Genomic DNA, 57,058 nt, shown 5'->3' on the forward strand with positions numbered 1-57,058 from the left:
ATGTGTTGTTTCAGCACTTCCATCTTCGAAAGACCTCGACACTTTTTATGCCTTCAACACACCCCGATCACAAAACCGATCTACACCCAAAATTCCGAAGAGCCCCTAAAGTTCATTTCTGGTCCACAAGGGCTGGCTAGGCTCAGTACTGATGTATCGAAATAAACGTAATGGTGACGTGAACGCGTGAAAAATTTTAGGAATACGGCGCTGATTCTTGGTGGCCTTCTGCTCGCTCTTGGCGCTTTCATCTTCGTGGTGAGTTTTGTTCTCCCCTTGTTCTTTGGAGCTGTCATTGAAATCCAATGGGTCGCAAGCGGGGTCATCTTCGCGGGCTTTCTCATCGGCCTGTTTAAGATTCGCCAGCGCGGCTGGTCGCAGGAAGGCTCGCTACTGCTCATTCTGATCGTCTTGGTGGGCACGATCTTTGACATTCCCGGAAACCCCATCTTCAACGCTCCTTATGAGGCGCTCTTCCTTGAACCCGGGCAACGGCTCCAAGGCAGCGCCATGGTAGAGACGATCGGTGGAGAGACCCACGTGTCAGGTTCGGCAACCGTCGTTGATGCGGAGGGCCGCTATGTCAGTAGCCCGAACGGTTTCCTGATGGCGTTCTACCGGGCCCTGATCTACTTCGTGTTCTATGCCGTGCTGCTGACACTCTCCGGACTCTTGCCGAACCGTCGCCAGAAAGCTACTGCCGAGGCGAATGCCTAAGATCGGAATCGTAAAGATTCGTGCTTGGTTTCATGCGACTAGGAAGTAAGCCCCAGTTCGATGCGTTGAAAGATCCGCACGAGTGTCTCCGCATCATCTTCGGAGAGTAGATTCATGAAGTGCTCGCGGACGAACACGGAGTGGAGCTTGGCCGCCCGCAGAAAAACGCGTTTGCCTTCGGGCATCAACTGCACCCACCTAGAGCGTCCGTCGGCGGCGTCCGGCACAATGCTGACCCATTCGCGATCTTCGTGTCGGCGGATCCGGTAGCTGAGCCGCGAAGCGGAAAAAATGATCCGCTCCGCGAGCTCGCCCATCCGTAATCGGTGTTCCGGTGCTTCCACAAGAGCCAGCAAAATGTTGTAGTCACCGACCGATAGACCACTGCTTTCCTGCAGGTGCTCATCAACGGCGTTGGTCAACGCGGCGGAAGTTTCAAAGTACTGCCGCCAGGCGTCTTGGAGAAGGGCATTGGAACTCATGAGTTCATTCTACTTTTGCGGGAGGTTAACGGTTTCCTTCTTGGCGTCGCCGTGAACTGGTGCGTTCGGCACATCGTCCGGACGCCCGATGGCGAACTCCTTACGAAGGACCGGCACGACTTCCTCGCCCAGCAACTCGATCTGCTCCAGCACCTTCTGCAGCGGCAGGCCGGCGTGGTCGATCAAGAACAACTGGCGCTGGTAGTCACCGGCGTAGTCGCGGAAGGACAGCGTCTTCTCGATGACCTGTTCCGGGGTACCCACGGTCAGCGGGGTCTGTTCCATAAAGTCTTCTAGGCTTGGGCCACCGCCGTAGACCGGTGCGTGGTCGAAGTACGGGCGGAACTCCTTGATGGCGTCTTGGGAGTTCTTGGCCATGTAAACCTGGCCACCGAGACCCACGATGGCCTGGTGAGCCTTACCGTGACCGTAGTGCTCGTAGCGCTCGCGGTACAGCTTCACCAAGCGTTCGGTGTGCTCCTTGTTCCAGAAAATGTTGTTGTGGAAGAACCCATCACCGTAGAACGCAGCCTGCTCAGCGATCTCTGGGGACCGGATGGAGCCGTGCCACACGAACGGTGGAACATTATCCAGCGGCCGCGGGGTAGCGGTGAACTGATGCAGTGGCGTGCGGAAGCGTCCGGACCAGTCCACGTCCTCTTCACGCCAGAGCTTGTGCAGCAGCGCATAGTTCTCGATGGCCAGTGGAATGCCCTGCCGGATGTCTTTGCCGAACCACGGGTACACCGGGCCGGTGTTACCGCGGCCCATGGTCAAGTCAACTCGACCATCGGCCAGGTGCTGCAAGTAGGCATAGTCTTCAGCGATGCGCACCGGATCGGTGGTGGTGATCAGCGTGGTTGCCGTCGAGAGGATCAGCTTCTCGGTCTGGGCAGCAATGTTGGCCAAGAGCACCGGCGGATTAGCGGGAGCCACAAACGGTGGGTTGTGGTGCTGCCCGGTGGCGAAAACATCCAAGCCGACCTCTTCGGCCTTCTTGGCGATTTCGACCGTGGCCTTGATTCGCTCGTTCTCGGTTGGGGCCTTACCGGTGGTGGGATCGACGGTGACGTCCCCGATGGTGAAAATACCGAACTGCATTTGTTGCTCAGTCACGATTGCTCCTTGTTCCTGCTCGTGGGTGCCGCCGGGTGACGACCCGCCAGCAGTTACTTCAAATTTGAACTATCGGTATAACGAGCCTACCAGATGCTTTATTCCCTAGGGTGTAAACGTGGCGGGGATTACCCGAGTACAGGCGCCAGTAGTGGCTCAAGCACCGTCCCGAGGAAAAGACCGACGGCGGCCGCCAACAGTCCGGTGAACAGGTGTAACCGGATGCTGCGTAACAGGTGGCGAATCCGCCGTTGATGCAGATCTTGAGCCCAGAGCACCATCACCGTTGAAAAGGTGGTCAGGCCACCGCACAATCCGGTGGCTAAGAGCAGGCCTACGCCACTGGTGGTGTCTAGGACGCTCAAGCTAGCGATGATCCCCAGTAATACGGAGCCGGCCATGTTCACAAACACCAGACCATAGGGCGCCGCCTGTGCCGCCACGTATCGGATCACCGAACCCAGCCCGCCCAGCACAAAGATCAGGCCAACAAGTGCCGCAGGATGTTCCAAAAATGCCATGGGCTAACCTCGATGCCGCGACTTTGTCAGGGCGATGCCCAACCAAGCCGCGACCAACCCAGCAGCCAAGGACACCAGGAAGTAGGTGATGGAACCGGAAACATCCCCGGCCCGGGCGGTGACGACGGGGGAGACCATCAAGGCTGAATAGGTGGTGAAGCCACCAAAGAACCCGGGGCCGATAAATCCGGATTGTGCCGCACTCATGCGTTTCAGCCACGGTTGGATGGCGCCGAGTCCAAACGCGCCCGCAACGTTGACCGCAAAGATCGCCGTATCAAAACTCTGGCCGGGCTCGCCCAAGAGCAATTGCACCCCGTACCGGGCCGCGGTGCCTAGGCCGCCGCCGAGGAAGACCCACAGCACAGGTGCCATCAAGCAGCCTGTCGTTATTCGGCGGGCCGTTGGCCGATGACCTCGGGGTTCAGCCGGTGCAGAACTTCTTGATGTAGCAGACCGTTGGTGGCCAACGCGTTGCCGCCCCACGGGCCAGCTTCACCCTCTAAAGAGGTGAACGTGCCGCCAGCCTCGGTGACAATCGGCACCAGCGCGGCCATGTCGTAGAGTTCCAACTCTGGCTCACAGGCGATGTCGACGGCGCCCTCAGCCACTAGGCAGTAGGACCAGAAGTCACCGTAGGCGCGGATGCGCCACAAATCAGAGGTCAGTTCGAGGAATTCGCGGATGTTGCCGCGCTCGCGCCAGCCTTCCAAGGAGGAAAAGGACATGGAGGCATCGGCTACGGTGGCGACCTTGGAAACGTTGATGCGGTGGGCCTTCGCCAGCGACTTACCCGTGTAAGCGCCAGCGCCCTTGGCCGCCCACCAACGCCGCTGCAGGGCCGGGGCAGACACCAACCCGACGACGGGTTCGCCGTCATCGACCAGCGCGATCAGCGTGGCCCAGACCGGCACCCCGCGCACAAAGTTCTTGGTGCCATCGATCGGGTCGATGATCCAGCGCCGGGGGCTGTTGCCAGACAGGCCGTACTCCTCACCGAGGACGGCATCGCGGGAGCGGATGCGGGAGAGTTGGGATCGGATGAGCTCCTCGGCGGCACGGTCCGCGTCGGAGACCGGGGTCAAATCCGGTTTGGTCTCCACTTTCAAATCCACGGCGCCAAAGCGCTCCATGGTCAGGGCATCGACGGCGTCGGCCAGAAAGTGGGCGAGCCGGAGGTCTTCTGTGTAATCTTTAGCATCCGCGGACATGTCTTCTACGCTACCCTAGGGTGCCTAGCTCCTTCGCGTCGTCATCGCCCTCTTCCAGGGCATCGGTACGTGACAAAAGTAACTTCCGCAGCGAATCGAGTCGCTGCGCACCGGCCGGCCCGGCTTTACCCTCAGCCACCCAGGGATCTAGCATGCAGCCCGGCGCTCCGGCAGCGTGGGTGCAGCCGCGCGGGCATTCTGCGGTCGCCGGCACCAAGTCGGTAAAAGCCGCCAAGATATTCTCGGCCGGCACGTGTCCCAGCCCCAAGGTCCGCACCCCCGGGGTGTCGATCACCCACGTGTCATCGACACCGTCATCGATGGCAATGGCCTGCGCCGACGACGAGGTATGCCGGCCCCGGCCGGTCACCACGTTCACGTGGCTGGTGGCCCGGGTAGAACCGGTCAGCGCGTTCACCAGCGTGGACTTGCCAACACCGGAATGGCCCAGTAGCACCGTGATGTGTCCGGCCAACAATTCCTGCACTTCGGCGAGGAAGTCCTGATCCAGCGGCAGAGACATCCCGGGGTCGATACTGCCGTCATCCACCGGGTGGGAGATCACGATGGGGATCTGCAAGTGGCGGTAGGGGGCGAGGAATTCCTCCGGGTCCCGCAAATCCGCCTTGGTCACGCAGATCAGCGGGTCCAGTCCCGCGTCGAAGGCGGCCGCCAGCGCCCGGTCCACAAAACCGTGCCGTGGCTCCGGGTTCGCTGCAGCGACCACGATGAGCAGCTGATCAGCGTTGGCCACGATGACCCGTTCCACCTCGTCGGTGTCATCGGCAGAACGGCGCAGCATGGTCGTACGCGGCTGGATCTTCACCAACCGGGCCAGCGTTCCGGGCTGCCCGCTGAGGTCTCCGACTAAAGACACCCGGTCTCCGGGGACCACAGGTTTACGGCGTAATTCCTTGGCCCGGACGGCGGTGACCACGCGGGCCGGTGCCCCGTCGTCGGCGGCTTCGGCGCTGACGTGGGCGCGGTACCGGCCCCGGTCTACCGTGACGATCCGTCCGATGACGGCGTCTTGGTGTTCGGGGCGGCGTTTGCTGCGGGGCCGTGAGCCCCGCTTGCTGGGCCGGATGCGGGCCGCCGATTCATCGTAGTGATCCCAGCGACCGCTCACGAACCCGACTCCGCAGTTGCCGTCTCACCAACCATGTCCGCCCAGAGCTGGGGGAAGTCCGGCATCGTTTTGGCGGTGGTGGCGATGTTCTCCACCCGGATGCCGGGGACCGCAAGGCCGATGATGGCGCCGGCGGTGGCCATCCGGTGATCGTGGTAGCTACCGAAGTCGCCGGCCTGCAGCGGGGCCGGGGTGATCTGAAGCCCGTCCGCGGTTTCCACGACCGATCCGCCCAGGGCGTTGATTTCAGTGGTCAGCGCGGCCAACCGGTCTGTCTCGTGCCCGCGTAAGTGCGCGATGCCGGTCAGGGTGGTGGGGGAGTTCGCCAACGCGGCGATGGCCGCCAGGGTTGGGGCCAATTCGGAGGCATCCGATATTGTCCCGCCGCCGGGGAAGGACACGCGCCCATCCGGGTCTTGCTCGGAGCTACCGGTGACCGTCAAGGTGCCCACACTTGAATCGTGGGCATCCGGGGTGAACTCCACTCTCGCGCCAAAGCGCGGCAGCAGCGTCCGCCACTGATCGCCCACCTGGGTGGTGCGGGCCGGCCAGTGCGGCACGGACACCGTCCCACCGGTGACCACGGCAGCCGCCAAGAACGGTCCCGCATTGGACAGATCGGGTTCTACCGTGGTGGTGAACCCGGCGATCCGTCCGGGAGTGACGGTCCAGCGCGGTCCGCGCCCGGCAACAGAAATGCCGTGCTCGGCCAACAGCTGGACGGTCATGTCGATGTGGTCCGGGGAGGGGACCTTCGCGCCCGTGTGCACAATCGTCAGCGGGGACTCGGTTCCTACGCCGAGAAAGAGCAGCGCGGTGATGTATTGACTGGTCGCAGTCGAATCCAAGGTCACCGTGCCGCCCGGTAGCGAGCCGGTCGAGCGCAACCTGAACGGCAGCGTCATCTCCTGCCCCGCAGCGCACGTGATCGGATTGTGTTGCTCATCCAACTGGGTCAGCTCCACGCCCTGCTGGGCGAGGGCGGAGAGCAACTCTGACATGGGGCGCACCCGGGCTCCCGGGTCGCCGTCAAAAATGTAGTCCCCGCCGATCAGGGCCGCCAACACCGGCGCAAAGCGCATCACGGTGCCGGCCAAACCGCATTCGATATACACCGGAGCGGCAGCCTCCTGACCTTGCGCAGCGGCTTCAGTCTTGGTGGCCCGGTTGAACTGCCAGCTGCCGTCTGCTGCCTCGGTCATGGTGATGCCCATCGCGGCCAGCGCCTGGACCATCAAGTCCGAGTCACGGGAGGCCAACGGGTTATGCAGCACCGTCGGCGCGGTGTTCTCCGGGTTCAGCGCCGCCAGCGTGGCTAACGTCAAGTACCGGTTGGTGAGGGATTTAGAAGCGGGAACATGAACACTGGCCCGCACCGGGGTGTGGGCCACCGGTGCCGGCCAGTATTCCAAAGCAGAGTTTGTGGTCATCGTCGAGAGGATCAACAACCTACTTCTTCAAATTCTCAATAGCCTTGGAGGCCTGCTTCTGGGCGTCCTTGGCCAGATGCTCGGCGCGCCATGCCAACGATGGCTTACCGCCGCGGTCTACGGAGGCGTAGATGACACCGCCGATGATGGATGCGTTCTTTAACAAGGTGGTGTTGCGCGCTTCCTGTTCTTCTTCGGTGTCAGCCGGGGCGGAGAGGTATTCCACCGCTGCGGTCACGGACTGGGTTGCGCCGAGCAGAATCGCCGCGAAACGTGGCAGCTTGCCCAGCGCCAACAGGGCGCCGGAACCGACTTGGATGCCGCCGAGGACGCGGGCCACCAAATCAGGGTTGTCGGTGACCAGGCTCAACGACGGATTGGCCTGACCTGCCTGGGCGAGAACTGGCTCAAGAGAGGTAGCTGCTGCCTCGGGTGCACGCAGTTGCTTGATGCCGGAAGCGATAATGCTGCTAGCCAACAGGGGACGGGCCAAACGTTGTGCGAGGGTCATCGTGTTCTCCTAGTGTCAGGTAGGGGAGTGATCCGAATGATAAACGGGTCTTACCTTCGTTAGTCTTTCATCTTTTGGCATCAATCCGGAATAGTTAACCCGCTTTGAGGGTTGGAACCAGTAGCAATGCCCGATTGAAAGGTAGACTCAGCTGAAGTGATCCTCAAAGAAAAGGTGAAGCCGATGTCTTCCGTTCCTGGCGATGTTGAGGCCGACCCGGTGGTCGATGTTGCGACTGAGACCGAGCCGGAACGCCGGGCCAGATTCGAAAAGTACGCCCTCGAGTACGTCGATCAGCTCTACGCTGCCGCCATGCGGATGACCCGCAACCCGCAGGACGCTGAAGACTTGGTGCAGGAGGCCTACACCAAGGCCTACTCCGCGTTCCACCAGTACAAGCCGGGCACCAACTTGAAGGCGTGGCTGTACCGGATCCTGACCAACACCTACATCAATATTTATCGTAAGGCCCAGCGTCAGCCGCAGCAGACCCAGACGGACACCGTCGAGGACTGGCAGATGGCTCAGGCCGCCGAGCACTCCCCGACGGGGCTGCGTTCGGCCGAGGCCGAGGCGCTGGATCGGCTCCCGGATTCGGACATCAAAGACGCGCTGGCCCAAATCCCGGAAGAGTTCCGGTTGGCGGTCTACTTCTCCGACGTCGAGGGCTTCTCCTACAAGGAGGTCGCCCAGATTCTGGATGTGCCGATTGGTACCGTCATGTCCCGGCTGCACCGGGGCCGCAAGCAATTGCGGGAACTGCTCGCCGACTATGCGGCCGGGCGCGGCATCAACGTCGAAGCTCAACGGGCAAAGAAAACTGACACGAAGACCACCAGCACGAAGGAGCAGCAGAAGTGAGCGGCGCAGAGAAGAATGAGCCTTGCACCGGTGCCGATTGCCCGGAGGCGCGTCTGGAACAAATCTACGAGTACCTCGACGGGGTGCTCACCGACGCGGAGCTGGCCACCGTGCAGCGCCACCTGGAAGAATGCAAACGCTGCGGGGATGAATACGATCTAGAGTGCCTGATCCGGGCCGCACTGAAGCGCTCCTGCCGGGAGAAAGCCCCACAACAATTGCGGGCCTCCATCCAAATGCGGCTCACCCAGGTGACGGTCTACCGCAGCGAATAACCGCCGATACAGCACCCGCAACGCAACGAAAAAGCGTGGCCACCTCACTGTCGAGGGGCCACGCTTTTTGCGTTGCTACAAAACGATTGTTAGCAGTTTGGCTTCTTGCCGTGGTTCGCCTTGTTCTTGCGGCGATCCTTACGCTTACGGGCGCGCTTGCTCATAGAGGGCCTCCTTTGAGTTGATTTACCGTCCAGTCTATCCGCGTTAAGCTGCAGAAATAAAAATGCTATGCGGTCGGCTCAGGAAGATTCAACCACTGGTACCAGCCCCGATGCAGCACCAACCACGCGATCAGCCCGTAGCCGGCCTGTCCCGGCAGCCCGTGGTTGGCGTTCAGGTCGGCCCGCCACTGCTCGTGCTGCTGCAACGCGGTAAACGTGTCCACGTAGTGGAAGCCACGCCGGGTCACCACATCGGCATACGCGCGGTTCAGATCCGCTAACCGGGCGTTGCGCTCGGCATCCAGCCCGGGGATCGGGCCAACAACCAGCACCGGCAGCTGGCTCTGGTGGGCGGCATCGAGCACATTCGCCAACTGCAACCGGGACCGGGCCGTGGTGATGTCAATATCCAAATCATGATCGCCCAACGCGATGATCAAATGGTTCTCCACCTCGGCTCCCACCCGACGGCGGACCTCAGTCTCCCAGCGGGCGGAAAGCTCCTCGGTGGTCTCTTCGGGAACGGCGAGGGGGTAGGCCTCAATTAGGGTTCCGGACGGGTCGGTCTTGGCGAGCACGCGCCCCAGCCAGCCCATGGCCCGAGGGTCGCCGACACCGGCGAGGATCTGCTCACCGAGTGCAATAATCCGAATCTGCCGCAACGCTACACCTGTCCCTTCCCAATCGGGTTCCTACCCAAAGCTGTGTTTTCGAGCGTATCAGCAACGACCCCGCTCACCCGGCAGCGGCGAGCCCGTCACAAGCGCAGCTTTTCGTCCGGATTCCTCCACACCGCCGTTCTGCGGGCCATACTCGTGGATAGCCGGCACCACAGTACCCTGAACGGAACACAACGCTCCTACCGTAGAGGTCATCCGCAGCACGTTGCACCAGACCCGAAGGAGGTAGCCGTGAGCACACCGCAGACCAACGTTGCATCCACTGACGATGGCATCGCGACCACCGCTACCACCACGGACCCGTTAGAACGCGCGAGCGCGGAACTGCAGGCCCTCGAGCAAGACCGCCGGGCGCTCGCGGCCAAACACTACCGGCACCTCTTCGACTTTGCCTTGGCCTATGTCCGCCACTCCAAGCCGCAGACCAGCGCACAGCAGCTCACCGTCCCGTGGCTGGAGGAACACGACGCAGGCGTGCTGCTGCGCAAAATGCTTGCCGAGCTGGCCCGCGTCACCGGGACCACGGACCGGACGGCCCGCCAACACATCGTCGCGGCCGTCAACCTGGTCCAGCACGGGGCCGAGTTGCTCAACAAACTCGAACGCGGAGAAATCTCCGTCCCCATCGCCGAGGCCGCGGCGGCCCAGCTGAAGTCCATTGCTTCGCCGAAAAAGAAACACGCGCCGGACGGATCGGCTTGGGAACCGGGACAGTACCAAGAACAGGTGGCAGAACACGAGGACGCCAAAGGCAAGTTAGGTCGTCAACTCAGCGAACTGGCCAGCACCGCTCCCGATGATCAAGACTTCCGCGATCAGGCGGCTCAAGCCCGCAATGAGCACCACCCCCAACCGCCGGCACAACGTCACCGGCGGGCACGCGCCAACCGATACGTACGGATTTCTTCGGCCGCCGATGGGATGGGCCGGCTCGAAGCCTTCCTCAGCTCCGCCGACCTTACCCAGCTGGAACGCAAACTAGCCGCAGCTACCAAACACCTGCGTGCCCGCGGACTCAGCACAGGCCGGACCATGCGCCAGCTGCAAGCCGATGTCTTCACCGATCTGCTCCTCGCCGAAGACACAGCCGAGGACAACATCAGCGAAAACCAGCAGCCAGATTCGGAAGAGACCGCACCGGTACCCGCAGCCCCCGTCGGCCTCGTGCCAAGCCAGCAGCCTCCGACCAGCGGCGGCACCCGCCCGCGGATCAGCGTACAGACGCACTTGTTGGTCACCGTGAGCTTTGAACAGCTAGTTGCCCTCGGCGGCACCGTCGATGAACGAACCTTGGGATTCCTCAAGAGCGCCTACCCAGAACTCTATGACCGGGCCATGCGCAACCGGCGCGCCAGCCGGCAGGGAAAGAAAAACCGACACAGGCCTCCACCACCGGATGCGCCCGATACCGATGCTCACGCTACCGTGCTGGGCAGTGCAGAGCCCTTGTCGGCGCCCGCCTCCGCACAGGCCGTAGCTGAAGCAGAGAGCGTGCACATCATCTTGACCGATCCGATCACCGGCTATCCCCTCGGCACCGGCCGCAAGAGCAGACGGGTCCCACAGCGGGTGCGCGAGCTCATCTCTTACCGTGACGGGCATTGCCGCTTCCCGGGTTGCCGGGTTCCGGCGGATCAATGCGAGCTCGACCATTGGAACGACTGGTCCGAAGGCGGACACAGCGGTTACCGCTGGATGGGGTTGTTCTGCCCGACACACCACACCGGGAAAACCGCCGGCTGGTGGACCGTGCTGGCACAACCGCAGCTAGGCGACGGCGTCCTAGAGTTCAGCTTCCCGAAGACGGGGAAGCGGACTCTGACCAAGCCGCTTCGCCCGCTGGCACCGAGCGCATGGGATGACTACACCGCACGGGACGAGGCACAGAACCCGCCACCCTTCTAGAGTCGTAGGCGATATCGGGTTAGCACCACCAAACAACAGTGGGGACGACCATCTTGTCGATGATCGTCCCCACTGCTTGGGTCCCGATGTGGTTACCGCACCGGCAGTGCAGAAACCGCTAGGGCTTAGGCGTCTTTCTCACCAAAGGCGCGGGCCACCAATTCGCGGCCTTCAACCTGGTGGACCTTCGCCGACCCGGTGGAGGTTGCGGCCGAGGCCGGGCGGGAGACCAGACGCATCGGCTGATCCAGCTCCGGCGCCAAGTTGGCAACCATGAACGGCCATGGGCCCTGGTTGGCTGGCTCGTCCTGTACCCAGAGCACTTCGGCGTTCGGGTACTTGGCCAGCTCAGCCTTGATCTGCTCGGTAGGCAGCGGGTAGAGCTGCTCCACACGCACGATGGCGGTGGTGCGGTCATCACGCTTGTCTCGCTCAGCCAGCAGGTCGTAGTACAGGCGGCCGGAGACCAGCATGACGGTCTCCACCTGGTTCGGGGACAGATCCGCATGTTCTGGGATGACCGGCTGGAAGCTGCCCTTGGTGAAGTCCTCGACCGAAGAAGCGGCGGCCTTCAGTCGCAGCAGCTGCTTCGGTGTGAAGATGATCAGCGGGCGGCGCGGACGGGCGTAGGCCTGCTGGCGCAGCAGGTGGAAGTGGTTGGCACCGGTGGTCGGGTTGACCACGGTCATGTTGTCCTCGGCGCACAGCTGCAGGAAACGCTCGATGCGGGCGGAGGAGTGGTCCGGGCCCTGACCTTCGTAGCCGTGCGGCAGCATCATGACGACGGAGGAGCGCTGGCCCCACTTCTGCTCGGCGGAGGAGACGAACTCGTCGATGATGGTCTGGGCGCCGTTGACGAAGTCACCGAACTGCGCTTCCCACAGCACCAAGGCGTCTGGGCGCTCGACGGAGTAGCCGTACTCGAAGCCGAGGGCGGCGTATTCGCTCAGCAGGGAGTCGTAGACCCAGAACTTGGCCTGATCGGCTTCCAGCTCACGCAGCGGGTACCATTCGTTACCGTTGCTGCGGTCGTGGAACACGGCGTGGCGTTGCACGAAGGTACCGCGGCGGGAGTCCTGGCCGGCCAACCGGACTGGAACACCTTCCATCAGCAGAGAGCCGAAGGCTGCGATCTCGGCGAAGCCCCAGTCGATGCCACCCTCGGTGGCCATCTTGGCGCGGCGCTCCAGAACGGCCTTCAGCTTCGGGTGCACGTTGAAGCCAGCTGGGATGTTGGCGTGGGCCTCACCAATCTTGGCCAGCGTGTCCGCGGAGATGGCGGTGGTTGCCGGATCCTTGCCAACCGGTGCGTCATCACGCAGCTCGGTCAGCCCGGAGCCGACCACCGGGATCGGGGAGGTCTGGGCGGCGTGGGTTTCGGCGAAGACGCGCTCCAGACGCTGCTGGTAGTCCTTCAGTGCCTGATCGGCTTCTTCCTGGGTGATGTCACCACGGCCGACCAGCGCCTCGGTGTAGAGCTTACGGGTGGAGCGCTTGGCCTCGATCAGGTTGTACATCAGCGGCTGGGTCATCGACGGATCATCCGATTCGTTGTGACCGCGGCGGCGGTAGCTGATCATGTCGATCACCACGTCCTTGTTGAACCGCTGACGGTATTCAAACGCCAGCTGGGCAACACGGACAACCGACTCAGGGTCGTCGCCGTTGACGTGGAAGATCGGGGCCTGAATGGTCTTGGCGACGTCGGTCGCGTAGACGGATGAGCGGGCCGAGGCCGGTGGGGTGGTGAAACCGACCTGGTTGTTCACGATGACGTGGACGGTACCACCGGTGCGGTAGCCGCGCAGCTGGGACAGGTTGAGGGTCTCGGTGACCACACCCTGGCCGGCGAATGCGGCGTCGCCGTGAATCAGGATCGGCAGCACCGAGAAGGAGGCCGAGGAGGCGCCACCGTGATCCAGGCGGTCCTGCTTGGCGCGGGTGATGCCCTCTAGGACCGGGTTGACGGCCTCAAGGTGGGACGGGTTGGCGGCCAAGTAGACCTTGGTCTCGTTGCCCTTGTAGGAGACGAAGGTGCCGGAGGTACCCAAGTGGTACTTCACGTCGCCGGAGCCTTGAACGGTACGCGGGTCCTGGGTGCCTTCGAACTCGCGGAAGACCTGCGCGTAGGTCTTACCGGCAATGTTGGTCAGCACGTTCAACCGGCCGCGGTGCGCCATACCGATGGTGACCCCTTCGAGGCCGGCATCGGCGGCACCGGACATGACACCATCCAGCAGCGGGATCAGCGACTCAGAGCCTTCGAGGGAGAAACGCTTCTGCCCGACGAACTTGGTCTGCAGGAAGGTCTCAAACGCTTCGGCGGCATTCAGCCGGCCCAGGATGCGCAGCTGCTCGTCCCGGGATGGTTTCTCGTACGGGTGCTCCAGCTGGTTCTGGAACCACTCGCGCTCTTCCGGATCGTGGATGTGCATGTACTCGATGCCGGTGTTGCGGCAGTACGCATCACGCAGGACACCGAGGATGGAGCGCAGCGGCATCATCGGCTTGCCGCCGAAGCCGCCGGTTGGCCATTCGCGGTCCAAGTCCCACAGGGTCAGCCCGTGGGTCTGGACGTCCAAGTCCGGGTGGCGGCGCATCCGGTACTCGAGCGGATCGGTGTCCGCCATCAGGTGACCGCGGACACGGTAGGCGTGAATCAGCTGCTGGATTCGGGCCACCTTGTTGATCTGGTCTTCCGGGTTGACCTGGATATCGGCGGACCACTGGACCGGCTCGTACGGGATCCGGATGGACTCGAAGATGTCCTCGTAGAAGTTCTGGGCACCCAGCAGCAGCTGGTGGACTAGGCGCAGGAACTCACCGGAACCGGCACCCTGGATCACGCGGTGATCGTAGGTGGAGGTCAAGGTGATGGTCTTGGACACGGCCAAGCGGTTCAGGGTCTTCGGGGAAGCACCCCCGAACTCGGCCGGGTAATCCAAAGCACCCACACCGATGATGGCGGCCTGTCCGGCAGAAAGCCGTGGGACCGAGTGGACGGTACCGATACCGCCCGGGTTGGTCAACGACACGGTGGTGCCGGCGTAGTCGTCGGCGGTGAGCTTACCGGAGCGGGCCCGGCGGATCAGGTCCTCGTACGCGTTCCAGAACTCGGAGAAGTTCATGGTTTCGGCACGCTTGATGTTCGGGACTACCAGCAGGCGGGAGCCGTCGTCCTTCGGCATGTCGATGGCGATACCGAAGTTCACGTGGGCCGGCTGCACGGCAGCAGGCTTGCCGTCTACTTCTTCGTAGCGGACGTTCATGGACGGGAATTGGGCCAACGCACGCACCACGGCGTAACCGATCAGGTGCGTGAAGGAAACCTTGCCACCGCGGGCACGAGCCAAGTGGTTGTTGATGACGATGCGGTTGTCAATCAGCAGCTTGGCGGGCAGGGAACGAACGGTGGTCGCCGTCGGGACCGTCAAGGACTGGTCCATGTTCTTGGCGATGGCGCGGGCTGGGCCACGCAGAATGTCAACCTTGTCTTCGGCTACCGGGGCATCATCGGCCGGGGCCTTCGGCAATTCAGGTTCAGACGGGATCGGGTTGGCCTTCTTCTTCGGCTTATCGGCTGGCTTGGTGGCCGGGGTAGGCACAGCAGATTCGTCTTGTTTCTTGGCCGGTTCCTTCTTGGCTGCCTTAGCCTCGGAGGTCTTTTTGGCGGGGGCGGCAGGAGAACTCTTAGCGGTTCCATTCTTGGCCGGAGCGGAGCTGTCAGCGCCCTCGTCGGCGCCCTCTAGCTGCTCAAAGATTTCCCACCATTTTTTGTCCACTGAGTTCTTATCGGACTTGTATTTCTCGTAAATTTCGGCAACGAGCCATTCGTTACCAGGGAATTCTTCCGAAAGACGACTGGACGTCAATTCTGGCACGGTGTTTACGCCTCTTCCATCTGTTGCGCTAGTTGGGATCCGCGAGCGCCGACGGAAAATCGGTGAGAATTAATAGGTCGGGCACGCAGATAACCTTCCCACCAGCATAGTGAACGCAGGCAGGGCTTGGCCAACTCTTTAGGCAGGTGTGGTAGGTATCACCGGGTGCTGACACTACAGTGGTGTAACAGTAGTGGTTTCCCAGACTTTGGAAGGCTTTTTGACTCGATGAAATTTCTGCACACCCCGACGACCGACCTGACGTACGCGGACGTGTTTCTGGTGCCCTCCCGCTCGGACGTGCTGTCCCGGTTGGATGTGGATTTGGCCCCGGCCGATGGCACCGGCAGCACCCTGCCCATCGTCGCCGCGAACATGACTGCGGTCACCGGCCGGCGGATGCTGGAGGCGATGGCCCGCCGCGGCGGCCTGGGTGTGCTGCCCCAAGACGTGCCGGCGGACATTGCCGGGGAAGTCATCGAGTGGGTCAAATCCCGGCCGGTGCTGTTTGACACGGCACTGTGGGTGCGCCGCCACGACACCGTGTTGGAGGTCCAACACTTGCTGCCCAAGCGTAACCACGCCGCCGTGACGGTGGTCGATGACGAGCACCGACCCATCGGCATCGTGCGGGCCGCCGACTGCGCAAACACCGATCAGTTCACCTCGGCCGCCAACGTGATGGTGGATGTGCCGGTGACGGTGGCCGCCGAGGACGTGACGAAAGCCGCGTTACCGGAGATTTTCGCGAAGCTGCAGGCCGCCGGCACGGATTATGCCGTGGTTACCGCGGCCGACGGCACGGTGGCCGGGGCGCTGACTGCCGCGGGGCTGCTGCGCGGGACCATCTACACCCCCGCAGTGGATGCGCAGGGCCGGCTCCAGGTGGCGGCCGCCGTCGGGATCAACGGTGATGTGGCGGCCAAGGCCCGGACCCTGCTGGAACAGGGCGCCGACGTGCTGGTGGTGGACACCGCGCACGGTCACCAGCAGAAGATGTTTGATGCCCTCGCAGCAGTGCGTTCGGTGGCGCCGGATGCCGTGATTGCCGCCGGAAACGTCGTCTCCGCGGACGGAACCCGTGATCTGATCGAGGCCGGGGCCGACATCGTGAAGGTCGGCGTGGGTCCCGGGGCCATGTGCACCACGCGCATGATGACCGCGGTCGGCCGACCCCAGTTCTCCGCCGTGCTGGAGTGTGCTGAGGCCGCCCGGGCGCTCGGCAAGCAGGTCTGGGCCGACGGCGGGGTGCGCTACCCGCGAGATGTGGCCTTGGCGTTGGCGGCCGGTGCCGCGCAGGTCATGATCGGTTCTTGGTTCGCCGGCACCTACGAGTCCCCGGGAGATCTGCAGGTGGATCCGGACACGGGCCGGGCCTACAAAGAATCCTTTGGGATGGCCTCCAAGCGTGCGGTACAGCATCGCACCGCCGGGGACGAGCTCTTCGAACGGGCCCGCAAAGCCATCTTCGAAGAAGGTATCTCCACCTCGCGCATGTACCTCGAAGCAGACCGCGGTGGGGTAGAGGACCAGCTGGATGCGATTACCGCCGGGCTGCGCTCGGCCATGAGCTATGCCGGAGCCCACAATCTGGCCGAATTCCACGAGCGTGCACTGGTGGGAATTCAGTCCAGCGCAGGCTACGAAGAAGGCCGCCCGCTGGCGCAGAGTTGGTAACGCAAAGTTGGTAGCATAGGAACCCTTATGGACGTTCACCGAATCGCGGCGCATGCGCGCACCCACGTTCCGGCCCACAGCACTGCCACCACGGCAGTAGCTGCACACGGTGCCGTCGAGCCGAACACCACAGGCGGCAGGTCCGCCTCCGACGCTGCACAGGCTTGCTCCGAAGCCACCGAGCAGTCCGCATTGGAGGGACCGAGTAGTCAGCCCGGCCAGACCGGGCGCACGCGTTACTCGCACCAGCTGCCGAAGGCGGTGAGGCTGGCATGGAATGGTTGTTGCTAGGACTCGGTGTCCTACTCATCCTCGGAACCGGATTCTTCGTCGCGGTCGAGTTCGCCTTCGTCGCCATCGACCAAGCCGCGGTCCAACGGGCCATCAACAACGGCGACCCCAAAGCTAAAACGCTGATGCGGGCGCTAAAGACCCTCTCCACCCAGCTCTCCTCCTGTCAGCTGGGCATCACCCTGACAACCTTGTTGACCGGGTACGTGATGGAACCCTCGGTCGGTAAGCTGCTGCGGGATCTGGCGATCAGCCGCGGGATGCCGGATGCGCTCGCGCAATCGTTGTCCCTGACCCTGGCGATGGTGCTGGCCACCTTCTTGTCCATGGTGATTGGCGAGCTGTTGCCCAAGAACCTCTCCATCGCGAAATCGTACGAAGTGGGCCGGGCACTGGCCCCCTTCCAGCTGGCCTTCACCGCAGTGTTCCGCCCGGTGATCGTGCTGCTGAACAACTTTTCCAACTTCTTCCTGCACCGCTTCGGTTTCGAGGTCAAAGAGGAAATCTCCTCCGCCCGGACACCCGAAGAGCTGGCCTCCCTGGTGCGCCGGTCTGCACTGCTGGGCACCTTGGACGCCGGTACGGCTGAGTTCGTGGACCGCTCGCTGCGGTTCGCCGAACGCACCGCAGCCGATGTCATGACCCCGCGCATGCGGATGGAAACGGTTGCGGCCGAACAGTCCCTGACCGAGTTGATTGAGCTGACCCGCAGCACCGGTTTCTCCCGGTTCCCGGTCATCGGCGATGACCCGGACGATATCCGCGGGGTGACCCACGTGAAGAAAGCCGCCGCCGTGCCGCTGGCCAAGCGTGACGAGTTGGTCGCGGCGACCATCATGAGTGAAATCACCCGGGTGCCGGAAACCATGAAGCTGGATGCCCTGATGACCGATCTGCGTGTGGCCAACCTGCAGATGGCCGTCGTCGTGGACGAATATGGGGGCACGGCCGGCATGGTCACCCTCGAGGACCTGGTGGAAGAGATCGTGGGGGATGTGGCCGATGAACACGACCGCATCCAACGCGGCGTGCTGCAAAGCGCCGATGGTAGCTGGGAGTTCCCGGCTCTGCTGCGCCCCGATGAGATTTCCGATCAAGTTGCCCAATTGAATCTGGAAGATGACCCCAGCTATGAAACGGTCGGCGGTTATCTGATGTACGTGTTGGGCCGAATCCCGACGGTGGGGGACACTGTGGAACTCGACACCGGGACCCTGAAGGTCGTGCTGATGGACGGGCGCCGGGTCGACCGGGTCCGCTTCACCCCGCGGCCGATGGCCGAAGACGCCGCTGACGCCCACCGAGGGCAGGATCAGGGTCCGGGGCAAAACCGGCAGGGCGGTGAACGAGCATGAGCGATTGGGCAGGACTAGGCTGGCTGGTCGTGTTGCTGGCAGGCAATGCCTTCTTCGTCGCCGGCGAATTTGCCATCATGGGCGCCCGACGCAGCCAGATCGAACCCCTCGTGGAGAAAGGCTCCAAGCGGGCCAAAACGGCGTTGTGGGCGATGGAGCACGTGAACCAAATGCTGGCCGTCTGCCAGCTGGGTATCACCGTCTGCTCGCTGCTGATCCTGAATGTTTCCGAGCCGGCGCTGCACCACCTGCTGTACGGGCCGCTGACCACCATCGGGATCCCAGAAACCGTTTCCAGCACGGTCGCGTTCATCGTCGCATTGCTGGTGGTGACCTTCCTGCACGTGACTTTCGGCGAGATGGTGCCCAAGAACTTCTCGGTGTCCTTGGCGGACAAGATGGTGCTGATTCTGGCGCCGCCGCTGGTGTTCTTCGACAAGTTGCTGCTGCCGGTGGTGAAGCTGCTGAACTCGCTGGCCAACGGGTTGCTGAAGCTGTTTGGGATCCAACCCCAAAATGAGCTCTCCAGCGCGTACACGTTGGAAGAGGTCCAACAGATTGTGGCTGAATCCACCAAGTCTGGGCTGGTCGAGGACGATTCCGGGCTGCTCAGTGGTGCCCTTGAATTCTCCGATTACAAGGCCGCCCAGGTGATGGTTCCGATTGCTGACGTGGTCGCCTTGGAGGAAGGCCAGATCACCCCACGTGAGTTTGAGAAGGCCGTGGGCCGGACCGGGTTCTCCCGGTTCGCGATGGCCGATGCCAAGGGCCGGTTCATCGGCTACCTGCACTTGAAGGATGTGCTGGATCTGGCCGACTATGATCGGCCGATCCCGGTGACCAAGATGCGGGCGCTGGCCAATGTGAGCGCGAGCGCGGAAATCGAGGACGCGCTGGAGATCATGCAGAAAACCAGCTCCCATGTGGCCCGGGTGATTGATCAGGACGGGGAAACGGTGGGCATGCTCTTCCTCGAAGACGTGATCGAGGTGCTGGTGGGTGAAATTCACGATGCAACGCAGGCCCAAGGGCGCCGTCGGCAAAATATGCACGAAGGTGAATAAGAACTCTTCTCAATAGTGTGTAAGAATGGTTCTTAGTTAGGCCCGGGGTGCGCCCCGGCCATTTTGCCTGCTAAGCCCACACTTGAAAGGTCCATCGACCGTGTCGATTTCACGTAAACCCCGCTCCTCTTCGATTGCCCGCTTTGGTTTGCTAGCTGGCGCGGCCGCGTTCGCCCTGACCGGCTGCACCCAGAACGCAGACTCCGGCGGTGAGAATGACACGAGCACGCAGGGGTTGACCGTGGTGGCCTCGACTGATGTCTACCAGGACTTGGCCGAGCGGGTGCTTGGCGAACACGGTTCGGCAACCGCCATCGTGACCGGCGCAGCCCAGGATCCGCACTCCTACGAGGCCAGCCCGCAGGACAAGCTGACCTTGGAGAAGGCCGACGTGATTGTGGCCAACGGCGGCGGGTACGACCCCTTCATCGACCAGCTGACCGAGGCCCTGGGCAACGAAGACAAAGTCATCGAAGCCTTCAAGGGGGAGAGCAGCCACGACCATGATCACGACCACGACCATGGTGATGAAGACGCTGATAAAGGCGCTGACGATCACGCCGAAGATGATCATGCCGAAGACGATCATGCGCATAATGATCATGCCGAGGACGAGCACGCCCACGATGATCACGCCCACGATGACGAAACCCACGACGAAGATGCACATGGCGAGGATGCCCATGACGATCATGGCGGCCACGACCACGAGCACGGCGAGAACGAGCACGTCTGGTACGACCTGGGCCTGATGGCAGAGTTCGTCACCGAGCTGGGTGAAGAATTCGGCAAGGTGGACCCGGACAACAAGGACAGCTACGCCGCCAACGCCGAAGAGTTGAGCAACCAGCTGACCACCATGTTCGAGGAGGTGAAGGCCGTCAACGGCAGCGGTGAATTCCTCACGACCGAACCGGTAGCGGAATACCTGCTGGAAGATGCCGGCTTCGATAACGCGACCGACCCGCAGTTCATCTCCGCCGTCGAACACGATCAGGACCTTCCCCCGGTATTGTTGAAGGAAGCAGAGGATCAGCTCAGCTCCAAGAGCGTGAAGTTCTTGGCCTACAACACCCAAACCGAAACCAGCCAGACCAAGACCCTGCGCGCCGTGGCGGAGGAGAACGACATCCCGGTGCTGTACTTCACCGAGAACCTGCCCGAGGGCCAGGACTACATTGAGTGGATGAAGTCCAACATTGAGACCGTCTCGCAGCTGAAAAAATAAACCGCAGGAAACCTCACAAACCGACCAACCCTAGGTGCACACACAGTTGACAACCACACACCAGACTGAGACTGGTCCCGCGCTGGAATTGCGCGGGGCCGGTATCGGCTTTAACGGACGAACCTTGTGGCAGGACGTGAACCTGCGCATCCAACCTGGCGAGTTTCTCGCCGTGTTGGGCCCCAACGGCTCCGGGAAATCTACCCTGCTGAAGGTGTTGCTCGGTTTGTACGAACTCGACGAGGGCGAAGCCTTCCTCGCCGGACGGCCAGCCGAGAAGGCCCGGGCCGACGTCGGTTATATCCCGCAGCGGCACACTATGGACCCGAACACTCCGTTGCGGGCCAGAGATCTGGTTGCTTTGGGGCTGGACGGGCACCGGTACGGATTCCGTTTCGGCAAAAATAAGGCCCTGCAAGCCAAAGTCGATCATCTGCTGGAGGCCGTCGGAGCCACCGGATACGCGGACATGCCCGTGGGGGTGCTCTCCGGAGGGGAGCAGCAGCGACTGCGTGCAGCCCAGGCCATCGCCGATCAGCCTGCCGTTCTGCTCTGCGACGAACCCCTGCACTCACTGGACCTGTACCATCAGGAGGCCGTGACGGCGCTGCTGAACCAGCAACGCGCCGAAAACGGCACCGCCATCGTATTTGTCACCCATGAGATTAACCCGGTGCTGGATTACGTGGACCGGGTGCTGTACTTTGCTCAAGGCCAGTATCGGTTGGGTACCCCCGATGAGATCATGACCAGCGAAACGCTGACCGAACTCTATGGTGCCCCGGTGGAAGTGCTGCGTCACAACGGGCGGGTGCTGGTGTACGCCAGCCACGCCGAGGGCCACTTCTGCTGCGATGATGAGTCAGTCGGGGCGTTGCCGGGCACCAGCACGGGCGCCATCCCGACGCTGGAAGCCACCGGTGCAGAACGGCAGGGCCGGTAAATGTTTTCTACCCTGAATACCGTGCTGGGGTCTGTCCCGATGAATAACTGGGACACGATTGTGGACTCGTTCAGCTTCGAAAACTATGGCGAGTTGCTGGCGTTGGTGAGCAACTCGGTGATCGCCTCGGTGGCGTTGGGGATCATGGGCGGGTTCATTTCTGTTTTCGTGATGCTGCGCCGGATGGCTTTTGCGGTCCACGGCATCGCGGAGATCTCTTTCTCCGGTGCTGCGATCGCCCTGTTTTTTGGTTTTGACGTGGTGATGGGCTCCATCATGGGGGCCATTGCTTCGGCGATGTTGATCGGCTGGCTGGGCCTGCGAGACCGCGACACGTCCGCGGTGACCGGCGTGCTGATGCCCTTCGGCCTCGGCGTCGGGATCCTGTTCTTGTCCCTCTACCCGGGCCGGACCGCCAACAAGTTCGGTCTGTTGACCGGCCAAGTGGTAGCCGTGGACCAATTGCAATCCACCGCCTTGGTGATCGCCGCGGTGGTTGTGGTGGTGAGCCTGCTGGTGATGTGGCGGCCGCTGCTGTTTTCCTCCGTGGACCCCGAACTGGCCCAAGCACGCGGGGTGAAGACCAACACCCTCTCCATCGTGTTCATGCTACTGCTGGGTGTCACGGTGGCCATGTCTGTTCAAGTGGTCGGTGCCTTGCTGGTGTTGGCCCTAGTGGTGGTGCCGGCGGCTGCCGCGCTGAAAGTGACAGCCAACCCGGTGGGGGTTGTCAGTCTCTCCGTTATTTTCGCGGTGCTCGCCTCCACCGGTGGGCTGCTGCTGTCCCTGGGCGGCCGGGTGCCAGTCAGCCCGTACGTGACCACCATTTCCTTCCTCATCTACCTGATCTGTCTGGTGATCGGGCGCGGGCGTCGAACCCGGCGCGAACACCAGCTCAGCCAACGCCCCGGCAATGGCGGAGCCGAAGACGGACAGCTGCGCAACGGCGCATTGGCCGCAGCGACCCTACAGGGTGAACGTGTCTGAGATGGTGGCTGCGCGGATGAAGCGTTAGTCGGCCGCCGAGCAGCGCGGGCACAGCCCGAAGACCTCGATGGTGTGCTCAATCTCCGTGTACCCGTATTCGGCGGCGATACGGTCGGCCCACTTCTCCACGGTAGGGGCCTGCACCTCCTCGGCGGCGCCGCAGCGACGGCACACCAAGTGGTGGTGATGACCAGGATCGGCGCACTTGCGGTAAAGGGCCTCGCCGTCGGCGGTGCGCAACACATCCACCAGCCCGTCCTGTTGCTGGGCCTGCAGGATGCGGTAGACGGTAGCCAATGAGACGGACTCGCCGGCATCGACGATAAGCTGATGCAACTCTTGGGCGGAAACGAAGTCCTCCCGGCCCGTCAGCATCTGCTCAACAATGCGTTTCTGCCGGGTGTTACGGCCCTTGGGTGCGGTGGCTTGGGCCCCCGAAGCCTCGCTCATTGACACGTCCTCTCTGCACGCTGAGAAAAGTATGGATGTTGCGCGCACTTCACCTCTCCATCGTAACCAAACCGCTAGGCTGGAAGCAGAACCCGCAGGACCCTCCCGCAGGAAAGGACAACGTGGCCTCATGAATGCTCCCCAGACCCCGGTCTTCATCTCGGTGCCCGAATTGGAGGAACTGCTCGCCGACGAGCACCCGGTCCACCTGTTGGATGTGCGCTGGCGCCTCGGCTCCGACGACGGCTACGAGCGTTACAGCCAAGGACACTTGCCCGGGGCGGTCTACGTGGATCTGGATACGATGCTGGCCGGACAGGGACCGGCTACCGCCGGCCGGCACCCGCTGCCCACCGAAGAGAACTTCACCAAGGTCATGCAGCTGTGGGGACTGCGCGCCGCCGAACCGGTCGTGGTCTATGACGACAGTGCCGGATTGTCCGCCGCGCGGGCGTGGTGGTTGCTACGTTACGCCAGCCACCAACCGGTCTACATCTTGGACGGCGGCTACGAGGCATGGGTGGAAGCCGGACAGAATGTCCAAGCCGGGGATGTCATCCCGCAGCCCGGGGACGCTACGGCGGTGTTCGGCGGGCTGCCCGCCGTCGCCATGGAAGACGTCTTAGATCAGCCCCTGCTGTTGGATGCGCGGGCTGCTGAACGTTACACCGGTGACCATGAACCGATGGACCCGCGGGCCGGACATATCCCGGGGGCACGGAACTTACCGGCCAGCACACTGTTAGAAGATGGCCGGTTGGTGAGCGATGAGGTGATCCTCGAACTTCTAGAATCCGGCGGGCACCGGTACGGGCAAGCCACCACCGCCTACTGCGGATCCGGTGTCACCGCGGCGTTCTTGGTGGCTGCAGCCGCTCACGCGGGCGTGACGTTGAGCCTGTATCCCGGATCGTTCAGTCAGTGGTCCCAGCACCCGGAGCTGGAGGTCGAAACGGGAGCGCGGGTTCACGACGTTGTCTCGCTCGAAACCCAGATTTTGGAACATGACGAGGACACTGAAGTCACCGCTACCGGTGCAGACCCAGCCGAAGAAGCGGAAGCCGTTGAATCGCCTGAAACGAAGGAGAACTAAGTTATGAGCACGGTGTTTACCAAGATCATCGAGGGAGAATTGCCGGGCCGGTTCGTCTGGAAGGACGATACCGCGGTGGCCTTCCTTTCCATCGGCCCGCTGGCGCCGGGTCACACGCTCGTGGTTCCGCGCGAGGAAGTGGATTATTGGACCGACCTGCCCGAAGAGACCGTCGCGCATCTGATGAAGATCACCCAGCGCATCGGCGTGGTCCAGCGCGAGGCCTTCGGTGCCGCGCGTGCCGGGGTCATGATCGCCGGCTTTGAAGTACCGCACACCCACATTCACGTCTGGCCGTCCAACAGCCTGCACGACTTTGATCTAGACCGGGTGGATAACCACCCGGATCCGCAGGTGATGGACGAGGCGGCGGAGAAGATCCGGGCCGGGCTACGGGACGCCGGCTTCGGCGAATTCGTCCCGGAAGCCTAAACCTTTCGGACCTAGGCACCGGCCTGGTCGGTGAGCTCCCGCAACCGTGCTCGTACCCGTTTGGGCGAGACCGACACGGCCGTGCCTAGTTGCTGCGCGAACAGCGATACGCGCAGCTCTTGGAGCAGCCAGCGCACCGGCTCGAGCACCTGCGGGTTGACCCCGCGGGCGCTCAATTGGTCGGTGGCGGCGCTCAAAGCTTCCTCGAGCTTGTGCACCTCGGCGGCATTTTGCTGGTCTTGACCGACGGCGCCGACGGTGGTGAGCCGCTCAATGCGGGTCAGCATGCCCTGCAGGTAGCGGGGCAGCTCGCTGAGTTGGCCGGCGCCGGTGGCCGCCACGAAACCCGGGTAGATCAGCGAGTCCAGTTGGCTGCGCATATCCCGGAACGGGTTGACCAGGCTCAAGGTGGCTTTCTTCTTCAAATCCTTGGACACGTTGTTGGCTAGGGTGAGAATCTTGGCGACCAGTTCGGTGATCCGCAACGCAGTCTCAATCAACTCGGCGCGGATGTGTTCGAACGCGGCGTCGTATTCCTTTTTCGTCAACGGCAGGCCGGTGAGTAACTGGTCTGTAGCTGCGCGGGTGCAATCGGCCACCAGCTCGGCAACGGAGCCGTGCGGATTCTGGGTGAAGATGAGTTTCTCCGCCGGTTTCAGGTGATCCAACAGGTAGCGCTGGACGTTCGGCAGCTGCTTCTCTAACAGGGCCAGGACGGCGGCACGGTGGCCGTGATCGCGGGCCGGCTTGTTCGGGTAGATGCTCTGGACGATGGTGCCGTCCGGATGCAGCGCCAGACCGGGGAAACCGCGGACCTGTTCACCGGCAACCTGCTGGGAGAGCTGGGCTCCGAAGTCGACGTCGGGGAACTGTGTGACGGGCTGATTCTGGCGCGGCTGGGCCTGCGTCAGAGCGCCGGGCTTCGGGCCACGGGCGCCCCTTGGGGCGGGCTTGCCGGCAGCATTCTTGCCCTCGGACTGCCCGCTACCGGAGGCAGTGGTGCCCAGTTCTGCAGCGATGGCGGCCTGGTTTTCGGAGGCCAATTGGTTTTGTAACAGGACGAGGTCCTCGCCCATGCCCAGGACTCGCTGGCGGTTGCGGCTTTGCCGATCCACCACCTTGAAGCCCATCTTCAGGTAGGGCGGTAGCGCAGCGGTGTCAAAGTCTTCCGGTTTGATGACCACACCGCGGTTGCGGCGCAGGATGGCGATGACGGACTCCAGCAGGTTATCGGTCAGCGGGTCATAGTCACGTTCCAATTCGGCCAGCACGGAACGGGCCACATCCGGGGCCGGGACGCACTGTTTGCGCAGCGGTTTCGGCAACGAACGAATCAGGGCCGTCAACAGGTCTTCCCGCAGGCCGGGCACCAACCAAGTAAACCGGTCTGGGTCCAGCTGGTTCAAGAACAGGATTGGCACGATGACGGTGATCCCGTCGGCCTCGGTGTGCTCTGCGACCGGGTTGTACCGATACTCCAGCTTCAGCGTGAGATTGCCGTGGATGAAGGTGGTGGGGAAGGCCTTGGTGTCCAAGGTGGTCTTGTCCGCGGCCAGCAGCTGGTCCGGATCAAAGTCCAGTAGGGTAGGGTCTTGGCGCTGCTTGGTTTTCCACCACTTGTCGAAGTCCCGTTCGTTGGTGATGTCGGCCGGGAGCCGGGCGGCATAGAAATCGAACAGGGTTTGGTCATCGACCAGCAGGTCATGGCGGCGTAGCCGGGTTTGGAGCCGTTCCACCTCTTGTAAGCGTTGTCGGTTGCGGTGGAAAAACTTGTGATGGGTCCACCAATCCCCGTCGACGAGCCCGTGGCGGATGAACAGCTCGCGGGAAAGTTCGGGGTCGATCTTGCCGTAGAGCACCCGGCGTTCGGCGATGATGGGCAGCCCGAAGAGGGTCACCTTCTCGTAGGCGATGAGGGAGCCGGCGCTCGCGGACCAGTGTGGTTCCGAGTAGCTGTGCTTGAGCAAACCCGGTGCGAGGGACTCGACCCACTCGGGTTCGATGGCGGCACAGGTGCGGGCCCACAGTCGGGAGGTCTCCACCAGTTCTGCGGCCATGATCCAGTCGTGGCGTTTCTTGAACAGCGCCGAACCGGGGAAAACGGAGAACCGGGTGTTGCGGGCACCTTGGTATTCGCGACGACGCTCGTCGTAGACACCGAGGTTGGTCAGCAGCCCGGACAGCAGGGAGATGTGGATGGGCTCATGCAGGCCCACCGGGTCTGCCGGGCCCGGGGTGATCTTGATACCCAGCGGTTTGGCCAGTTGGCGCAGCTGCTGGAAGAGGTCCTGCCATTCGCGCACGCGAAGGTAGTTGATGAACTCGCGTTGGCAGCGGCGTCGGAATTGGTTACCCGACAGTTCGTTTTGGGTGGTGCGCAGGTAGCGCCACAGGTTCAGCAGCCCGGAGAAGTCGGAGTTCTCGTCGACGAACCGTTTGTGGAGTTCATCGGCCTGGGCTGCCTTTTCGGTGGGCCGCTCGCGCGGGTCCTGAATGGTCAGAGCGGCGGCGAGGATCATGACTTCTTTGGCGGCCCCGCGGCGGCCTGCTTCCAGAATCATCCGGCCTAGGCGTGGATCTACTGGGAGTTGGGCGAGCTTGCGGCCCAACCGGGTGATGGTGCCGCGTCGTCGCCCGGTGGCCAAGGCACCCAACTCGGTCAGCAGTGTGACACCGTCTTTGATGGCGCGCGGATCTGGTGGCTGCACGAACGGGAAGTCGGAAATCTCAGTGGGGGTCTTGATAACCCCGATGGCGGCCATCGATAAAATGACAGAAGCCAAGTTGGTGCGCAGGATTTCCGGGTCGGTGAACTCCGGCCGGGACTGGAAGTCCTCTTCGGAGTAGAGCCGGATGGCGATGCCGTCGCTGGTGCGGCCACAGCGGCCCGAGCGCTGCAGGGCGGACGCCTGCGAGATACGTTCGATGGGCAGACGCTGGACCTTGGTGCGGTGCGAGTACCGGGAGATGCGGGCGGTGCCGGTGTCGATGACGTACTTGATGCCCGGCACGGTCAGAGAGGTTTCGGCCACGTTGGTGGCCAGCACGATGCGGCGCTTACCGGTGGGGCGGAAGACCCGGGTTTGTTCGGCCATGGACAGCCGCGCGTATAGTGGCAGCACCTCGGTGCCGGCCAGCTTGCGGTGCTTGGGGATGAGCGCCGTCAGGGCGTCGGCGGCGTCGCGGATCTCGCGTTCACCGGAGAAGAAAATCAGCATGTCCCCGGGGGCTTCATCGGCCAGCTCGAGGACGGCATCGGCCACCGCATCCAGCGGGTCCCGGGCGTCTTCCTCGTCGTCGGCGTCATCAAAAGGATCATCGGCAGGTCGCAGCTGGGTCAGCGGCCGGTAGCGGATCTCGACCGGGTAGGTGCGCCCGGATACTTCGATGATCGGCGGCTGGGTTTTCTCATCCTCCGGGTCCACGGCGAAGTGCCGGGCGAAGCGCTCCGGGTCGATGGTCGCGGAGGTGATGATGATCTTCAGATCCGGACGTCGAGGCAGGATGCGTTTGAGGTAGCCGAGCAAAAAGTCGATGTTTAGGGACCGCTCGTGCGCCTCATCGATGATGAGGGTGGAATAGCGCTTCAGCAGCGGATCGTGCTGAATTTCCGCCAGCAGGATGCCGTCGGTCATGAGCTTGATCTTGGTGTCCGCGCTGGTTTCCGCGGTGAAGCGGACCTGATAGCCGACCTGGCCGCCGAGGTCTTGGCCCAGTTCTTCGGCGATGCGTTCGGCCACCGTGCGCGCGGCTAAACGGCGCGGCTGGGTGTGTCCGATCAGACCCTTGTCCGCCAGGCCCAACGCCAGACACATTTTGGGGATCTGGGTGGTCTTACCCGACCCGGTTTCACCGGCGATGACGACCACTTGGTTGGCCGCGATGGCAGCCATGATCTCGGTGCGGCGGGCAGAGACGGGAAGCTGTGGTGGAAAGGAAATCTCACTCATAAGGATCAGCCTCTAGTGTACGCGGCCAAGGAATCACTGCGGCTCCAGAGCCCAAGTACTGCCAAACGCAGATAAAACTGTGAGAATAGGAACACGGCGAAGCATACGAATTGTTTTCAGCACCGATTCCTACGATGAGGTTTGTTAAGACAAAATCGCACAGGAGAACAATTTGTCCGCTAGAACAGGGAAGCTGCGGCGTAAGTGACTCAGGTCACCCCTAGAATGGTGGACAACTTGTAATCGGCGCTTAAAGCAGAACCGAACCGGCTCACAACGATCGTTGCGGCCATCTCGGTCAGTTGTTTCGCCCTAGTTCAAGAACTACAAAGTGCTCGTCCTCGTGTTGAGGGGTCAAAAGATCGCTCGGGGATGGGTCTTGACACAGGAAAGGTAACGCGATGAACAAGCGTTTCTCCGTCAAGCTGGCAGCTACCTTTGCCGCAGCCTCCTTGGCACTGACCGCCTGCGGCGGCAACAGCGGTGACCAGGGCAATGGCGCCGGTGGCGATGACGACAAGACGTACGAGATTGGTATCTCCCAGTTCGTCTCCCACGCATCGCTGGATGCTGCTGCCAAGGGTTTCAAGGATGGCTTGGAAGAAGCTGGCTTGAACGTCAACATCGATGAACAGAATGCGCAGGCTGATCAGGGCACCGTTGCCACCATCAGCCGCGGTTTCCAGGACAAGGATCTGGTACTGGCTATTGCCACCCCATCCGCGCTGGGTGCCGCTAAGGCCATCACCGACAAGCCGGTGCTGTTCACCGCGGTGACTGACCCGGAAGGTGCCAACCTCGTTGACTCCAACGATGCGCCGGGCAAGAACGTCACCGGTACTTCCGACATGAACCCGGTGGCCGATCAGATCAAGTTGATCACCGAGATCAAACCTGATGCCAAGAAGATCGGTATCGTCTACTCCTCCGGCGAGTCCAACTCCGAGATTCAGGTGAAGATGGCCAAGGAAGCCGCCGAGGAGCTCGGTGTTGAGATCCAAGAGCGCGCTGTCTCCCAGGCCTCCGAGGTCCAGCAGGCAGCCCAGGCGTTGGACGTGGACGCGATCTACGTACCAACTGACAACGTGGTCGTCTCCACCTTGGGCTCGGTGATTCGTGTTGCCGAGCAGAAGAAGATCCCGGTGATCGCCGCTGAAGGTGACTCCGTGAAGAACGGTGCGCTGGCCACCATCGGTCTGGACTACGAAGACCTCGGTAAGCAGACCGCTGACATGGCCGTGAAGATTCTCAAGGACGGTGCCGACCCAGCCGAGATGGCCGTCGAAACCCCGAAGGATCTGAAGCTATACGTGAACGAAGGCGCAGCTGAGAAGTTCGGTGTGGAGATTCCATCCTCCGTGCTGGACCGCGCTGACGAGAAGTTCTAAGCAGTCGGCTCACTCATAACCCAACCGGCGCGGCGAACGCGGCGCTGAAGCAAGAACAAGGCACGCGCTGGTGGTGGCCTAGATGACCTCTGGGCCACCACCGGTACGTGAGCAGCCCAAACTATCCATCAGAAATGTAGGCTCAACTCATGGCATCTGCGGTCGAACTTGGTTTGATTTACGCCATCGTCGCACTCGGCGTATACATCACCTTCCGCATTCTAGACTTTCCGGATCTGACTGTTGACGGATCCTTCACCACCGGCGCCGGCACCGCCGCGATTTGGATTGCCAATGGCGGCAACCCGTGGATCGGCACGATCGTGGCATTCTTCGTCGGCTCCCTCGCCGGTCTGATCACCGGCCTGTTGCATACCAAGGGCGGCATCAATGGGCTGCTGGCCGGTATCATCACCATGATCGGTTTGTGGTCGATCAACTTGCGGATTATGCAACGCTCCAATATCTCCCTGTTGGGCGAGGACAGCATCTTCACCCCGTTGGAGGATGCGCGCCTGATGGGCGGGTGGATCTCCGTCGGCATCTTGGCGATCACGGTGCTGGCCATCAAATTCATCCTGGATTACTTCCTGAAGACGAACGTCGGTACCGCGCTGCAAGCCACCGGTGACAACGAAGGCATGATCCGCAGCTTCGGTGTCAACACCGACAACATGAAGATCCTGGGTCTGATGATCTCTAACGCGCTGGTCGGCCTGGCCGGGGCTATCTTTGCCCAGTACAACGGCAGCGCCGATATCTCCATGGGTATCGGTATCATCGTCGCCGGTCTGGCCTCGGTGATCTTGGGTCAGGCGATCCTGGGCACCCGCTCCATCTTCTTCGCGACCTTGGGCGTCATCGTCGGTGCCATCCTGTACCGCCTGTTCATCTCTTGGGCGATGGGCTTGGGCTTGAACGTCAACGACATGAAGCTGATTTCCGCGGTGCTGGTGGTGATCGCGCTGCTGCTGCCGAAGTGGAACCTCTTCAAGAAGCTCAACCGTAAACGTTCCGGTGGTGGGGCAGTCCCACTAGAGCATGATCCGGCCTCCGCAGAGGGTGCCGATGTGTCCGCAGCAAGCACGACCGAAGAGGCGGTACAGCGCTAATGTTGACCCTGAAAAATGTGTCACAGACCTTCTTCCCGAACACCGTCAACGAGCGTAAAGCGCTCCGGGACATCAACCTCCACTTGGATGCCGGGGACTTTGTCACCATCATTGGCTCCAACGGTGCGGGCAAATCCACGGTGCTGAACGCCATCGCCGGAAAAATCCGGCAGGATCAGGGCAGCATCGACATTGACGGCAAGGAAGTTTCCAAGCTGGGGGACGATAAACGCGCCCAATTTGTGGGCCGGGTCTTCCAGGACCCGATGGCTGGCACCGCGCCGAATCTGACCATCGAAGAGAACATGTCACTGGCCGAGCGCCGCGGTATGAGCCGCGGGCTGGGCATGGCGGTCAATGAGGCTAAGCGGAAGCGCTACCGCGAGGAGCTGGCCTCCCTGGAGTTGGGGCTGGAGAACCGGCTCAAAGCCAAGGTCGGGTTGCTCTCAGGTGGTCAGCGTCAGGCGTTGTCGCTGCTGATGGCAACCTTCTCCGAACCAAAAATCTTGTTGCTCGATGAGCACACCGCAGCGCTGGACCCGCAGCGTGCGGAGCTGGTGACCCGGCTGACGAAAGAGATCGTTGACCGGCACAAGCTGACCACCTTGATGGTCACCCACAACATGGCCCAGGCCTTGGAAGTGGGGAACCGGCTGATCATGATGCACGAAGGCCAGATCATTCTGGATGTCTCCCCGGAACAGAAGTCCGGCATGTGTGCACAGGATCTGCTGGACGAGTTCGGCAAGATCAAGGGCGGTCAGCTCTCCGACCGTACGCTGCTGCAGTAAGTACTGCGGCGCCACGCCTACTCACGCTGTCCTTGCTGCTCGGGCTATGCTGGTGAGGCCGGTCTTTTCGGCCCCGCGGCCCGAGCAGTGAGGACTGATGTGTCTGTTTCTAAGCTGACCCCCAGCACGCAGAACTATCTCAAAGAGATGTGGTTAATGCAGGAGTGGTCGGATGAACCGATCACCGTTTCGGTGCTGGCGGAGCGGATGGGACTCAAACTTTCCTCGGTTTCCGATGCCATGCGCAAACTAGCCGCCGAAGGTCTGGTCAACCACGCCCCGTATACCCCGGTGACGCTCACCGAGCAGGGCCGGATTCACGCCATTGATATGGTGCGCCGGCATCGGTTGATTGAAACCTTCCTGGTCGAGACGTTGGGGTATGAGTGGGACGAGGTGCATGAAGAGGCAGAAAGCCTCGAGCACGCGGTCTCCGATGTGCTGATCCAGCGCATGGACGCCTTCTTGGGCCACCCCACGCGGGACCCGCACGGGGATCCCATCCCGCTGGCCGACGGCACCATCACCCAGCCGGAAGCAGCCTTGTTGTACGAGTTTTCCGCCGGGGATGCCGTCGTCGTCGAGCGTATCTCCGATGACAATCCGGAGTTGCTCCAGTTTTTGGCCGGTAAAGGCATTGGTGTGGGCAGTGAACTGAAGCTGGGGGAGGCCGAGCCGTTCGCGGACACGGTCCAGCTGCGGGCCGGGGACGAGGGGCTCAGCTTGGGTCACAGCGCCGCGAGCAAGATTTGGGTGCGCAGGCTGTGAGCGTGACGAATCAGGCGCTTGAAGAATTTCTGTCCCGGTCTCCGCTACAGGTGGGCCCGGAATTATTGGGTGCCCGGCTCAGTCGGCAGAGCGAGGACGGTCTTGTGACGGTCCGGTTGACCGAGGTCGAGGCGTACTGCGGGCAACAAGATCCCGGTTCACATGCCTTCCGAGGTCCGACCCGGCGCACCGAGCCGATGTTCGGGCCTCCGGGCCGGCTCTACGTGTATTTCAGCTATGGGATGCACTGGTGCACTAATCTGGTCGCCCATGAACCCGGTGTCGCCGGAGCGTTGCTGTTGCGCGCCGGGGAAGTCGTTGAGGGCCACGAGTTGGTGTTGGCGCGACGACGCAAAGAGGTCTGGAACGAGAAGATCGCCTCGGGTCCGGCCAATTTGGCCCAAGCCTTGGGATTAGACGGCGCAAGCACCGGCTTAGATCTTGCTTCAGCCGGGATGCATCTTGAGTTGCCAGCGCACGCGGAAGAATACCTGGCCAGTGGCCGCGTCGGGGTATCCGGTGCCGGGGGAGACCCGGTGGCCTACCCGTGGCGGTACTATCTTCCGCACCGCTCGGTTTCGGCGTATCGACCGGGCAAGAATGTGCCCAATCTGAATCGCTAAAAAGGTTGCTGGGCGGTAACGAAGCGTTAAAAGAAAGAGTGCCCTCGACAGGATTCGAACCTACGACCTTCCGCTCCGGAGGCGGACGCTCTATCCACTGAGCTACGAGGGCAACGGAGAAAAGCTTATCAGCACTGAAGCCGGTTTGCGCAATTCTTAGAAAGCGTTTTCTGTCGCTAGAATGGAACAGTGACTCCTGAAGAACTCTCCCTCGTGATTCATGCCGCCCTGAAACAGTTGGCGGCAGACGGCAAGATTGATGTTGAACTGCCGGAGACCGTCCGTGTGGAACGACCAAAGAATCGTGACCACGGCGATTGGGCTACCAACATCGCCATGCAATTGGGTAAACGAGCCGGGATGTCACCGCGAGACTTTGCCGCATTGCTGGTTGCCCAGCTGCAAGGCACCCCGGGGATTGCCGGGATGGATATTGCCGGTCCCGGTTTTATTAACTTCACCCTCGATACGGCTGCGGCCGCCGAGCTGGTGCGCACCATCGTTGAAGCTGGTGCAAGCTATGGGCGGAACCAGCAGTTGGCGGGCCAGCGGGTCAACCTCGAGTTCGTCTCAGCCAACCCGACCGGGCCGCTGCACATCGGTCACACCCGCTGGGCCGCGTTGGGGGACGCCATCGGCCGGGTGATGAAGGCCTCCGGCGCGGATGTGGTGCGCGAGTACTACATCAACGACGCCGGTTCGCAGATGAACGTCTTCGCCCAGTCCATCTATAACCAGATGCACGATTTGCCGGTCCAAGAAGGCGGCTACCCGGGCGCGTATATCAAGGAGCTGGGGGAGCAGATCCTCAAAGACCACCCGGATGTGCGCAACCTGACCGAGGAAGCCGCGATCCCGGTTCTGCGTAGCGAGGGCTACCTGCTGCAGCTCAAAGACATCCGTGACACGTTGGAAGCTTTCGACGTGCACTTTGATGTGTGGTTCTCCGAATCCGACCTGCACTCGGCCGGCGCGGTCGAAGACGCGATCAAGCGCCTGCGCGAAGAAGGCCACATCTTCGAAGAAGAAGGTGCGGTGTGGCTGCGCACCACCGACTTCGGCGACGACAAGGACCGGGTCCTGATCCGTTCCAACGGTGAACCGACCTACTTTGCCGCCGATGCCGCCTACTACCTGTCCAAGAAGGACCGCGGTTTCGAACGCAAGGTCTACTTACTGGGTGCCGACCACCACGGTTACGTGAACCGGTTGCGCGCCATCGCCGCCTGCGCCGGTGATGACATGGACGCCAACATCGAGGTGCTGATCGGTCAGCTGATTTCCGTGGACGGGGCAAAACTGTCCAAACGTGCCGGGAACATCATCGAGCTGAAAGACTTGATTCAGTGGCTCGGGGCAGACGCCTTGCGCTACTCGTTGGCCCGCTACCCGGCCGACTCGCCGATCTCGATTGACCCCGAGTTGCTGAAGTCAAACACCAATGACAACCCGGTGTTCTACGTCCAATACGCGCACGCTCGCTCCCGGCAAGCGGCCCGTAATGCCGAAGCGGCCGGTGTCAGCATGGACAGCTTCGATGCGGCCAGCCTGAACCACCCGGCCGAAGAAGAACTCATCGCCACGCTGGCCCGCTTCCCGCAGGTTGTGGGGATGGCCGCCGAGTCGATGGAACCACACCGGATCGCCCGCTACATCGAAGAGCTCGCAGCCGCCTACCACTCCTGGTACGGTGCCTGCCGCATCACTCCACGCGCTGAGGAGGAACTCACCATCACTCACCACAGCCGGTTGTGGTTGAACGAGGCCACCAGCCAGGTGCTTGCTAACGGTTTGGCAATGCTCGGTGTGAACGCACCGGAGCGGATGTAAGCTGCGTGGGCTCCATACGTAACGACGTACGCGAAATTGACGAAGTAGGGAAGAAGTCATGACTACCGCCTCTCCACTGGCTCCAGAATGGTTGAGCGTTCCGGAGGACCTCAATGCGCTGAATCCCCTGATTTTCCCGGCCGATGCGGCCCGTGATGATTCCGGCGAGCTCACCCTCGGCGGCCTGCCGGTGCGCGCCTTGGCCGAAAAATACGGCACCGCACTGTACGTCTACTCCGAGGACGAGGTCCGCACCCGCGCCGCCACGTTCCGTTCGGTCTTCAACCGTGCCGTGATGCGGGCCCAAGAAACCTCCGAGTTGAAGCGCCTAGAACCCGGTGGCCGTCCGGTGGACGTGTTCTATGCCGGCAAGGCGTTCTTGTGCACCAAGATTGCCCGCTGGGTCCACGAAGAGGGCCTGAACCTTGACACCGCCTCCGGCGGGGAATTAGCCATCGCGCTGGCGGCCGGGGTGCCTGCCGAGAACATTGGTCTGCACGGCAACAACAAGTCCGATGAAGAACTGCGCCGGGCGATGACCGCCGGTGTGGGACGGATCATCGCCGACTCGATGGCCGAGTTGGAGCGCATCGACCGGGTGGCCCGGCAGCTCTCGGACCGGGGCACCACGCTGTACCGTCCGGCCGTCATGCTGCGCTTGACACCGGGCGTGCACGCCGAAACCCACGACTTTATTGCCACTGCCCATGAGGACCAGAAGTTCGGTCTGTCCATGGCCGCACCGCAGGATGACCCGAACGGCCCGTCGATGGCCGAACAAGCCGCCGCCTATGCACTGTCCTCGGGGAACATGGAACTGGTCGGTGTCCACGCGCACATCGGATCACAGATCTTTGCGGCCGAAGGATTCGCCGAGGCAGCGAAGAAACTCATCGGCTTTTTGGCCAAGATCAAGAACGACTACGGCAAGGCCCTGCCCGAACTAGACCTCGGCGGCGGCTACGGCATCGCCTACACCGAGGCCGACAAACCCCGTGACATCGCTGCGATCGCCGAGCACCTGGCGGAGAACATCGTCGCCGCCTGCTTGGAGCATGGGCTGGACATGCCACAGATCTCCATCGAGCCGGGCCGGGCCATCGCCGGTCCATCCGGGGTGACGCTCTACACCGTCGGGACGATTAAAGACGTCACAGTGGATTCACCGGTTGGGCCGGTGAGCCGCAAATATGTTTCAGTAGACGGAGGGATGAGCGACAACGCCCGGCCGGTGTTGTACGACGCGGACTACACCGCCGTGCTGGCCTCGCGCGCCTCCAGCGCGGAACCTGTGCTGTGCCGCGTCGTCGGCAAACACTGCGAGTCCGGCGACATCGTGGTTCGTGACGTGTACTTGCCATCGGACATCTCCCGCGGGGACATCTTGGCGGTACCGGCCACCGGGGCCTACTGCCATTCGCTGTCCTCAAACTACAACTACCTCACGCGCCCGGCCGTCGTCGGGGTCAAAGATGGCCGGTCCGAACTGATGGTCCGGGCGGAGACCGAAGACGAGATGCTTCAACGCGACGTCGGTTTTGCCGAAACCCGCTTCCTCGATCAGGTGGCCAACACCAAAAAAGAAAAGTCAGGAGACTAACACAACGTGACGGATGTAAAGCAGCTGAAGGTTGCCCTCCTCGGTGCCGGAACTGTCGGTGCTCAGGTTGCTCGAATTCTTCTTGAAGACACCACCGAGCTGACCCGCCGCGTCGGCGCTGAGCTGACGCTGACCGGTATCGCCGTGCGCAACTTGGACTCGCAGCGTGACGCTGACCTGCCGGCCGAGTTGTTCACCACCGATGCCAACGCGCTGATTACCGACGCCGATGTGGTGATTGAGCTGATCGGCGGGATCGTCCCTGCCAGCGAGTACATCCGCACCGCACTGAGCTCCGGCGCCGCCGTCATCACCGGTAACAAGGCCCTGATCGCCCAGCAGGGTGCAGAACTGCACGCCCTAGCTGCCGAGAACAATACCGTGCTGGCCTACGAGGCCGCCGTCGCCGGGGCCATCCCGATCCTGCGTCCGATTTCCGACTCCCTTGGCGGAGACAACATCACCAAGGTGATGGGCATCGTCAACGGCACCACCAACTTCATCCTGGACAAGATGGACACCACCGGTGCGGCCTTCGACGACGTGCTGGCCGAAGCCCAAGCCCTGGGCTACGCCGAAGCCGATCCAACCGCCGATGTGGAAGGCCACGACGCCGCCGCCAAGGCCGCGATCTTGGCATCGCTAGCCTTCCACGGCAACTTCACCTTCGACGAGGTGCACTGCGAGGGCATCACCAAGATCTCCGCAGCAGACATTGCTGCCGCCGCCCAAGAGAACCAAGTCATCAAGCTGCTGGCCATCGTGGCGAAGTCCGATGCCGGCGTCTCGATGCGCGTGCACCCAACCCTGATTTCCCGTGACCACCCGCTGGCCGCCGTCCGCGGCGCCTACAACGCAGTCTTCGTGGAGGCCGAGAACGCCGGCGACCTGATGTTCTACGGTCAAGGCGCCGGCGGTAACCCAACCGCTTCGGCCGTCATGGGCGACTTGGTGACCACCGCTCGCGCCCTGGTCGCCGGTGCCCTGACCGCACCGGTAGAAGCCAACGAGCTGCCCGCGCTGGCACTGGATGATGTCCAGACCTCCTACGCGGTCACCATGCGCGTGGCCGATCAGTCCGGTGTGCTGGCCCAGATCTCCTCCCTGTTTGCGGAGAACAACGTCTCCATTGAGGCGATGCGTCAGACCGCCATGGACGAAGCCGAAGCTGCCGGCGTGCAGGCCAACGGTGACAAGGCCGAGGCGTGGCTGCGGATTGTCACCCACGTCGGCCGCGAAGCCGATCTGGCTGCCACCGTGGAGAAGATCCGCGAGTTGGCCGTCGTCAAAGAAATCACCTCCGTTCTGCGAGTAGAAGGAAACTAATGGCTCACCAATGGCGCGGCGTGGTCCGCGAATACGCTGACCGGTTGCCGGTCACGGACGAAACAAAGATCGTCACCCTCGGTGAAGGTGGCACCCCGCTGGTGCACGCCCCGAAGCTCTCCGAGCTGGTTTCCGGTACCGTCTACCTGAAGTTCGAGGGCATGAACCCGACCGGTTCCTTCAAAGACCGCGGCATGACCATGGCCATCACCGCCGCCGTTGAAGACGGTGCCCAGGCCGTGGTGTGCGCCTCCACCGGTAACACCTCCGCCTCCGCTGCCGCCTACGCGACCCAGGCCGGAATCAAGTGTGTGGTGCTGGTGCCGGACGGCAAGATTTCCATGGGCAAGCTCTCCCAGGCCGTGGCGCACGGCGCGGAAATCATGCAGGTCGACGGCAACTTCGACAACTGCCTCGACGTCGCCCGCAAACTAAGCGAGAACTACCCGGTGTTCCTGGTGAACTCGGTGAACCCGAACCGTATTGAAGGTCAGAAGACCGGCGCGTTCGAGGTCGTGGACTTCCTCGGCGATGCCCCGGACTACCACCTGCTGCCGGTCGGCAACGCCGGAAACATCACCGCGTACTGGAAGGGTTACAAGGAGTACACCGAGCAGTACACCAACCCGCGCACCGGCACCGTCTCCGAGGCCGTGGCGACCAAGACCCCGATCATGTGGGGCTTCCAGGCTGAAGGTGCCTCCCCGCTGGTGCAGGGTCACCCGATCACCGAACCGGAGACCATCGCCACCGCCATCCGCATTGGCAACCCCGCCTCCTGGGAGCAGGCCGAAGCGGCCCGCGACGAGTCCGGTGGCCTGATCGACGCGGTCACGGATGAGGAGATCTTGGCGGCCCACCGCTGGCTCTCCGCCAAGGAAGGCGTCTTTGTGGAACCGGCCTCCGCCGCCGGTGCCGCCGGTCTGATCAAGCACCACGCCGCAGGCAATGTGCCAGAGGGCAAGACCTGGGTCATCACGGTGACCGGTCACGGTCTGAAGGACCCGGATTGGGCACTGCGTAATGCCGACGGCAGCTCCGTGGAGCCAACCAAGGTGCCGTTTGACGTGGTGGAAATCGCCACCGCACTGGGCTTACAGGAGTAAGGCCGCTGCTGACCACCACCATGAGCACCGAACTGACAGAACTAGCGGTTGGCACCAGTGTGCGGGTCAATGTCCCCGCCACCAGTGCCAACTTAGGTCCCGGGTATGACTCCTTCGGACTCGGCCTCGATCTGACGGACACCCTGACCTTCACCGTGCTCGAATCCGGTTTCCGGGCCGAGGTACACGGTGAAGGGGCCAGCTACCTGCCCAAGGACGAACGCCATCTGGTCTTGGCCACCGCACGGGACTATCTGGCTGAGCGCGGCTACACCGCCCCCGGGCTGGAACTGATCGCGCACAACCGGATCCCACATTCACGCGGGATGGGCTCCTCGGCCGCCGCCCTCGTCGGCGCCGCAGCTGGCGCCGACGCGCTACTGCCGGAACACGCCCGCGGGGGAGCGGACGCGGTCTTTCAGTTCGCCTCAAAGTTGGAAGGCCACCCGGACAATGTGGCCCCGGCCGTGTACGGTGGATTGACCATCTCCTGGACGGAGCAACCCGAGCTCTTCGGCGCGGTCACCACCCAGCCACTGGATTCGGTCATTCCGGTCTTATTTGTGCCGTCTTTCAGCCTGGCGACCTCGACGGCGCGCAAAGTGCTGCCACAGTCCATCGACCACGCTGAAGCCGCCGAGAACTCGGCGCGGGCCGGACTGCTTGTCTATGCCTTGACCCAAGACCCAACCGTCTTGCTCACCGCCACCGAGGACCGGCTCCATCAGCGCTACCGGGCCGAAACCATGCCGAATAGCTACGGGCTGATGGCACAGCTGCGCGCAGCCGGCCATGCCGCCGTGATTTCTGGTGCCGGCCCCGCCGTGTTGTGCTTTGCCCGTTCAGCCGCAGAGGCCGAGCAGGTGGCCGCCTTCCCGGAGCGCGTTTTCGGTGCCGATGCTGGACAGTGGCGTGTTGGGATTCACGGTGTGAGTACCGAAGGTGTTAGAGTGGAAGAGCACCGCCAGTAGATCTACTGGAATCTCTTGTGTAGCCCACCACGACAGTTGTGGCTTCTCTTCGGTGCGTGCCTAGCATCAAGTTTTTAGGCACTCCGTGGCTTTAGAGCTATCAGTTCAGCCCGGAAAATGTTCAACCCACAGTAGTCCACTTTCGAATATGTGTGATTACCTGACGAGGGAGAAGGAACCTTCGTGACTGAAACCACTGACCTGAAAACAGGTGTGGAGAAATCTGAAACGACCCCAGCAGAAAAGAACCCGCAGAATGCCGGTCTTGCTGGTCTCAAATTGGCCCAATTGCAGGCCCTGGCTTCCCAACTAGGCATCAAGGGCGCTTCCCGGATGCGCAAGATGGATCTGGTTGCCGTCATCGCTGACCACCAGCGCGGCGGTGCTGCCGCTGCTGCCAAGTCGGAGAAGTCCGAGTCCGCTGAAGGCAGCACGGACAACAAGGGCGCCGAACAAAAGGGTGCCGACCAGAAGAAGGCCAGCAGCAAGCGCGGTGCCGCTAAGAAGGAAGCAGAGCAGGCCTCCGCCGAGCAGAACTCCTCCGAGGACAGCCAGGACACCAAGTCCCAGCAGTCTCAGGAGAGCAAGCAGGACCAGCAGGATCAGGACGGCGGCGGTCGTCGTCGCGGCCGCGGACGCAAGTCCGATGCTGGCTCCGACGCTCAGGACCAAGACGGCCAAGATAGCCAACAGTCCGATAGCCAGGACGATAACCAGTCCGATTCTGATGATGATTCGGGCACCAAGAACCAGCGTCGCCGCAGCCGTGGCCGCGGGGACCGCAACGATCGTAACGATCGTGACGGTGGCCGGGACCAGCAGCGCGATCAGCAGAACAACCGCCGCGACTCGCAGGATTCTGATGACGATGATTCCTCTGGTGGCGGCTCGCGTTCGCGCCGTTCGCGCAACCGGAACCGGAATGACCGGAATGAGCGCGGTGGCCGTAACCGTCGTCGCCGCGGTGGTCCGGACCATGACGATACCGAGATCAGCGAGGACGATGTCCTGCTGCCGGTAGCCGGTATTTTGGACGTGCTGGATAACTACGCATTCGTCCGCACCTCCGGTTACCTGCCTGGCCCGAACGACGTGTACGTCTCGCTGGCCCAGGTTAAGCGTTACAACCTGCGTAAGGGTGACGCCGTCACCGGCGCCATCCGTGCTCCACGGGAAGGCGAACAGCAGTCCTCCCGCCAGAAGTTCAACGCCCTAGTGAAGCTCAACTCCGTCAACGGTAAAGACCCGGAGGAGAACAAGGACCGCGTGGACTTCTCCAAGCTGGTCCCGCTGTACCCGCAAGAGCGGCTGCGTCTGGAGACGGATCCGAAGAACAGCTCCGGTCGCATCATCGACCTGGTTGCCCCGATCGGTAAGGGCCAGCGTGGCCTGATCGTCTCCCCGCCGAAGGCCGGTAAGACGATGATCCTGCAGCAGATCGCGAACTCGATCACCACCAACAACCCTGAAGTACATCTGATGATGGTGCTGGTGGATGAGCGTCCGGAAGAAGTGACGGACATGCAGCGTTCGGTCAAGGGCGAAGTGATCGCCTCCACTTTCGACCGTCCTGCCGACGATCACACCACGGTTGCCGAACTGGCCATCGAACGCGCCAAGCGACTGGTGGAGATGGGCATGGACGTCGTCGTCCTGCTGGACTCCATGACCCGCTTGGGCCGGGCCTACAATCTGTCCGCCCCAGCCTCGGGCCGGATCCTCTCCGGTGGTGTGGATTCCTCCGCGCTGTACCCACCGAAGCGCTTCTTCGGTGCCGCCCGCAACATCGAAAACGGCGGCTCCCTGACCATTCTGGCCACCGCCCTGGTCGAAACCGGGTCCCGGATGGACGAGGTCATCTTCGAAGAATTCAAGGGCACCGGCAACATGGAGCTGCGCCTGTCCCGCAACCTGGCGGACAAGCGCATCTTCCCAGCCGTGGACGTCAACGCCTCCGGTACCCGCCGCGAAGAGAACCTGCTCTCCCCAGAAGAAGTCCGCATCATGTGGCGCTTGCGCCGGGTGCTCTCCGGTCTGGAACAGCAGCAGGCTCTGGAACTGCTCACCACCAAGCTCAAGGACACCGCATCCAATGCCGAGTTCCTGATGCTGGTCTCCAAAACAACCCTGGGGACCAAAGGCGAAGACTAGCTAGCGTGAGATAAGTTTGATGCCCGTCGGGATACGACGGGCATCAGCCGTTAACTCACGTTTCGCCTACGTTGACCGCCTGACCGGAAAGAAGTACCTACAGTGTTTGAATCAGTTCACGTCCTCTTGGACGAACACCGCGATCTCCAGAATCAGCTGGCTGACCCCGCCGTCCACCAGGACCAGGCCAAGGCCCGCAAATTGGGTCGACGCTACGCCGAACTCAACGGCATCGCCGAAGCCCACAAGCAGTGGACCCAGCTGACCGAAGACCTGGCCGCCGCCGAGGAATTCGCCGCCGAGGACGAAGAGTTCGCGGCCGAAGTCCCACGCTTGCAGCAGCAGCTGGAAGCGGTGCAGGAGAAACTGCACCGACTGCTGATCCCTCGCGATCCGAACGATGCCCGGAACGTCATTTTGGAAATCAAGGGTGGCGAAGGCGGCGACGAGGCTGCGCTGTTCGCCGGTGACCTGCTGCGCATGTACACCCGTTATGCCGAGTCCAAGGGCTGGAAGACCGAGATTATTTCCGCCACCGAATCCGACTTGGGCGGGTACAAGGACGTTCAGGTTGCCGTCAAGGGTAGCTCCAACGACCCGGCCGAAGGGGTTTTTGCGCACCTGAAGTTCGAAGGCGGCGTGCACCGCGTGCAGCGGGTCCCCGTCACCGAGTCCCAGGGCCGGATCCACACCTCTGCTGCCGGCGTGCTGGTCTTCCCGGAAGTGGACGAGCCCGAAGAGATCGAGATCCACCAGAACGATCTGAAGATTGACGTGTACCGTTCCTCCGGTCCGGGCGGCCAGTCGGTGAACACCACCGACTCCGCGGTGCGCATCACTCACGTGCCGACCGGCATCGTGGTTGCCATGCAGAACGAAAAGTCCCAGATTCAGAACCGTGAAGCGGCCATGCGTGTGCTGCGTTCGCGGTTGCTGGCCTGGCAACAAGAACAATTGGACGCCGAAGAGGCCGCCACCCGTAAGTCTCAGGTGCGCACCATGGACCGCTCCGAACGCATCCGCACCTACAACTATCCGGAGAACCGGATTGCTGATCACCGCACCGGTTACAAGGCCTACAACTTGGATGCCGTCATGGACGGTGACTTGGAGGCTGTGCTGCAGTCCTGCATCCAGATGGATGAAGAAGAGCGCATGGCCGCGATCGGCGAGACCGACAAGTAATCACTGAGCGAGTCTCCCGGTCATGGTTTCTTCCTTCCCCTTGCTGGCTGATGCCCTGAAGGCGGCCACCGCAGAATTGGCGGCCGCCGGGGTGCCCAGCCCGCGGGTGGATGCCGAACTGCTTGCCGCCCACCTGCTCGGGGTCAGTCGGGGCCGGGTTGGCGCGCTGGCGCTGCTGGACACCCCGACGCCGGAAGGATTGGCAGAGTTAGTGGCACAGCGGGCCCAACGCATCCCGCTACAGCATCTGACCGGTTCAGCGCCGTTCCGTGGTCTGGAGTTGGCGGTGGGCCCCGGGGTCTTCACCCCGCGCTTTGAAACCGAGATTCTCGTCGAGCACGCCCTTGTCGAAGTCCAACGGGTGCTCAGCGAACAAGGAAGCTGTCAGGTGATTGACTTGGCTACCGGCTCCGGTGCCATCGCCTTGGCGATCAAGACCGAAGCTCCGGGCGCCCACGTGGCAGCGGTGGAGCTCTCGGAACTGGCCTTGGCCTGGGCGCAGAAGAATCTTGCCGGCAGCGGGGTCGAGTTAATCCACGGAGATCTGCGTACTGCGGCCACAGAATTGAATGGCCGCTGCGACGTTGTGGTCTCCAACCCGCCCTACATTCCGGCCGATCAAGTGCCCATCGATCAAGAGGTGCACGAACACGACCCGCACATGGCGCTCTACGGTGGGGGAGAAGACGGTCTTCAACTTCCGCTGGCGGTCGCCGCACGCGGGGTGGAACTCCTTGTCCCCGGCGGCCTGTTGCTGATGGAGCACGCCGAAACGCAAGGTTCGGCCCTGCGGAATGCCTTCGCCCGGCGCCCGGATTTAGCCGGGCACTATGAACCGGCTCACACTTACCCCGACTTGGCCGGTAAAGACCGCATCACCGTGGCACGGAAGGTGACACAATAAAGACCGTGAGCGAACTATTTGATTGCAACGATGAGGAACAACGCGAAGCCGGCATGACCGCGGCCAAGGACGCCTTGGCCCGCCGCGAATGCATCGTGCTGCCGACCGATACCGTCTATGGCATCGGCGCGGACGCGTTCTCCGCTCAGGCGGTGGCCACGCTCTTGGCCGCCAAGGGCAGGAACCGGAACATGCCACCACCGGTGCTCATCGGCAGCTTCAACATACTGCCCGCGCTTGCTTCCGACATCCCAACTGCCGCCGTGGACCTGACAGAGAAGTTCTGGCCCGGCGCGCTCACCCTAATTTTCAAAGCTCAGCCATCGTTGAACTGGGACTTGGGCAATACCCACGGCACCGTCGCTCTGCGCATCCCCGATGATGACTTTGCCCGCGAACTGCTGGCCAGCACCGGTCCGTTAGCGGTGTCCTCGGCAAATCGCCACGGACAGCCACCGGCCGCGACGGCGCAGGCAGCTCAAGAACAGTTGGCGGCCGCCGTGACCGTCTATCTGGACGACGGGCCGCGCCTAGAAGATAGCGCGGAGGAGCCGGTGGTCTCCACCATCGTGGACTGCACCGAGGAGCCCTTCCACGTGTTGCGGCAAGGCTCGGTGAGCCTTGAGCAGCTGCAAGAAGTGGTGCCGGACATTGTAGGGGTGCACACCGAGGAGGCGTAGGCCTCTTGCCGCCATGAGGGTTTATTTATTGGTCTTGGTGATGAGCGCGGCGATCAGCTTCGTGCTGACGCCGATGCTGCGTCGGGTCGGACTGAAATTCGCGCACCGCCAGGTGGTGCGTTCCCGCGACATCCACACCAACATCATGCCGCGCCTTGGCGGGGTGGCGATGCTCTTGGCCGTCTCGGCCGGGCTGGCGCTGGCCTCCAAGATCCCGTTCACCACCGGGATCTTCACCCAGGAACGATTATGGATGGGCATCTTTGCCGCGCTGGCCATCATCTTGGTGATGGGCGTGCTAGATGACTTATTCGATTTGCCCTGGTGGGTGAAGATCCTCGGGCAGATCGGGGCCTCCCTAGTGGTGGCCTTGAACGGCATCCGCATCCAAGCGATGCCGGTGGGCTGGATTCACATCACCGACTATTGGATGCAGATCCTGCTGACCGTGATCCTCATCGTCGGGACCATGAACGCGTTCAACTTTGTGGACGGGCTCGATGGGCTGGCCACCGGGATGACCGTCATCGGCGGCTCGGCGTTCTTCGTCTACACCTACCTGCTGACCCGTTCGATCAACGAATACGACTTCTCCAATGTGGCCACCCTATTAATGGCGGTGCTCATTGGAGCCGCGGCCGGGTTCTTGCCACACAACTTTTATCCGGCCCGGATCTTCATGGGGGAAGTGGGCTCCACACTTTTAGGTTTCACCATGGCGATCGCCGCGATTTTGGTGACGGCCGATGTGGGTGCACTCGACGGGTTCCGGTTCAGGAACGTGCCGGCCTACATGCCCATCCTGCTGCCGATTTCTGTCATGTTGGTCCCCATCATCGACATGCTGGTCACCGTGACGCGCAGGACCGCCCGCGGGGTCAGCCCGTTCAGCGCAGACCGGGGCCACCTGCACCACAAGCTGATCGATGGCGGATACAACCACCCCCAGGCGGTGTGGGTGCTGTACGCGTGGTCGGCCGTGGTGGCTTTTGGTGCGGTGGCGCTGAACTTCATCCCGTGGACCACGTGGGTGCCGATCTGGGCGGTGCTGATCGCCGGCTGCATTTTGTTGACCATTGGCCCGTGGCTGCAGAAGCGCTACCGGCTGGCCAAGGTGCGTCGACGCCGTAAACTACTGCAGCGTCAACGCGCCGAAAGGCAAATGAGATGAACATCACAGTCAATGATCTGATGTGGCGCAAGGTGGCTTTTGCTTGCGTTAACGCCATGAGCTGGCTGGTCATCGGCTTCGGTACGGCCGGGATTTTGTACGCGGATTGGCATGCGGCGCTCTCCGCCGTGGGCACCATCGTGATCGTCGCGTTTTTCTCCTGGATCTCCGTGGCCCTGACGGATGTGACGTCCCGGCGGGCGCCGGGGATCGTGATGGTGGTGGCGATGGCCGGTTTCGTGCTGAAACTGGTGGCCTTTGCCCTGATATTAACCCTGTTTGACGCACCGTTTTGGTTGCGGCCGGAATGGGCTGCGACCGCCGCGATCGCAGCGATCATTCTCTGGCAGGTGGTCGAAGTGATCGTCTTTATTCGCCATCGGCACCGCATCTATGACTGAACATCACGATTTGGTCAAGAGGTGGGAATAAATTTTGGTAGTCTTAAGAACGGTCATTGGACAGGCCGAACTGAACAACGAAAAGTTCCGCGCCTTAGAAACTTGAAAATCTCGCAAGATGCCGTTCGACACTGCAACTTTCACTATCGTTGCGTGCGCGAAGCGATCGGCCTTCTAGACCGAGGACGGACACCGTAGAGAGGAAACGCGTTGCTTCCGCTTGTGCTCGCAGCCGCTCCAGAAGGTGGATACACTCCACCGACAATTTCAGACATGCATCTTCCGGAGATTGCTCCGTGGATGGCAGAGTACGGAACAGGCTTCGGCAAGCAGATGCTGATGATTATCCTCTCTGTCATTTTGATCAGCTGGTTCTTCAGCGCTGCTATCAAAAACCCGAAACTGGTCCCGGGTAAGTTCCAGTACTTGGCCGAATCTGGCTACTCCTTCATCCGCAACTCCGTCGCCAAGGAAGTCATCGGCGAACGCGAGTTCATGAAATGGGTCCCGCTGCTGTTCGCAGTCTTCTTCTTCGTGTTGCTGAACAACATCTTCGGCGCGATCCCATTCCTGCAGATGCCATCGTTCTCCCACGCCGGTGCCGCCTACGCCATCGCCGGCATCATGTACTTCATCTGGATCGGTGTTGGCCTGCAGCGCCACGGCATCCGCTACTTCAAGCTCGCCGTCGTCCCATCGGGTGTGCCGGGCTGGATCCTGCCACTGCTGGTCCCCATCGAGATCATTTCTAACTTCATGGTTCGCCCACTGACGCACTCGCTGCGTTTGATGGCGACCATGCTGGCCGGCCACATGATTGTGGCACTGGCCGGTACCGGTGCCGAACACCTCATCATGTTCCAGGAGAACCTGGCCCTGAAGGGTGTCGGTGTGCTGATCATCATCGCCTCCGTCGCGATGTACTTCCTGGAACTGCTGATCATGGTGCTGCAGGCATTCGTCTTCACCCTGCTGACCGCGATCTACATCCAGGGCGCCATCGCCGCTGCCGACCACTAAAAATAACCAATAATCTTCCCTTCCCTTATGGTGCGGAAGGGGACACCTCACAACCTGCCTAACAACACACAGGCATCTTGAAAGGAACAAAATGGAACTCCACGGTTCACTTAACATGATCGGCTACGGCCTGGCCGCTATCGGTTCTGCCATTGGTGTGGGTCTGATCTTCGCCGCTTACATCAACGGTGTTGCCCGCCAGCCAGAAGCACAGCGCATTCTGCAGCCGATCGCTCTGCTGGGCTTCGCCCTTGCTGAAGCACTGGCCATTCTGGGTCTGGTCTTCGCCTTCGTTATTGGCTCCTAACTCTCGGTCCCCTCGAGAGGTTCCGACGCTCATGACAGCTCGGGGCACACAATAACCGAGTCAAGATCGACCGTCGGACAACGACCATACACAGAAGGAATGGGTGAAAAATGATCAGGGCAGACTTGCTACTGGCCGCCGCTGAAGGCGCGCACCCACTGATCCCAAACTGGTGGGAGGTGCTCGTCACCGCCGTTGGCTTCGCCGTCTTGATGATCATCGTCGTCAAGGTGATCGTGCCTGCCTTTGAAAAGGCCTACCAGGAACGCGTAGACGCCATCGAAGGTGGTCTGGAGCGCGCCGAGAAGGCACAGGCCGAAGCGAACGCCATGATGGCCGACTACCAGCAGCAGCTTTCTGACGCCCGCGTCGAAGCCAACCGGATCCGTGAAGAGGCCCGCGCCGAAGGTGCACAGATCCTCGCGGAGATGAAGGCTAAGGCTGCTGAAGAGTCGGCTCGCATCACCGAGCACGCGAACACGCAGATTGCCGCTGAACGCCACGCCGCCATCAACTCCCTGCGCGGAGAAGTTGGCACCTTGGCAACCGAACTGGCCAGCCGAATTGTTGGTGAGGCTCTGAACGATGACGCACGCTCACAGCGTGTTGTCGACCGTTTCTTGGCTGACCTTGAAGCCGAGCAAAACTCGAGTGCAGGTGCAGCGAACTAATGGCAGCAGCATCCAGCGAATCGTTGGCACAGGCAAAACAGGAACTTCAGTCCACCATCAACGGTGCTGACCTGGCACTTGCCAAGGAACTGTTTGAAGTCCTGAGTGTCCTTGAAGAACAGGCCGCCCTGCGTCGGGCCTTGACCGATCCATCACGTGAGCCCGCACAGCGTGCCGGCCTTGTCCAGAACCTCTTTGGCGCCAAGGTTTCCGAACCTGCCATCAAGGTCCTGCAGACCCTGGCCGGTAAGCGTTGGTCGAACGAGCGTGACTTGGGCGACGGTCTAGAGCAGATCGCCACCACGGTGGTCGCCGCCGCAGCCGAGCGTAACGGGTTGACCGGGCTGAACCAGCTCGAGTCCGAACTCTTGGGCTTCAACCGCACCGTCGGCGCCTCGCACGAGGTTCAGGCGGCACTGACGGACCCACTGGCCAGCAGCCAGGCCAAGACCACCTTGGCGCAGCGCTTGTCAGCATCCGTCAGCGATGAGGCTCGCTTGTTGATCGATCAGGCCATCAGCTCCCCGCGTGGGAAGAAGCCACAGGATCTGATCGCCGACTTCGTCAAGCAGATCGCGGCCCGCCAGCAGCGGTGGATCGCAACCGTCACGGTTGCCGCTCCACTGAATGAGGCGACGCAGAACCGTCTGGCCACCGCGCTGAATGGTTACTTTGGTCGAGACCTGAAGCTCAACGTGAATGTGGATCCAGCCGTCATCGGCGGGATGAAGATTCAGGTGGGCGACGAGGTAGTGGATTCCTCGATCGAATCCCGGCTTCAAGACCTCAAACGCAAACTGGCTGGATAGCGAAGCAACAGTGGGCTCCGGCCACACCCCATCGGCCGGAACCAACCAATAAACTCACAACATTTTTTAACGACTGGTCATCGCTTACGATGATCACAACACAGGAGAGCAGGGACTGCAGATGGCCGATTTGACCATCAACGCCGATGACGTCCGCAATGCCTTGAACGAGTTCGCGGCGTCATATGAACCAGACAGCGCTTCCCGCGTTGAAGTGGGCCGTGTGATCTCGGCAGGCGATGGCATCGCCCGCGTGGAAGGCTTGCCTTCCGCCATGGCGAACGAGCTATTGCGTTTTGAAAACGGCACCATGGGCCTCGCCCAGAACCTCGACACCCGCGAAATCGGTGTCATCATCCTCGGTGATTTCACCGGTATCGAAGAAGGCCAGGAAGTACACCGCACCGGAGAAGTCCTCTCCGTACCTGTCGGTGAAGGCTACCTGGGCCGCGTGGTTGACCCACTGGGTAACCCAATTGACGAACTCGGTGACATCGAAACCGATTCCCGCCGCGCACTGGAGCTGCAGGCACCAACCGTGACCCAGCGTAAGTCGGTTCACGAGCCACTGCAGACCGGTATGAAGGCCATCGACTCGATGATCCCCATCGGCCGTGGCCAGCGTCAGCTGATCATTGGTGACCGCCAGACCGGTAAGACCGCGATCGCCGTGGACACCATTCTGAACCAGAAGGCTAACTGGGAGTCCGGTGACCCAACCAAGCAGGTGCGCTGCATCTACGTGGCTGTCGGTCAGAAGGCTTCCACCATCGCCGGTGTCCGCCAGACGCTGGAAGAGCACGGTGCACTGGAGTACACCACCATCGTGGCCTCCCCAGCATCGGACCCAGCCGGTTACAAGTACTTGGCTCCATACACCGGTTCGGCCATCGGCCAGCACTGGATGTACGGCGGCAAGCACGTACTGATCATCTTTGATGACCTCTCCAAGCAGGCTGAAGCCTACCGTGCAGTCTCCCTGTTGCTGCGCCGCCCACCAGGACGTGAAGCATACCCAGGTGACGTGTTCTACCTGCACTCGCGTCTGCTGGAGCGTTGCGCCAAGCTCTCCGACGAGATGGGCGCCGGTTCCATGACCGGTCTGCCGATCATCGAAACCAAGGCAAACGACGTTTCCGCGTACATTCCAACGAACGTCATTTCCATTACCGACGGCCAGATCTTCTTGCAGTCTGACCTGTTCAACGCTAACCAGCGTCCAGCCGTTGACGTGGGTATCTCCGTATCCCGCGTTGGTGGTGCAGCTCAGGTGAAGGCCATGAAGAAGGTCTCCGGTACCTTGAAACTGGAACTGGCTCAGTACCAGGACATGCAGGCGTTCGCCATGTTCGCCTCTGACTTGGATGCGGCCACCCGCCAGCAGCTCACCCGTGGTGCACGTCTGATGGAGCTGCTGAAGCAGCCACAGTACACCCCGTTCCCAACTGAGGATCAGGTTGTCTCCATCTGGGCCGGTACCAACGGCCACCTCGATGATGTTCCTGTCGAGGACGTTGGACGGTTCGAACGTGAACTGCTCGAGCACCTGCGCCGTTCCACCCCGATCATGACCACCATCGGTGAAACCGGTCAGCTGGCCGATGACACTGTCTCCGCCCTGGAAGAAGCCGTCACCGACTTCAAGAAGGGCTTCTTCGGGGAAGGCGATAACCGCTTCGTGGCTGTCGGTCATGAAGAGCACGATGCGCTTGAAGAAGAGCGTGTCGAACAAGAACAGATCGTCAAGCAGAAACGCTAAGTCGTTGAACAAGTCTCGTGCACGGTGAGGCACCCGCTTCACCGGACACGGACCACAACGGCTAAGAAAGGAAAAGTATGGGAGCCCAGATTCGGGTCTACCGCCAGAAGATCGCCTCGACCACGTCGATGCGCAAGATCTTCAAGGCGATGGAACTGATCGCTACATCCCGTATCGGTAAGGCGCGTGCCCGCGTGCAGGCAGCCCTACCGTACTCCAATGCGATTACCCGTGCGGTTTCTGCTGTTGCCACCCAGTCTGCCGACGTCGAACACCCACTGCTTGAAGAAGCAGAAACGCCACAGCGCGCCGCTGTTGTCATCATGGCAGCAGACCGCGGTATGGCCGGGGCCTACTCGACCTCCGTACTGAAGCGGGCGGAAGAACTCATCGAGCTGCTGCACAGCCAAGGCAAGGAAGTAGACCTGTTCGTCTACGGCCGCAAAGCTGTTGCATACCTCGACTTCCGTGACCGCCCATACGTGAAGGCGTGGACCGGTAACACCGACAATCCGAAGTTCGAAACTGCCCGCGAAATCGCAGCCGAGGTTGTAGCTGCCTTCCTGAAGGATCAGGAAGAAGCCGGCAGCGTGGACGAAATCCACTTGGTGTACACCCAATTCAAATCGATGGTCTCCCAGGAGCCAACCGTTGTCCGGTTGCTGCCACTGGAAGTCGTCGAAGAAGAGGTCACCGCGGAAGAAGACCTGCTGCCGCTGTACGAGTTCGAACCGACTCCGGAAGAAGTGCTCGATACGCTGCTTCCGAAATACATTGAATCCCGCATCTTCGCCGCCGAACTGCAGGCCGCAGCTTCCGAGCTTGCTGCCCGCCAGCGCGCGATGAAGTCCGCAGGTGACAATGCTTCCGATCTCATCAAGAAATACACCCTGCTGCGCAACAACGCACGCCAGGCTGAGATTACTCAGGAACTGACTGAGCTCATCGCCGGTGCCGACGCGCTCAGCGCATCCTAACGCTACTTAAGAAGTGAGAAATTAGATGACTGCCACCATCAATGAACAAGGCACCGCTCCGGTCGCCGGCGGCGCGGTTGGTCGCATCGCCCGGGTGATCGGTCCGGTTGTCGACGTCGAGTTCCCAGCCGACGCCATCCCAGAGATCTACAACGCGCTTTCCTGTGAAGCCACCCTGGAAGGCGTCACCCGTCACCTGACCTTCGAAGTTGCCCAGCACCTGGGTGACAACCTGGTCCGCGCTATCGCCATGGAATCCACCGACGGCCTGGTCCGCGGCACCGAGGTCAAGGACTCCGGTTCCCCGATCACCGTCCCAGTCGGCGACGGCGTCAAGGGCCACCTGTTCAACGTTCTGGGTAAGCCACTGGACGTTGAAGAGAGCGAACTGGAAGTAACCGAGCGCTGGCCAATCCACCGTCAGCCACCACACTTCGCCGACCTTGAAGGCTCCACCGAAATGCTGGAGACCGGTATCAAGGTGATCGACCTGCTGACCCCATACATCAAGGGCGGTAAGATCGGTCTGTTCGGTGGTGCCGGTGTTGGTAAGACCGTTCTGATTCAGGAAATGATCACCCGTGTTGCCCGCAACTTCGGTGGTACCTCGGTCTTCGCCGGTGTGGGTGAACGTACCCGTGAAGGTAACGACCTCTGGGTCGAAATGGACGAAGCCAACGTGCTCAAGGACACCGCACTGGTGTTCGGCCAGATGGACGAGCCACCAGGAACCCGTCTGCGCGTGGCCCTGACCGGTCTGACCATGGCGGAGTACTTCCGCGATGTGCAGAAGCAGGACGTGCTGCTGTTCATCGACAACATCTTCCGTTTCTCCCAGGCCGGTTCCGAGGTTTCGACCCTGCTAGGTCGCATGCCTTCGGCCGTGGGTTACCAGCCGAACCTGGCTGACGAAATGGGTCTGTTGCAGGAACGCATTACCTCCACCCGTGGTCACTCCATTACCTCCATGCAGGCCGTTTACGTCCCTGCGGATGACTACACTGACCCGGCCCCAGCCACCACCTTCGCCCACTTGGACGCCACCACCGAGCTGACTCGTTCGCTGGCTTCCCGTGGTCTGTACCCGGCGGTTGACCCACTGACCTCGACCTCCCGTATTCTTGACCCGCAGTACGTGGGCCAGGAGCACTACGACACCGCGATCCGCGTGAAGCAGATCCTGCAGAAGAACAAGGAACTGCAGGACATCATCGCGATCTTGGGTGTGGACGAGCTCGGTGAAGAGGACAAGATCGTGGTGGCACGTGCCCGCCGCATCGAGCAGTTCCTCTCCCAGAACACCTACACTGCTAAGCAGTTCACCGGTGTGGAAGGCTCCACCGTTCCGATCAAGGACACCGTCGAGGGCTTCAAGGCTATCTGTGACGGCGACCTCGACCATGTTGCTGAGCAGGCCTTCTTCAACGTTGGTGGCTTGGACGACGTCGAGCGCAACTGGGCCAAGATTCAGGAGCAGACCAAGTAACCATGGCAGAACTCAACGTAGAAATTGTGGCCGAAGACCACTTCGTGTGGTCTGGTGCAGCCAAGTCCGTCTCAGCACGGACCATCGAGGGCGACATCGGCGTGCTGCCGGGTCACACCCCGCTGCTGGCTGTGCTGGCCGGTGACGGTCCGTTGGTTGTAGAACCAGTCGAGGGTGCACCCATCAAAGCCACGATTGCTGGTGGGTTCTTCTCCGTCGATTCCGATCGCGTGGTGATCGTGGCCGACAACGCGCAGCTGGATAACCCGGCAGCGTAAGACAGCGTCGAAAGAGACACAAAGACGTTGTTTGATGGTTCTGTGCTGATGTACACGATCATCGCCATCATCGCGGTGATCGTGCTCATCGGTGCGGGCCGGATTGTGCTTCAATGGGTGCGCCGCATGCAATTGCGGCGCACCTTTGGCACATTCGAAGGCTTTATCTCCGCAGACACCCTGGAGCCGGACTGGCTGCCGGGGATCTTCCGCTACCAGCAGGGCAAACTCGAGGTGCTCAAACTGCACTCGATTTCCCCCATGCCGGTCTACACCTTCAAACGGGAAGACCTGGATATTCTGCGGATCAGTGAGGGCACCGAGGGCCTAGCGGCAGAGTTGCCCGAAGACTACGTCCTCGTGCAGGCAAAGTACCGGCAGGACGAATTTTTGATGGGCATGACCTTTGACGCCTACGCCGGCCTGAGCGCCTGGCTGGAAGCCCGCCAAATCATGGGATTCGGACGGTACTAGGGCTGCCTGCCGCGCGCGTCTTAGGGACGTGTTAAACACCAAACCCGAGCGAACAGATTCGCTCGGGTTCAGTTGTTTCTAAAGCTCAGACGGGTCTAAAGCTTAGACTGGGCGGACATTCGTCGCGGTCGGTCCCTTGGGGCCTTCGCCCAGCTGGTAGGTGACCTGCTGGCCTTCAGTGAGGGCCGCGAAGCCTTGGACCTCAATGTTGGAGTAGTGGACGAAGACGTCTTCGCCGCCGGCGGCAGGCTTGAGGAAGCCGTAGCCCTTTTCAGAGTTGAACCACTGAACGGTTCCGTCGAGGTCTACAGGGGAGGATACCGAGTTGTCGGTCATGTGTTGTGCTTTCGTAGCAGGAAAAAGTGTTAGAACAGCCGGGACTCGACGTCGTCGATGCCGCGCATGGCGTCATAGTCCAAGGTGACGCAGCGGATGCCGCGGTCCTCGGCCAAGACCCTGGCTTGGGGTTTGATTTGTTGGGCTGCGAACACACCGGTGACCGGGGCTAGCAGCGGATCTCGATTGAGAAGTTCCAGATAACGGGTGAGTTGTTCCACCCCGTCAATGTCCCCGCGGCGTTTCAATTCCACGGCAACGGTTGCGTTCTGTGCGTCCTTGGCGAGGATGTCTACCGGTCCAATGGCGGTCATGTACTCACGCCTGACCAGTGTGTAGCCGTCTCCCAAGGTGGTGATTTGCTCGGCCAGCAGGCGTTGCAGATCGGCCTCGACCCCGTCCTTGGTCAAGCCGGGGTCGACCCCGAGCTCGTGGTCGGAGTCGTGTTCGACCTCAAAGAGGTTGATGGTCAACCGGTCATCAGATTTTTGGTTCTGGACGGTCCAGACCTCGGTGATGCCTTCGGCTGCCTGTTCGGCATCGGGTTCGGCACTGCGTAGCTTGGCCGGTGGGCTCATCCAGTTCAGTGGCTTGTAGGAGCCACCGTCAGAATGCACCAAGACCGAGCCATCCGCCTTGACCATGAGCAGTCGCTTGGCCAGCGGCAGGGTAGCGCGGAGCCGGCCCTCGTACAGGACAGAACAAGTAGCAATCACCAAACGCACGTCCTCGAGTCTACCGGCTTTTGGCGTTGGGTTTGTGACCTGCGGTTTTGTGCTCGTGGCTTACTTGCGGCCACACTGGTGACTATGGCCAAGAAGAAACGTCGTACGCCGGCTCGGTTGTCCAAGTGGCAGAAGGCGGAGCTGAACCGTCGTGAGCGCGAACGCGATGGTGCCGAAGCACCCGCCCGCTTCGACGTGTACAACCGCACCGAGCAGGCCCCGGACGGGCTGTGGCAGATCCGGCAGATCCGTGCCGGTGCCTCCGAGAAGGAATACACCTGCCCCGGTTGTCACCGGATGATCCCGGTCGGGGTGGCCCACCTGGTGGCGTGGCGTGAAGATCACATTTTTGGTGCAGATTACGGCGCGGCTGAACGTCGGCACTGGCATTCGTCCTGCTGGTCCGGACGAACCTACCGTTACCGGTAGGCGACCAGTTCTTAGCGGGCGTCCTGGCGGGGCAGCCAGACTTCCTTGAGCAGGATCATCACACCGGCGGCCATCGGGATCGCCATCAGCGCGCCCAAGACGCCCAAGAGGGAACCACCGGCGATGACAGCAATGACTGCCACCGAACCGGGCACCGCGACGGCGCGCTGCATGATGCGTGGGGAGACGAAGTAGGCCTCCACCTGCAGGTAGACGAAGTAGATGGCCGCGAAGATCAGGGCGGTCTGCCAGCCGGCGGTGAGGGCAATGACGGTGACGAACACTCCGGCGGTGAGCGCACCGACCAGCGGGATGAAGGCTAGCAGCAGCACCACGAAGGACAGCAGCACGGAGTAGGGGACACCGGCGATGCTCATGGCGGTGAACGCCACGATCGCGTTGATCAGTGCCACGAAGGCTTGACCCATGACGTAGTTACCGACCGATGAGGTGATCTGATCGGACAGGGCCCGGACCCGTGCGCGGTTGGAGGCAGGACCGAGGCGGTATAGCCAGCTCTTCATCGTCGGCAGGGAGGAGAGGAAGTACAGGGTCAGCACGAAGATGATCAACGCGGAGAAGCCGGACTGGAAGATCGCCGTGCCGAATCCGAAGAGCCCACCGAAGACCTGGGTGACGGCCTCCGGGTTGGCGAAGAACTTGTTGACTTCTTCTTGGACGCGGTCCCGGACCTGGAACTGGCTATCCAGATCTTGGAAGAGCGGGGAGTGGATGAAGTCTTCCACCCAGCCGGGGATGTTCCTGACCAGTTGGGATGTCTGATCCACGATGGTCGGGATCAGGGTGCCGATGAAGCCGCCGAAGATGGCCAGTAGGGCGAGCACGGCAACGGCCACACCCAAGGCACGTGGTTTGCCGCGGCGTTCGAACCAGCGCACGATCGGATCTAGCCCCAAAGCGATGAACAGGGCCGCAAGGATCCAGATCAGCAGCTCTTGGGTGGAGGTGACGATGAAGAACACACCCAGCGCGATACCGACGCCGACGGTGGCCATGAACCCGGCCCACAAGGGGCGCTGCAGGATGGACTCGTCGTTTTCTTTGGCCTCGATGACCACCAGCTGGTCCTCGGGCGTCATCGGTGGCACGTCAAAACGCAGCCGGGGTTGCGGTTTGGGCAGGGTCCCGGTCACGGTGCGCACAAGTCGACGCAGCCGCCCGCGTGGGGCGGCGGGCTCGGCAGCGCCGGGGGAGGCCGGTGGCTGAGTTGCGCTCGCCGACTCCTCCTCGTCGCGGCGGTGCTGCTCGTGCGGGGGCGTGTGCTGATCCATGAAGTTCCTCGGTCGGTGCATCACTCGTTGAGCGGTTTTGCTCTAAGTCTACGGACAACGTTCAGGAATCTACGCTTTACTATCTTCTCGGGCTGTCGTGCCGAGAGCGATATTCGTCTCATCGGGCAAGCACGA

Annotated in this window: 54 protein-coding genes, 1 tRNA gene and 1 pseudogene; 39 read left to right on the plus strand and 17 right to left on the minus strand. The window is 61.8% G+C overall.

Annotation, left to right across the window (positions count from 1 at the left end):
• Nucleotides 1-186 precede the first annotated feature (186 nt).
• Entirely contained in the window at nt 187-717 is a 531-nt protein-coding gene (locus tag ACFFFR_RS09155) for a hypothetical protein (RefSeq protein ID WP_377459786.1), read from the plus strand.
• A 38-nt stretch (nt 718-755) separates the two neighbouring features.
• On the opposite strand, the gene ACFFFR_RS09160 is transcribed toward ACFFFR_RS09155, so the two are convergent.
• The 8 genes from ACFFFR_RS09160 to ACFFFR_RS09195 all read right to left on the minus strand — a co-directional run bounded on the left by ACFFFR_RS09160 (nt 756) and on the right by ACFFFR_RS09195 (nt 7,117).
• Nucleotides 756-1,199 carry a MarR family winged helix-turn-helix transcriptional regulator gene (locus ACFFFR_RS09160; RefSeq protein WP_377459788.1) on the minus strand — a complete coding sequence of 148 codons (444 nt, stop codon included), beginning with the start codon at nt 1,197-1,199 and terminating at the stop codon, nt 756-758.
• 9 nt (nt 1,200-1,208) lie between these two features.
• Nucleotides 1,209-2,300 (minus strand): LLM class flavin-dependent oxidoreductase, encoded by a 1,092-nt coding sequence (locus ACFFFR_RS09165; protein WP_377460166.1) that lies wholly within the window; start codon nt 2,298-2,300, stop codon nt 1,209-1,211.
• Nucleotides 2,301-2,443: 143 nt separating this feature from the next.
• On the minus strand, nt 2,444-2,836 hold the full coding sequence (locus ACFFFR_RS09170; RefSeq protein WP_377459790.1) for a fluoride efflux transporter FluC: 393 nt from the start codon (nt 2,834-2,836) through the stop codon (nt 2,444-2,446).
• A 3-nt stretch (nt 2,837-2,839) separates the two neighbouring features.
• The gene (locus ACFFFR_RS09175; protein ID WP_377459792.1) at nt 2,840-3,211 is read right to left on the minus strand and encodes a fluoride efflux transporter FluC; all 372 of its coding nucleotides are present in this window, start codon (nt 3,209-3,211) and stop codon (nt 2,840-2,842) included.
• A gap of 14 nt (nt 3,212-3,225) precedes the next feature.
• Nucleotides 3,226-4,047 (minus strand): histidinol-phosphatase, encoded by an 822-nt coding sequence (gene hisN / locus ACFFFR_RS09180; protein ID WP_377459794.1) that lies wholly within the window; start codon nt 4,045-4,047, stop codon nt 3,226-3,228.
• 10 nt (nt 4,048-4,057) lie between these two features.
• On the minus strand, nt 4,058-5,176 hold the full coding sequence (gene rsgA, locus ACFFFR_RS09185; RefSeq protein ID WP_377459796.1) for a ribosome small subunit-dependent GTPase A: 1,119 nt from the start codon (nt 5,174-5,176) through the stop codon (nt 4,058-4,060).
• A complete protein-coding gene (aroA, locus tag ACFFFR_RS09190; protein WP_377459798.1) occupies nt 5,173-6,606 on the minus strand; it encodes a 3-phosphoshikimate 1-carboxyvinyltransferase in 1,434 nt (477 codons plus the stop codon). The genes rsgA and aroA overlap by 4 nt, the downstream gene beginning before the upstream one ends.
• A gap of 19 nt (nt 6,607-6,625) precedes the next feature.
• Nucleotides 6,626-7,117, minus strand: a complete 492-nt coding sequence (locus ACFFFR_RS09195; protein WP_377459799.1) for a DoxX family protein — start codon at nt 7,115-7,117, stop codon at nt 6,626-6,628.
• Nucleotides 7,118-7,300: 183 nt separating this feature from the next.
• Between ACFFFR_RS09195 and ACFFFR_RS09200 the strand changes: the two genes are divergently transcribed.
• Nucleotides 7,301-7,978 (plus strand): sigma-70 family RNA polymerase sigma factor, encoded by a 678-nt coding sequence (locus ACFFFR_RS09200; RefSeq protein WP_377459801.1) that lies wholly within the window; start codon nt 7,301-7,303, stop codon nt 7,976-7,978.
• Nucleotides 7,975-8,253, plus strand: coding sequence for a mycothiol system anti-sigma-R factor (gene rsrA, locus ACFFFR_RS09205; RefSeq protein ID WP_377459803.1), 279 nt, complete (start codon nt 7,975-7,977; stop codon nt 8,251-8,253). The genes ACFFFR_RS09200 and rsrA overlap by 4 nt, the downstream gene beginning before the upstream one ends.
• Before the next feature lie 89 nt (nt 8,254-8,342).
• Here the strand turns inward: rsrA and ACFFFR_RS09210 are convergent, their stop codons facing one another.
• A complete protein-coding gene (locus ACFFFR_RS09210; RefSeq protein ID WP_377460168.1) occupies nt 8,343-8,417 on the minus strand; it encodes a 50S ribosomal protein bL37 in 75 nt (24 codons plus the stop codon).
• 65 nt (nt 8,418-8,482) lie between these two features.
• Entirely contained in the window at nt 8,483-9,079 is a 597-nt protein-coding gene (locus tag ACFFFR_RS09215; RefSeq protein WP_377459805.1) for a GDSL-type esterase/lipase family protein, read from the minus strand.
• A gap of 249 nt (nt 9,080-9,328) precedes the next feature.
• Here ACFFFR_RS09215 and ACFFFR_RS09220 point away from each other — a divergent pair, with 249 nt between their 5' ends.
• A complete protein-coding gene (locus tag ACFFFR_RS09220) occupies nt 9,329-11,002 on the plus strand; it encodes an HNH endonuclease signature motif containing protein (RefSeq protein WP_377459806.1) in 1,674 nt (557 codons plus the stop codon).
• 125 nt (nt 11,003-11,127) lie between these two features.
• Here ACFFFR_RS09220 and ACFFFR_RS09225 read toward each other — a convergent pair whose 3' ends face one another.
• A complete protein-coding gene (locus ACFFFR_RS09225; RefSeq protein ID WP_377459808.1) occupies nt 11,128-14,883 on the minus strand; it encodes a multifunctional oxoglutarate decarboxylase/oxoglutarate dehydrogenase thiamine pyrophosphate-binding subunit/dihydrolipoyllysine-residue succinyltransferase subunit in 3,756 nt (1,251 codons plus the stop codon).
• Nucleotides 14,884-15,111: 228 nt separating this feature from the next.
• Here ACFFFR_RS09225 and ACFFFR_RS09230 point away from each other — a divergent pair, with 228 nt between their 5' ends.
• The 7 genes and pseudogenes from ACFFFR_RS09230 to ACFFFR_RS09260 all read left to right on the plus strand — a co-directional run bounded on the left by ACFFFR_RS09230 (nt 15,112) and on the right by ACFFFR_RS09260 (nt 22,428).
• A complete protein-coding gene (locus tag ACFFFR_RS09230; RefSeq protein WP_377459810.1) occupies nt 15,112-16,560 on the plus strand; it encodes a GuaB1 family IMP dehydrogenase-related protein in 1,449 nt (482 codons plus the stop codon).
• 27 nt (nt 16,561-16,587) lie between these two features.
• Nucleotides 16,588-16,851 (plus strand): hypothetical protein, encoded by a 264-nt coding sequence (locus ACFFFR_RS09235; protein ID WP_377459812.1) that lies wholly within the window; start codon nt 16,588-16,590, stop codon nt 16,849-16,851.
• Nucleotides 16,833-18,206, plus strand: coding sequence for a hemolysin family protein (locus ACFFFR_RS09240; RefSeq protein WP_377459813.1), 1,374 nt, complete (start codon nt 16,833-16,835; stop codon nt 18,204-18,206). Before ACFFFR_RS09235 ends, ACFFFR_RS09240 begins: the two co-directional genes overlap by 19 nt.
• Nucleotides 18,203-19,270: a hemolysin family protein gene (locus ACFFFR_RS09245; protein WP_377459814.1), complete on the plus strand. Its 1,068-nt coding sequence runs from the start codon at nt 18,203-18,205 to the stop codon at nt 19,268-19,270. Before ACFFFR_RS09240 ends, ACFFFR_RS09245 begins: the two co-directional genes overlap by 4 nt.
• Before the next feature lie 100 nt (nt 19,271-19,370).
• Nucleotides 19,371-20,498 carry a metal ABC transporter substrate-binding protein gene (locus tag ACFFFR_RS09250; RefSeq protein ID WP_377459816.1) on the plus strand — a complete coding sequence of 376 codons (1,128 nt, stop codon included), beginning with the start codon at nt 19,371-19,373 and terminating at the stop codon, nt 20,496-20,498.
• Between the two features lie 139 nt (nt 20,499-20,637).
• Nucleotides 20,638-21,441, plus strand: a pseudogene (locus ACFFFR_RS09255) (metal ABC transporter ATP-binding protein); the annotation flags it as partial.
• Nucleotides 21,442-21,480: 39 nt separating this feature from the next.
• Nucleotides 21,481-22,428 (plus strand): metal ABC transporter permease, encoded by a 948-nt coding sequence (locus ACFFFR_RS09260; RefSeq protein WP_377460170.1) that lies wholly within the window; start codon nt 21,481-21,483, stop codon nt 22,426-22,428.
• A 24-nt stretch (nt 22,429-22,452) separates the two neighbouring features.
• Here ACFFFR_RS09260 and ACFFFR_RS09265 read toward each other — a convergent pair whose 3' ends face one another.
• The gene (locus ACFFFR_RS09265) at nt 22,453-22,878 is read right to left on the minus strand and encodes a Fur family transcriptional regulator (protein WP_377459820.1); all 426 of its coding nucleotides are present in this window, start codon (nt 22,876-22,878) and stop codon (nt 22,453-22,455) included.
• Nucleotides 22,879-23,008: 130 nt separating this feature from the next.
• Here ACFFFR_RS09265 and ACFFFR_RS09270 point away from each other — a divergent pair, with 130 nt between their 5' ends.
• Both ACFFFR_RS09270 and ACFFFR_RS09275 read left to right on the plus strand, forming a co-directional pair.
• Nucleotides 23,009-23,971 (plus strand): sulfurtransferase, encoded by a 963-nt coding sequence (locus ACFFFR_RS09270; protein ID WP_377459821.1) that lies wholly within the window; start codon nt 23,009-23,011, stop codon nt 23,969-23,971.
• A gap of 3 nt (nt 23,972-23,974) precedes the next feature.
• Nucleotides 23,975-24,403, plus strand: a complete 429-nt coding sequence (locus tag ACFFFR_RS09275; RefSeq protein WP_377459823.1) for an HIT family protein — start codon at nt 23,975-23,977, stop codon at nt 24,401-24,403.
• An 11-nt stretch (nt 24,404-24,414) separates the two neighbouring features.
• Here the strand turns inward: ACFFFR_RS09275 and hrpA are convergent, their stop codons facing one another.
• Entirely contained in the window at nt 24,415-28,353 is a 3,939-nt protein-coding gene (gene hrpA, locus ACFFFR_RS09280; protein ID WP_377459825.1) for an ATP-dependent RNA helicase HrpA, read from the minus strand.
• A gap of 401 nt (nt 28,354-28,754) precedes the next feature.
• Between hrpA and ACFFFR_RS09285 the strand changes: the two genes are divergently transcribed.
• The 5 genes from ACFFFR_RS09285 (at nt 28,755) to ACFFFR_RS09305 (ending at nt 33,035) form a co-directional block, all read left to right on the plus strand.
• The gene (locus ACFFFR_RS09285) at nt 28,755-29,741 is read left to right on the plus strand and encodes an ABC transporter substrate-binding protein (RefSeq protein WP_377459826.1); all 987 of its coding nucleotides are present in this window, start codon (nt 28,755-28,757) and stop codon (nt 29,739-29,741) included.
• 149 nt (nt 29,742-29,890) lie between these two features.
• The gene (locus tag ACFFFR_RS09290) at nt 29,891-30,853 is read left to right on the plus strand and encodes an ABC transporter permease (RefSeq protein ID WP_377459827.1); all 963 of its coding nucleotides are present in this window, start codon (nt 29,891-29,893) and stop codon (nt 30,851-30,853) included.
• Entirely contained in the window at nt 30,853-31,644 is a 792-nt protein-coding gene (locus tag ACFFFR_RS09295; protein WP_377459829.1) for an ABC transporter ATP-binding protein, read from the plus strand. The genes ACFFFR_RS09290 and ACFFFR_RS09295 overlap by 1 nt, the downstream gene beginning before the upstream one ends.
• A 99-nt stretch (nt 31,645-31,743) precedes the next feature.
• Nucleotides 31,744-32,412: a metal-dependent transcriptional regulator gene (locus tag ACFFFR_RS09300; protein ID WP_377459831.1), complete on the plus strand. Its 669-nt coding sequence runs from the start codon at nt 31,744-31,746 to the stop codon at nt 32,410-32,412.
• Nucleotides 32,409-33,035, plus strand: coding sequence for a DNA-3-methyladenine glycosylase (locus ACFFFR_RS09305; protein WP_377459832.1), 627 nt, complete (start codon nt 32,409-32,411; stop codon nt 33,033-33,035). Before ACFFFR_RS09300 ends, ACFFFR_RS09305 begins: the two co-directional genes overlap by 4 nt.
• 39 nt (nt 33,036-33,074) lie before the next feature.
• Here ACFFFR_RS09305 and ACFFFR_RS09310 read toward each other — a convergent pair.
• Nucleotides 33,075-33,147 (minus strand) — tRNA-Arg (locus tag ACFFFR_RS09310).
• A 77-nt stretch (nt 33,148-33,224) separates the two neighbouring features.
• Between ACFFFR_RS09310 and argS the strand changes: the two genes are divergently transcribed.
• The 20 genes from argS to ACFFFR_RS09410 all read left to right on the plus strand — a co-directional run bounded on the left by argS (nt 33,225) and on the right by ACFFFR_RS09410 (nt 54,141).
• The gene (gene argS / locus ACFFFR_RS09315; protein ID WP_377459834.1) at nt 33,225-34,865 is read left to right on the plus strand and encodes an arginine--tRNA ligase; all 1,641 of its coding nucleotides are present in this window, start codon (nt 33,225-33,227) and stop codon (nt 34,863-34,865) included.
• Between the two features lie 58 nt (nt 34,866-34,923).
• Nucleotides 34,924-36,465 (plus strand): diaminopimelate decarboxylase, encoded by a 1,542-nt coding sequence (gene lysA / locus ACFFFR_RS09320; protein ID WP_377459835.1) that lies wholly within the window; start codon nt 34,924-34,926, stop codon nt 36,463-36,465.
• Nucleotides 36,466-36,471: 6 nt separating this feature from the next.
• Complete coding sequence (locus ACFFFR_RS09325) at nt 36,472-37,791, plus strand: homoserine dehydrogenase (protein WP_377459837.1); 1,320 nt, start codon at nt 36,472-36,474, stop codon at nt 37,789-37,791.
• On the plus strand, nt 37,791-38,897 hold the full coding sequence (gene thrC / locus ACFFFR_RS09330) for a threonine synthase (RefSeq protein WP_377459839.1): 1,107 nt from the start codon (nt 37,791-37,793) through the stop codon (nt 38,895-38,897). Before ACFFFR_RS09325 ends, thrC begins: the two co-directional genes overlap by 1 nt.
• Before the next feature lie 20 nt (nt 38,898-38,917).
• The gene (thrB, locus tag ACFFFR_RS09335) at nt 38,918-39,868 is read left to right on the plus strand and encodes a homoserine kinase (RefSeq protein WP_377459841.1); all 951 of its coding nucleotides are present in this window, start codon (nt 38,918-38,920) and stop codon (nt 39,866-39,868) included.
• A gap of 183 nt (nt 39,869-40,051) precedes the next feature.
• Entirely contained in the window at nt 40,052-42,019 is a 1,968-nt protein-coding gene (gene rho, locus ACFFFR_RS09340; RefSeq protein WP_377459842.1) for a transcription termination factor Rho, read from the plus strand.
• A gap of 102 nt (nt 42,020-42,121) precedes the next feature.
• Nucleotides 42,122-43,204 (plus strand): peptide chain release factor 1, encoded by a 1,083-nt coding sequence (gene prfA / locus ACFFFR_RS09345; RefSeq protein WP_377459844.1) that lies wholly within the window; start codon nt 42,122-42,124, stop codon nt 43,202-43,204.
• 22 nt (nt 43,205-43,226) lie between these two features.
• Nucleotides 43,227-44,108, plus strand: a complete 882-nt coding sequence (prmC, locus tag ACFFFR_RS09350; protein ID WP_377459846.1) for a peptide chain release factor N(5)-glutamine methyltransferase — start codon at nt 43,227-43,229, stop codon at nt 44,106-44,108.
• A 5-nt stretch (nt 44,109-44,113) separates the two neighbouring features.
• Entirely contained in the window at nt 44,114-44,788 is a 675-nt protein-coding gene (locus tag ACFFFR_RS09355; RefSeq protein WP_377459848.1) for an L-threonylcarbamoyladenylate synthase, read from the plus strand.
• A 40-nt stretch (nt 44,789-44,828) separates the two neighbouring features.
• On the plus strand, nt 44,829-45,959 hold the full coding sequence (locus ACFFFR_RS09360) for an MraY family glycosyltransferase (protein ID WP_377459850.1): 1,131 nt from the start codon (nt 44,829-44,831) through the stop codon (nt 45,957-45,959).
• Nucleotides 45,956-46,360, plus strand: coding sequence for a hypothetical protein (locus tag ACFFFR_RS09365; RefSeq protein ID WP_377459852.1), 405 nt, complete (start codon nt 45,956-45,958; stop codon nt 46,358-46,360). The genes ACFFFR_RS09360 and ACFFFR_RS09365 overlap by 4 nt, the downstream gene beginning before the upstream one ends.
• 210 nt (nt 46,361-46,570) lie before the next feature.
• On the plus strand, nt 46,571-47,380 hold the full coding sequence (gene atpB, locus ACFFFR_RS09370; protein ID WP_377459854.1) for a F0F1 ATP synthase subunit A: 810 nt from the start codon (nt 46,571-46,573) through the stop codon (nt 47,378-47,380).
• Nucleotides 47,381-47,471: 91 nt separating this feature from the next.
• Complete coding sequence (locus ACFFFR_RS09375; RefSeq protein WP_377459856.1) at nt 47,472-47,687, plus strand: ATP synthase subunit C-like protein; 216 nt, start codon at nt 47,472-47,474, stop codon at nt 47,685-47,687.
• A gap of 110 nt (nt 47,688-47,797) precedes the next feature.
• Nucleotides 47,798-48,358: a F0F1 ATP synthase subunit B gene (locus tag ACFFFR_RS09380; protein WP_377459858.1), complete on the plus strand. Its 561-nt coding sequence runs from the start codon at nt 47,798-47,800 to the stop codon at nt 48,356-48,358.
• Nucleotides 48,358-49,167, plus strand: coding sequence for a F0F1 ATP synthase subunit delta (locus tag ACFFFR_RS09385; protein ID WP_377459860.1), 810 nt, complete (start codon nt 48,358-48,360; stop codon nt 49,165-49,167). Before ACFFFR_RS09380 ends, ACFFFR_RS09385 begins: the two co-directional genes overlap by 1 nt.
• A gap of 121 nt (nt 49,168-49,288) precedes the next feature.
• A complete protein-coding gene (gene atpA / locus ACFFFR_RS09390; RefSeq protein ID WP_377459862.1) occupies nt 49,289-50,926 on the plus strand; it encodes a F0F1 ATP synthase subunit alpha in 1,638 nt (545 codons plus the stop codon).
• 77 nt (nt 50,927-51,003) lie between these two features.
• A complete protein-coding gene (locus ACFFFR_RS09395) occupies nt 51,004-51,903 on the plus strand; it encodes a F0F1 ATP synthase subunit gamma (protein ID WP_377459864.1) in 900 nt (299 codons plus the stop codon).
• A gap of 25 nt (nt 51,904-51,928) precedes the next feature.
• Nucleotides 51,929-53,389, plus strand: a complete 1,461-nt coding sequence (gene atpD, locus ACFFFR_RS09400) for a F0F1 ATP synthase subunit beta (protein WP_377459866.1) — start codon at nt 51,929-51,931, stop codon at nt 53,387-53,389.
• Between the two features lie 2 nt (nt 53,390-53,391).
• Complete coding sequence (locus ACFFFR_RS09405) at nt 53,392-53,667, plus strand: F0F1 ATP synthase subunit epsilon (RefSeq protein WP_377459868.1); 276 nt, start codon at nt 53,392-53,394, stop codon at nt 53,665-53,667.
• A gap of 27 nt (nt 53,668-53,694) precedes the next feature.
• Nucleotides 53,695-54,141, plus strand: a complete 447-nt coding sequence (locus tag ACFFFR_RS09410) for a DUF2550 family protein (protein WP_377459870.1) — start codon at nt 53,695-53,697, stop codon at nt 54,139-54,141.
• 102 nt (nt 54,142-54,243) lie between these two features.
• On the opposite strand, the gene ACFFFR_RS09415 is transcribed toward ACFFFR_RS09410, so the two are convergent.
• Both ACFFFR_RS09415 and nucS read right to left on the minus strand, forming a co-directional pair.
• A complete protein-coding gene (locus tag ACFFFR_RS09415; RefSeq protein ID WP_377459872.1) occupies nt 54,244-54,477 on the minus strand; it encodes a cold-shock protein in 234 nt (77 codons plus the stop codon).
• A gap of 29 nt (nt 54,478-54,506) precedes the next feature.
• A complete protein-coding gene (gene nucS / locus ACFFFR_RS09420) occupies nt 54,507-55,202 on the minus strand; it encodes an endonuclease NucS (protein WP_377459874.1) in 696 nt (231 codons plus the stop codon).
• Between the two features lie 84 nt (nt 55,203-55,286).
• Between nucS and ACFFFR_RS09425 the strand changes: the two genes are divergently transcribed.
• The gene (locus ACFFFR_RS09425; RefSeq protein WP_377459876.1) at nt 55,287-55,631 is read left to right on the plus strand and encodes an Rv1322 family protein; all 345 of its coding nucleotides are present in this window, start codon (nt 55,287-55,289) and stop codon (nt 55,629-55,631) included.
• 11 nt (nt 55,632-55,642) lie between these two features.
• Here ACFFFR_RS09425 and ACFFFR_RS09430 read toward each other — a convergent pair whose 3' ends face one another.
• Nucleotides 55,643-56,923 (minus strand): AI-2E family transporter, encoded by a 1,281-nt coding sequence (locus ACFFFR_RS09430; RefSeq protein WP_377459878.1) that lies wholly within the window; start codon nt 56,921-56,923, stop codon nt 55,643-55,645.
• Between the last annotated feature and the right edge of the window lie 135 nt (nt 56,924-57,058).

The organism is Micrococcoides hystricis, from assembly GCF_042434215.1.
Taxonomy (GTDB): domain Bacteria; phylum Actinomycetota; class Actinomycetes; order Actinomycetales; family Micrococcaceae; genus Micrococcoides; species Micrococcoides hystricis.

Excerpts from the sequence above, each read along its gene's own strand:
- ACFFFR_RS09160 (WP_377459788.1), bottom strand. The coding sequence starts at position 1,199 with ATGAGTTCCAATGCCCTTCTCCAAGACGCCTGGCGGCAGTACTTTGAA.
- ACFFFR_RS09165 (WP_377460166.1), bottom strand. The coding sequence starts at position 2,300 with ATGCAGTTCGGTATTTTCACCATCGGGGACGTCACCGTCGATCCCACC.
- ACFFFR_RS09170 (WP_377459790.1), bottom strand. The coding sequence starts at position 2,836 with ATGGCATTTTTGGAACATCCTGCGGCACTTGTTGGCCTGATCTTTGTG.
- ACFFFR_RS09175 (WP_377459792.1), bottom strand. The coding sequence starts at position 3,211 with ATGGCACCTGTGCTGTGGGTCTTCCTCGGCGGCGGCCTAGGCACCGCG.
- hisN (WP_377459794.1), bottom strand. The coding sequence starts at position 4,047 with ATGTCCGCGGATGCTAAAGATTACACAGAAGACCTCCGGCTCGCCCAC.
- aroA (WP_377459798.1), bottom strand. The coding sequence starts at position 6,606 with ATGACCACAAACTCTGCTTTGGAATACTGGCCGGCACCGGTGGCCCAC.
- ACFFFR_RS09195 (WP_377459799.1), bottom strand. The coding sequence starts at position 7,117 with ATGACCCTCGCACAACGTTTGGCCCGTCCCCTGTTGGCTAGCAGCATT.
- ACFFFR_RS09200 (WP_377459801.1), top strand. The coding sequence starts at position 7,301 with ATGTCTTCCGTTCCTGGCGATGTTGAGGCCGACCCGGTGGTCGATGTT.
- ACFFFR_RS09230 (WP_377459810.1), top strand. The coding sequence starts at position 15,112 with ATGAAATTTCTGCACACCCCGACGACCGACCTGACGTACGCGGACGTG.
- ACFFFR_RS09235 (WP_377459812.1), top strand. The coding sequence starts at position 16,588 with ATGGACGTTCACCGAATCGCGGCGCATGCGCGCACCCACGTTCCGGCC.
- ACFFFR_RS09240 (WP_377459813.1), top strand. The coding sequence starts at position 16,833 with ATGGAATGGTTGTTGCTAGGACTCGGTGTCCTACTCATCCTCGGAACC.
- ACFFFR_RS09245 (WP_377459814.1), top strand. The coding sequence starts at position 18,203 with ATGAGCGATTGGGCAGGACTAGGCTGGCTGGTCGTGTTGCTGGCAGGC.
- ACFFFR_RS09260 (WP_377460170.1), top strand. The coding sequence starts at position 21,481 with ATGAATAACTGGGACACGATTGTGGACTCGTTCAGCTTCGAAAACTAT.
- ACFFFR_RS09265 (WP_377459820.1), bottom strand. The coding sequence starts at position 22,878 with ATGAGCGAGGCTTCGGGGGCCCAAGCCACCGCACCCAAGGGCCGTAAC.
- ACFFFR_RS09270 (WP_377459821.1), top strand. The coding sequence starts at position 23,009 with ATGAATGCTCCCCAGACCCCGGTCTTCATCTCGGTGCCCGAATTGGAG.
- ACFFFR_RS09275 (WP_377459823.1), top strand. The coding sequence starts at position 23,975 with ATGAGCACGGTGTTTACCAAGATCATCGAGGGAGAATTGCCGGGCCGG.
- hrpA (WP_377459825.1), bottom strand. The coding sequence starts at position 28,353 with ATGAGTGAGATTTCCTTTCCACCACAGCTTCCCGTCTCTGCCCGCCGC.
- ACFFFR_RS09285 (WP_377459826.1), top strand. The coding sequence starts at position 28,755 with ATGAACAAGCGTTTCTCCGTCAAGCTGGCAGCTACCTTTGCCGCAGCC.
- ACFFFR_RS09290 (WP_377459827.1), top strand. The coding sequence starts at position 29,891 with ATGGCATCTGCGGTCGAACTTGGTTTGATTTACGCCATCGTCGCACTC.
- ACFFFR_RS09295 (WP_377459829.1), top strand. The coding sequence starts at position 30,853 with ATGTTGACCCTGAAAAATGTGTCACAGACCTTCTTCCCGAACACCGTC.
- lysA (WP_377459835.1), top strand. The coding sequence starts at position 34,924 with ATGACTACCGCCTCTCCACTGGCTCCAGAATGGTTGAGCGTTCCGGAG.
- thrC (WP_377459839.1), top strand. The coding sequence starts at position 37,791 with ATGGCTCACCAATGGCGCGGCGTGGTCCGCGAATACGCTGACCGGTTG.
- thrB (WP_377459841.1), top strand. The coding sequence starts at position 38,918 with ATGAGCACCGAACTGACAGAACTAGCGGTTGGCACCAGTGTGCGGGTC.
- prmC (WP_377459846.1), top strand. The coding sequence starts at position 43,227 with ATGGTTTCTTCCTTCCCCTTGCTGGCTGATGCCCTGAAGGCGGCCACC.
- ACFFFR_RS09360 (WP_377459850.1), top strand. The coding sequence starts at position 44,829 with ATGAGCGCGGCGATCAGCTTCGTGCTGACGCCGATGCTGCGTCGGGTC.
- ACFFFR_RS09365 (WP_377459852.1), top strand. The coding sequence starts at position 45,956 with ATGAACATCACAGTCAATGATCTGATGTGGCGCAAGGTGGCTTTTGCT.
- ACFFFR_RS09375 (WP_377459856.1), top strand. The coding sequence starts at position 47,472 with ATGGAACTCCACGGTTCACTTAACATGATCGGCTACGGCCTGGCCGCT.
- ACFFFR_RS09380 (WP_377459858.1), top strand. The coding sequence starts at position 47,798 with ATGATCAGGGCAGACTTGCTACTGGCCGCCGCTGAAGGCGCGCACCCA.
- ACFFFR_RS09385 (WP_377459860.1), top strand. The coding sequence starts at position 48,358 with ATGGCAGCAGCATCCAGCGAATCGTTGGCACAGGCAAAACAGGAACTT.
- atpA (WP_377459862.1), top strand. The coding sequence starts at position 49,289 with ATGGCCGATTTGACCATCAACGCCGATGACGTCCGCAATGCCTTGAAC.
- ACFFFR_RS09395 (WP_377459864.1), top strand. The coding sequence starts at position 51,004 with ATGGGAGCCCAGATTCGGGTCTACCGCCAGAAGATCGCCTCGACCACG.
- atpD (WP_377459866.1), top strand. The coding sequence starts at position 51,929 with ATGACTGCCACCATCAATGAACAAGGCACCGCTCCGGTCGCCGGCGGC.
- ACFFFR_RS09405 (WP_377459868.1), top strand. The coding sequence starts at position 53,392 with ATGGCAGAACTCAACGTAGAAATTGTGGCCGAAGACCACTTCGTGTGG.
- ACFFFR_RS09415 (WP_377459872.1), bottom strand. The coding sequence starts at position 54,477 with ATGACCGACAACTCGGTATCCTCCCCTGTAGACCTCGACGGAACCGTT.
- ACFFFR_RS09425 (WP_377459876.1), top strand. The coding sequence starts at position 55,287 with ATGGCCAAGAAGAAACGTCGTACGCCGGCTCGGTTGTCCAAGTGGCAG.
- ACFFFR_RS09430 (WP_377459878.1), bottom strand. The coding sequence starts at position 56,923 with ATGGATCAGCACACGCCCCCGCACGAGCAGCACCGCCGCGACGAGGAG.